The organism is Amycolatopsis eburnea (genome assembly GCF_003937945.1).
Classification (GTDB): Bacteria; Actinomycetota; Actinomycetes; order Mycobacteriales; family Pseudonocardiaceae; genus Amycolatopsis; species Amycolatopsis eburnea.
Genome location: NZ_RSEC01000060.1, coordinates 679852 through 737522 on the forward strand (window position 1 = coordinate 679852; position 57671 = coordinate 737522).

Sequence of the window (57671 nt, forward strand, 5' to 3'; positions counted from 1 at the left end):
GCTGACGCCGAACGACGACACCGCGGCCCGCCGCGGCCGGTCGACCGACGGCCACTCACGGGACTCGGTCAGCAGCTCGACCGCGCCCGCCGACCAGTCCACATGCGACGATGGCGCGTCGACGTGCAGAGTTTGCGGCAGCACCCCGTGCCGCATCGCCATGACCATCTTGATGATCCCCGCGACGCCCGCCGCCGCCTGGGTGTGGCCGATGTTCGACTTCACCGAACCGAGCCACAGCGGCGTCGTGCGGTCCTGGCCGTAGGTGGCAAGGAGCGCCTGGGCTTCGATCGGGTCGCCCAAAGTCGTACCGGTGCCGTGCGCTTCGACGACGTCGATGTCCGAAGTGGACAGGCGGGCGCTGTCGAGCGCCGCGCGGATCACCCGTTGCTGGGACGGGCCGTTCGGCGCGGTCAGGCCGTTGGACGCGCCGTCGGAGTTGACCGCCGAGCCCCGGACCAGCGCCAGGACTTCGTGGCCGTGGCGCCGCGCGTCGGAAAGGCGCTCCACCAGGAGCATCCCGACGCCTTCGCCCCAGCCGGTGCCGTCGGCGGCCTCGGCGAACGCCTTGACGCGGCCGTCCGGGGCGAGGCCGCGCTGCTTGCTGAACTCGACGAACGTGCCGGGGGTGGCCATCACCGTCGCGCCGCCGGCCAGCGCCAGGTCGCACTCGCCCTGCCGCAGCGCCTGCACGGCGAGGTGCAGCGCGACCAGCGACGACGAGCACGCCGTGTCGACGGTCAGCGACGTGCCCTCGAACCCGAACAGGTACGACAGCCGCCCGGAGACGACGCTCGCCGCGTTGCCGGTGCCGAGGTAGCCCTCGACGTCCTCGGCCGAGGAACGCAGCAGGGTCAGGTAGTCCTGGCCGTTGGAGCCGACGAACACGCCGGTCCGGCTGCCGCGCACCGAAGCCGGGTCGATGCCGGCGCGCTCGAAGGCCTCCCACGACGTCTCCAGCAGGAGCCGCTGCTGGGGGTCCATCGCCAGCGCTTCACGGGGCGAGATCCCGAAGAAGCCGGCGTCGAAGAGGTCGGCGTCGTGCAGGAAAGCGCCTTCTCGCGCGTAGGTCGTGCCCGGGCGGCCTTCGTCGAACAGCGTCGCGGTGTCCCAGCCGCGGTTGGCCGGGAACGCCGTGATGGCGTCGCCGCCGCGGGCCACCAGGTCCCACAACCCTTCCGGCGAGCGCACCCCGCCGGGGAACCGGCAGGCCATCGCGACGATGGCGACCGGCTCGGTCGCGGCCTCGACGAGCTGCCGGTTCTGCCGCCGCAGCCGCTCGGCCTCCTTCACGGAGGCGCGCAGCGCGTCGAGCACCTTCTCGGGCGTGGCCATGGTTTCAGCTCCAGGGGTGGGTCATCGGGAATCGGTACCGTCCAGCGCCAGCCGCACCAGCGCTTCGGCGTCCAGCTCGTCCAGGTCGTCGCCGGCGTCGGCGGCGTCCTCGAGCCCGGCCAGCTCCAGCAGCGCCGACATCAGGCCGGCGTCGCGGAACTTCGCCAGCGGCACGGTGGCCAGCGCCGCCCGGATCCGGGCTTCTTCGGGGTCGGCCGCGGCGCCGGGCCGCAGGACTTCCAGCAGGTGCGCGGCCAGCGCCGCCGGGGTCGGGTGGTCGAAGACGACCGTCGCGGGCAGCGTCACGCCGGCCGCCGCCGCGAGGCGGTTGCGGAACTCGACCGAGGTCAGGGAGTCGAAGCCCAGCTCGGTGAACGGCCGGCCCGCCGGGACGGCGTCGGCCCCGCGGTGCCCCAGCGCGCCCGCCGCCTCGGTACGGACCAGGCCCAGCACCGTTCGTTCGGCGTCCGACGGCGACAGCTCGGCCAGCTCGGCCCGCAGGTCGCGGTCGGCCACCGGCGCGGCCACGGCTTCCAGCGCCCGGCGCGCGTCCGGCACGCCGAGCAGCAGCGCGCTCGGCCGGGCCGACGTGAACGCGGGCACGAACCGGTCCCAGTCGACGTCGGCCAGGGTCAGCGCGGTCTCGTCCCGCCCGACCGCGGCGGCGAGCGCGCGGACGGCGAGGGCGGGCCGCAGGGTCCGCAAACCCCGGCGCCGCAAGTAATCCTCGGCGTCGTGGTCGGCCGCCATGCCGCCATCGGCCCACGGGCCCCAGGCGAGCGCGGTCGCGGTCCGGCCCGCGGCCCGGCGGCGGCGGGCGAGCGCGTCGAGGTGGGCGTTGGCCGCCCCGTACGCGGACTGGCCGCCGCTGCCCCAGACGCCGGCGATCGACGAGAACAGCACGAAGGCGTCCAGTTCGGTGTCGCCGAGCAGCGCGTCGAGGTTCTCCGCACCGGCCACCTTGGCGGCCAGGATGTCCGCGAACGGCGCCAGATCGGCGTCTTCCAACGGGGTCGCTCCCCCGGTGCCTGCCGCGTGGACGACGGCGGTGAGGTCGTCGCGGATGTCCTCGAGCACCGTGGCGAGCGCGGCGCGGTCGGCGACGTCGCAGGCCGCGATCGTCACGTCGGCACCCAGCGCGGTCAGCTCCGCCCGCAGGTCTTCCGCACCCGGCGCCTGCTCGCCGCGGCGGCTGGTGAGGACGATCTTTTCCGCGCCCGCGGTGGCGAGCCAGCGGGCGACGTGAGCGCCGAGCGCACCCGTGCCGCCGGTGACGAGCACCGTGCCGCGCGGCTGCCACGGCCGTCCGGCGGGCGCGCCGGTCACCGGGACGAGGCGACGGACGAGCCGTCCGTCCCGCAGCGCGACCTGGTCTTCGGCCGGGTCGGCCAGTGCCTGGACGAGCAGTTCCGCGGTCCGGACGTCGAAGTCCGCGGGCAGGTCGACCAGACCGCCCCAGCCGGCCGGGCGGTCGAGGGCGGCGCTGCGGCCGAGTCCCCAGACCTGTGCCTGGACGGCGTCGGGAGCCGCGTCCGCCGGCCCGGTCGTGACCGCGCCGCGGGTGACTGTCCACACCGGAGTGTCGGTGACCGACTGGAGCAGCGCGAGGGTCGCCGCCACTCCGGCCGGGACAGTGCCGGTTCCGGGCGTGAGCGCGAGCAAGGACAAGACGGCGTCCGCTTCCGCCAGGTCGGCTTCGGCCGGGTCGTCGAGCCGGGTGACCGCGACGCCGTTCGCGGTGAGTGCCGCGGCGATCCGGTCGCCGAGCGCGCTTTCCGCGGCCGGGACGGCCAGCAGCCACGTGCCCCGCGGCTTCGCACCGGTTTCCCGGGCCGGTTCCCAGGCGACGCGGTACCGCCACGAGTCCACAACGGACTCTTCGTCCCGCTGACGTCGCCAAGTCGACAACGCGGGCAGCAGCGCGCTCAGGGATTCGCGCTGGGTCTCGTCGATCGCCAGCGCGCCGGCCAGTTCGCCGACGTCCGCGCGTTCGACCGCCGACCAGAACGCGGTGTCCGCCGCGGGCACGGGGGCGGCCGGTTCGAGCCAGTAGTGCTCGTGCTGGAAGGCGTAGGTCGGCAAGGCCACGCGGCCGGTGGCCCCGAAGACCGCCGAGAGGTCCGCGGGCGCGCCGTTCGCGAACAGCGTCGACAGCGCGGTCAGCGCCGCCGTCTCCTCCGGCCGGTCGCGCCGCAGCGACGGCACGACCACGGCGTCCTCGGCCACGAGGTCCCGGGCCATCGAGCTGAGCACGCCGTCCGGGCCCAGCTCCAGGAAGAAGCGGGCGCCTTCGGCTTCGAGCGTCGCGACGCCGTCGGCGAACCGGACGGCTTCCCGCACATGCTCCACCCAGTAGTCCGCGGTGAACGGCTCGGCGAGAGCACCGCTCACATTCGAGATCACCGGTACCTTTGCGGGGTGGTAGGTGACCTTGTCGGCCACCGCGCGGAACTCGTCGAGCATCGGGTCGAGGTGCGGCGAGTGGAAGGCGTGGCTGACGCTGAGCCGCTTGGTCCGGACGCCCTGTGTCGCGAACTCCTCGGCGAGGGCGAGGACTTCGGGCTCGTCGCCGGAGACGACCACCGACGCCGGGCCGTTGATCGCCGCGATCGACACCCGGTCGCCCAGCCGCGGCAGCACTTCGGCCTCCGGGGCGGCGATCGACACCATCGCGCCGCCCTTGGGCAGCGCCTGCATCAGCGCGGCGCGGGCCGAGACGAGCAGGCACGCGTCTTCGAGCGAGAACACGCCGGCGACGTGCGCGGCGGCCAGCTCACCGATCGAGTGCCCGGCGACGAACGCCGGCTTGACGCCCCACGACTCGAAAAGCCGGTACAGCGCGACTTCGACGGCGAACAGCGCCGGCTGGGTGAAGCCGGTCTCGTCCAGGCCCGGCGCGTCGCCGAAGACGACGTCCCGCACGGGCACGGTGAACTCGGCGCAGATCGTGTCGAACGCCGCCGCGTAGACCGGGTACCGGTCGTACAGCTCGCGGCCCATGCCCGCCCGCTGCGCGCCTTGGCCGGTGAACAGCACCGCGAGCTTGCCGTTCGACGCGGTGCCGCGGACGACCCCGGGGACACTTTCTCCTGCTGCCAGCGAGTGAAGCCCGGAAAGCAGTTCGTCACGGCTGCTGCCGAGCACGACCGCGCGGTCGTCGAAGCGGGTACGCGCGAGCAGCGTCCCGGCGACGGCCGACGGCGGAGCATCGGCGACCGCCGACGCCAGCTTGCGGGCCTGGGCACGCAACGCCTGCTCCCCCTTGGCCGACAACGCCCAGGCCACCACCGGCGGCTCCGGCGGCACGACCGGCGCGGGCACCGGTTCGTCGGGCAGTTCCAGGATGGCGTGGGCGTTCGTGCCGGAAATGCCGAACGCCGAGATCCCGGCCCGGCGCGGGCGTCCCGTGGCCGGCCACGCGCGTTGCTCGGTGAGCAGCTCGACCGCGCCGGACTCCCAGTCCACTCGGGACGAAGGGGCATCGACGTGCAAGGTCTTCGGAAGCACGCCGTGGCGCATGGCCATGACCATCTTGATCACGCCGGCCACGCCCGCGGCCGACTGCGTGTGCCCGAGGTTGGACTTCAGCGAGCCCAGCCACAGCGGTTCCTCGCGGTCCTGGCCGTAGGTCGCGAGCACCGCCTGCGCCTCGATCGGGTCGCCGAGGGTCGTGCCGGTGCCGTGGGCCTCCACCGCATCGACGTCCGAAGTGGACAGTCCGGCGCTCGCCAGCGCCGCGCGGATCACGCGTTGCTGCGAGGGCCCGTTCGGCGCGGTCAGGCCGTTCGACGCGCCGTCGGAGTTGACGGCCGAACCGCGCAGGAGCGCGAGGACTTCGTGGCCGTTGCGCCGCGCGTCCGACAGCCGCTCCAGGACGACCATGCCGGCGCCTTCGCTCCAGCCGGTGCCGTCGGCCGAGTCCGAGAAGGCCTTGCAGCGGCCGTCCGGGGACAGGCCGCGTTGCCGGCTGAACTCGACGAAGATGTCCGGCGTGCCGAGGATCGCGACGCCGCCGGCCAGCGCGAGATCGCATTCGCCCTGGCGGAGGGCCTGACCGGCCAGGTGCAAGGCGACCAGCGACGACGAGCACGCGGTGTCCACAGTGACCGCGGACCCCTCCAGGCCCAGGTGGTAGGCGACCCGCCCGGACAGCACGCTGCCCGCGTTGCCGGTCATCAAGTGCCCCTCGACGCCGTCCGCGGCCGCGGTGGCACCGGCGGCGTACCCGGAGTGCGCGGCGCCGACGAAGACGCCGGTGTTGCTGCCGCGCAACGTGCCCGGCTCGATCCCCGCGCGTTCGAAGGCTTCCCACGAAACTTCCAGCAGCAGCCGCTGCTGCGGGTCCATCGCGAGCGCTTCCCTCGGGGAGATCCCGAAGAACGCCGCGTCGAAGTGCGCCGCGCCGGGCAGGAATCCACCACCCGACGCGTAGAACGTGCCCGGGTGCGCCGGGTCCGGGTGGTACAGCTCGTCGACCGGCCAGCCGCGGTCGGCCGGGAACCCGCCGATGGCGTCGCGGCCCTCGGCGACCAGCTGCCACAGCGCGTCGGCCGAATCGACGTCGCCCGGGAAACGGCAGCTCATCGCCACGATGGCGACCGGGTCGTCGACGCGGTTCCGCGGCCGGGCGGCCGGCGCCGCCGCGGGTGCCGCACCCGCCAGTTCGCCGTACAGGTGACCGGCGAGCACGTCGGGGTTCGGGTAGTCGAAGACGAGCGTCGCGGGCAGCGTGCGGCCGGTCGCGGTGGCGAGCCGGTTGCGCAGCTCGACCGCGGTCAGCGAGTCGAAACCGCTGTCCTTGAACGCTTTCGCGGGGTCGACCGCGTCGGGGCTCGCGTGCCCCAGGACCGCCGCGACGTGCTTGCGGACGAGGTCCAGCAGCCGTCCGCGCGCCGCTTCCGGGGCGAGGCCGGCGAGCTGCGCGGCCCAGCCGTCGTCGGCGACGGCGGTCCGGGCGCTGCGGCGGACCGGCGTGCGGACGAGCCCGCGCCACAGCGGGGCCAGGTCTTCCGCGGTGCGCAGCGCGGCGAGGTCGACGCGCATCGGCACGGCGACCGGCCGGCCGAGCCCGATCGCGGCGTCCAGCGCGGCGAGCGCGTCCTCTGTGGACAGCGGCCGGATGCCGGCGCGTTCGATGCGGCCGCGGTCGCGGTCCCCGAGCTTGCCGGTCATCGCGCTGGACAGCGCCCACTGGCCCCAGGCGAGGGAAACCGCGGGCAGGCCACGGGAACGGCGCCGGGCAGCGAGCGCGTCGAGGGCGCTGTTCGCCGCGGCGTACCCGCTTTGCCCGGCCGCGCCGACGATCCCGGCGACCGAGGAGAACAGGACGAACCAGGCCAGGTCGTGGTCCCGGGTAAGCCTGTCGAGCGCCTCCGCACCGTCCACTTTGGCGCGGAGCACGGCGGAAACCCGTGCCGGTGTCTGCGCTTCGAGCACGCCGTCGTCCAGGACGCCGGCCGCGTGCACCACCCCGATCAGCGGCTGCCCGGCGGGGATCGCCCGCAGCACGTCCGCCACGAAACCGGGCTCGGCCACGTCGCCGGCGGCCACGACCGCCTCGACGCCGAGCGCGGTCAGTTCGTCGACGAGCCCGGCCGCACCGGGCACGTCGATCCCCCGCCTGCCGACGAGCACCAGCCGCTCGACGCCGGGACGGCGGGCGAGGTGCCGGGCCACGGCGGCGCCGAGCGTTCCGGTACCACCGGTGACGAGCACGGTGCCCGCCGGTTCGGGCCGCGGCAGCGTGAGGACGTTCTTGCCGATGTGCTTGGCCTGGCTGACGAACCGGAACGCGTCGGCGGCGCGGCCGAGGTCCCAGGCGCGCACCGGCAACGGCCTCAGCTCGCCGCGGCCGAAGGCGGCCAGCAGGTCGGCGAGAATGGCGGCGATCCGGGCCGCGCCCGGGTCGCCGAGGTCGAAGGTGTGGTAGCCGTCGCCCTCGCGGACGTCGGTCTTGCCCAGCTCGACGAACTGCCCGCCGGGCTTGAGCAGCTCCAGCGAGGCGTCGGTGAACGCGCCGGTCAGCGAGTTCAGCACGACGTCGACGCCACCGGCGAACTTCTCGCGGAAGTCCAGGGTGCGCGAGCTGGCCAGGTGCGCGTCGTCGAGGCCGAGCTCGCGCAACACGGCGTGCTTGCCTTCGCTCGCCGTCGCGAACACTTCGGCGCCCTTCCAGCGGGCCAGCTGCACCGCGGCCATCCCGACGCCGCCGGCCGCCGCGTGCACGAGCACGGACTGGCCGGCTTCGAGGCCGCCGAGGTCGAACAAGCCGTAGTACGCGGTGACGAACGCGACCGGGACGGTCGCGGCCTCGGCGAACGTCCACCCGCCGGGGATCTCCGCCAGACGGCGTGCATCGGCGGTGGCGCGCGGCGCGAAGGCGTCGTCGACGAGGCCGAACACGCGGTCCCCGACGGCGAGATCCTCAACGCCCGCCCCGATTTCGACGACCACGCCGGCGGCTTCGGAGCCGAGGCGGGCGTCGGGGTCCGGGTACATGCCGAGCGAGATGAGCACGTCGCGGAAGTTCAGCCCGGCGGCGCGGACCTCGATCCGGACTTCGCCCGTTTCCAGTGGTGCTTCGGTCGTTTCGGTCAGCGCCAGGCTGTCGGTCGTGCCGCCGCCGGTGGTGCCGAGGCGCCAGGAGGCGGTCGTCGGGGTCAGCGGCATCCCGCTCGCGCGGACCAGCCGCGGCGCGGTCGCGACGCCTTCGCGGATCATCAGCTGCAGCTCACCGAAGGCGTCCACAGTGGACAGGAGGTCCTGCGATCGCGGGTCGTCGTCGACGTCGGCCAGGAGGAACCGGCCCGGGTGTTCCGACTGCGCGGACCGCACCAGCCCGGCGACGGCCGCCGCGGCGAGGTCGCCGTCCGCCGCGCCGCGGGTGACGACGACGAGCTTGCCCGGCCGGTTCCCGGCGAGCCAGGTCTGGAGCTTTTCGAGGACCCGGCCGGTGGTTTCGTGCACGTCGTCGCCGGTCACCCGGGTGAACTCGAGATCGGCGCCCGCCGCCGCGGGGTCGGCGGTGACCTCGGTCCAGACCTGTTCGAAGAGCGTGTCCGGGACGGTGGCCGCCGCGGGGGCGACGGGGCGCAGCAGCAGCGAGCCGACGGTCACCACGGGGGCGCCGGTGGTGTCCCACGCGGTGAGCGCGACGGCGTTCTCCCCCGCCGGGCTCAGCCGGACGCGGAGTGCGGTGGCGCCGGTGGCGTGCACCGCGACGCGGGTGAAGGAGAACGGCATCCGGGCGGCGCCGTCGTCCGGGGTGACGATGCCGAGGCCGAGCGGGTGCAGGGCGGCGTCGAGCAGGGCCGGGTGCAAGGCGAACCCGGCGGCGTCGAACGGTTCCGGCAGCGAGACTTCGGCGAAGACCTCGGAGCCGTCTCGCCAGACGCGGGTGAGGCCGCCGAAGGCTTCGCCGTAGACGAAGCCCATCGCGGCGAGCCGCTCGTAGAGCCCGGTGGTGTCGACCGGTTCCACGCCGGCCGGGGGCCACTCGGCGGCACTTTCACGTGAAAGTGCGGCGGTGCTGACGCTGCCGGTGGCGTGCTGGGTCCAGTCGGCGTCGGCGGTCCGCGAGTGCACGGCGATCGGGCGGCGTCCCGCGGTGTCGGCCGGGCCGGCCGATACCTGGACGGTGACCGCGCCGCGGTCGGGAAGCACCAGCGGGGCGGCGAAGGTCAGTTCGTCGACGACGGTGCAGCCGACCTGGTCGGCGGCCTGGACGACGAGTTCGAGCAGCGCGGTGCCGGGGACCAGGACGGTGCCGGACAGCGCGTGCCCGGCCAGCCACGGGTGCGTTTCCAGGGAGAGGCGTCCGGTGAGGACGGTGCCTTCGTCGCCGGCGAGGTCGACGGCCGCGCCGAGCAGGGGGTGTTCGAGCGTGCCCATGCCGACGGCGCCGAGGTCGCCGCGGGCGGCTCCGGAGCGTGGCCAGTAGCGGTCGCGTTGGAAGGGGTAGGTCGGGAGGTCGATGCGGCGGCCGCCGGGGAAGAGGGGCGTCCAGTCGACGTCGATGCCGTTGACGTGAACGGTGCTCAGTGCTGTGAGCAGTGCTCTTTCTTCGGAGCGGTCTCGTCGTAGAGCACTGCTCACGGTTCCGCCGTCGATCATCGCGCTGAGGACGCCGTCCGGGCCCAGCTCCAGGAAGGTCTGGACGCCTTCGGCTTGGAGCGTGGTGATGCCGTCGGCGAAGCGGACCGCCTCGCGGACGTGGCGGACCCAGTAGTCCGCGGTGAACGGCTCGGCGAGAGCACCGCTCACATTTGAGATCACCGGTATCGTTGCGGTGCGGTGCTCCAAGGACTCGGCGACGGTGCGGAACTCGTCGAGCATGGGGTCCATCAGCGGCGAGTGGAACGCGTGGCTGACGGTGAGGCGCTTGGTTTTCGGGAACTGGGCTGCGATGGCCAGCACGGCGGCTTCGTCGCCGGAGATGACTACCGACTCGGGGGTGTTGACGGCGGCGATGGAGACGCCGTCGGTGAGGGTGATCTCAGACTCGGGGGCCGCGATGGAGACCATCGCGCCGCCCGTGGGGAGGGCTTGCATGAGGGAGGCGCGGGCGGCGACCAGGCGGCAGGCGTCTTCGAGCGAGAGGACTCCGGCTACGTGGGCTGCGGAGATTTCGCCGATTGAGTGGCCTGCTACGAAGTCTGGGCGGATGCCGAACGATTCGATCAGGCGGTAGAGGGCGACTTCGAGCGCGAAGAGGGCGGGTTGGGTGAATTCGGTGCGGTCCAGGAGGTCTTGGGTGGTGAAGGCCTCGCGGAGGTCCGGAGTGAAGTGCGAGAGGATCTCGTCGAAAGCCTCCGCGTAGACCGGGAAGCGGGAGTAGAGCTGCTCGCCCATACCGACACGCTGCGCGCCTTGGCCGGTGAAGAGGACTGCGAGCAGGGCGTCCGGGTCGGCTGTTCCCGTGATGATGTCGTCGCCCAGTCGCACCGCGCGGTGGTCCAAGCGGGCTCGGGTGGTGGCCAGCGAGAAACCCAGGTCCACCGGGTTCGCGGCCGGGAGCCGGTCGATCAAGGTCTCCAGGGCGGCCGCGTCGTGCGCGGAGAAGACCTGTGGCAGCAGGGCGTCCGTCGGGGACGGCTCGGGCTGGGGCTCGGCCGCCGGGGCCTGCTCCAGGATCGTGTGGACGTTGGTGCCGCTCACGCCGAACGCCGAAACCGCCGCCCGGCGGGGGCGGTTGTGGTGCGGCCACGCGCGCTGCTCGGTGAGCAGCTCGACGGAACCCGCCGTCCAGTCCACTTGGGACGACGGCGCGTCGACGTGCAGGGTGCGGGGCAGGACGCCGTGGCGCAGGGCCTCGACCGTCTTGATGACGCCGGCCATGCCGGCCGCGGCCTGGGTGTGGCCGAGGTTGGACTTGACCGAACCGAGCCAGAGGGGCTCGTCGCGGTCCTGGCCGTAGGTGGCCAGCAGCGCCTGGGCCTCGATCGGGTCGCCGAGGCGGGTGCCGGTGCCGTGGGCTTCGACCGCGTCGACGTCTGCTGTGGACAGTCCGGCGTTCGCCAGCGCCGCTCGGATGACCCGCTGCTGGGAGGGGCCGTTCGGGGCGCTCAGGCCGTTCGAAGCACCGTCCTGGTTGACGGCCGAGCCGCGGACGACGGCGAGGATCCGGTGGCCGTTGCGTTCGGCGTCCGAGAGGCGCTCCAGCAGGACCAGGCCGACGCCTTCGCCCCAGCCGGTGCCGTCGGCCGCGTCGGCGAAGGGTTTGCAGCGGCCGTCCGCGGCCAGGCCGCGCTGGCGGGCGAACTCCAGGAACGCCATCGGCTTGGCCATGATCGCCACGCCGCCGGCCAGTGCCAGCGAGCACTCGCCCTGCCGCAGCGCCTGGCTCGCCAGGTGCATCGCGACCAGCGCCGACGAACACGCCGTGTCGACCGTGACGGCCGGGCCTTCGAGCCCGAAGGTGTACGACAAGCGCCCGGACATCACGCTCGGGGCCTCGCCGGTGAGCAGGTAACCCTCCGAACCGGACGGTCCCTGTTCGAGATTCGAGCCGTAGCCGGAACTGCTGGCGCCGACGAACACGCCGGTCGCGCTGCCGCGCAGCGAAGCCGGGTCGACGCCCGCGCGTTCGAACACCTCCCACGCCGTCTCCAGCAGCACGCGCTGCTGCGGGTCCATGGCGAGGGCTTCCCGCGGCGAGATGCCGAAGAAGCCCGCGTCGAAGTCGGCGGCACCCGTGACGAACCCGCCGACCTCGGCGAATTCCGCGTCACCGAAGGAGGTCAGGTCCCAGCCGCGGTCGGCCGGGAACGCCGTCAGCGCGTCGACGCCGTCGGTGACCAGGCGCCACAGGTCTTCCGGCGACCGGACACCGCCGGGGAAGCGGCAGCCCATCGCGACGATCGCGATCGGTTCGTCGGTGGCGGTGGCGGCGGCCGCGGTGACGACCGCGGTTTCGGTGCGGCCCAGCAGAAGCCGGTGCAGCTCTTCGGCGAGCGCGGCCGGGTTCGGGTGGTCGAACACCAGCGTCGCGGGCAGCGTCAGCCCGGTCGCCGCGTTGATCCGGTTGCGGACCTCGACCGCGGTCAGCGAGTCGAAGCCCAGCTCGCGGAACGCCCGGCCGGCCGGGACCGCCGTCGCCGAGTCGTGCCCGAGCACCGACGCGGCCTGGCCGCGGACGAGGTCGAGCAGCAGCCGCCGGGCTTCGGCCTCACCGAGTTCGGCCACCCGGCGGGCGAGTGCCGGACGCTCGGCCGAGGGCTCGTCGGCGGCTTCGAGCAGCGCCCGGACCTCGGGGATGTCCTCGATCAGCGGCCGCCGCCGCGCCAGCGTGAAGCCGGGCGCGAACCGCGCCCAGTCGACGTCGGCGACGGCGAGGAAGACCTCGTTCGCGTCGAGCGCCTGGCAGAGCGCCTCCACCGCGGCTTCCGGCGCCATCTCGCGGAGCCCGCGGCGGCGCAGCTGGTCTTCCAGCTCGACGTCGCCCGCCATGCCCCCGCCGCCCCAGAAGCCCCACGCGACCGAAGTGGCGGCGGCCCCGCGAGCGCGGCGCTGCTCGGCGAGGGCGTCGAGGTAGGCGTTGCCCGCGCCGTACGCCCCTTGGCCGCCGGAGCCCCAGACACCGGCGTTCGAGGAGAAGAGCACGAAGGCGTCGACGTCGTCGCCGAGCAGCTCGTCCAGGTTCCGGGCGCCCGCGACCTTGCCGCCGATGACGTCGGCGAACTCGGCCGCGGTCGTCTCCAGCACGGGCGTGGCCTGCGGCAGCCCGGCGGCGTGCACGACCGCGCGCACCGGTTCGCCGAGGTCCGCCAGCAGCGCGGCCAGCGAGGCGCGGTCGGCGACGTCGCACGCGGCGATCGTCACCCGCGTCCCGAGCGCGGACAGTTCGGCTTCGAGGTCCGCCGCGCCCGGCGCGTCCGGACCGCGGCGGCTGGTGAGCACCAGGTGCTCGGCGCCGTCGGTGGCGAGCCGACGCGCGACGTGCGCGCCCAGCGCCCCGGTCCCGCCGGTGATCAGGACCGTCCCGCGCGGCTTCCACCGCTCGGCCGTCGGGGTGAAGGGCGCACGGACCAGGCGCCGGGCCAGCAGCCCGGACGGGCGGACCGCGACCTGGTCCTCTTCGTCCACTCCGGACAGCGCGGCGGCGATCAGGCCCGCCGTCGCGGCGTCCGGTTCGGCGGGCAGGTCGAGCAAGCCGCCCCAGATCGCGGGCAGTTCGAGGCCGATCACGCGGCCCAGGCCCCACGTCATGGCCTGCGCCGGGCGGACGTCGAGCCCGCCGCGGGTGAGCAGCCACAACGGCGTCTCGCTCGCGGCCATCGCTTGCGCCAGCGCGAGGTTCGCGGTGGCGCCGGCGGGCAGGAAGTCCGCTTCGGGCGACGGGGTTTCGTCGAGCGCGAGCAGTGAGACGACGCCGGTGAAGCCCGCCGCGTCGGTGAACTCGGAGACCACCACGGGCTCGGCGCCGTGGGCGGCCAACGCGGCCGGGACACCGCAGTCGTCGTGTCCGTCCGGGACGACGACCAGCCACCGCCCGGACAGTTCCGGAGTGGACGGTGCGGCAACGGGCTTCCACTCGACCCGGTACCGCCAGGAGTCCACTTCGGACGCGGCGCGGGCCCGCTCGCGCCAGCGGGTCAGCGCGGGCAGGACTTCGGCCAGCGTGCTGCCCGGCGCCACGTCGAGGGTGCCGGCGACGGCGTCGAGGTCGAGACCGTCGACGGCGGCCCAGAAAGCGGCGTCCACCGGGTCGGCGGCCGACTCCGGCGCGACCCCCGCGTCGAGCCAGTAGCGGCGGCGCTGGAAGGCGTAGGTGGGCAGGTCGACGCGGTGGGCGCCGGGGAACGCGGGCGTCCAGTCCACGGCGACCCCGCGCACGTGCGCCTCGCCGAGCGAGCGCAGGAACCGCTCGTACCCGCCGTCGTCGCGGCGCAGCGAACCGAGGGCCTCGACGCCGTCGGTCTCGCCGATCGCCATCGTCAGCACCGGGTGCGGCGAGGACTCGACGAACGTGCCGAACCCCTCCGCGGCGAGCGTGGCGACGGCGACGTCGAGCCGGACGGTCTCGCGGAGGTTCGTGTACCAGTACTCGGCGTCCAGCCGGGCGCCGTCGATCCAGGCGCCGGTGACGGTCGAGAAGAACGCGATGTCGCCGGTGCGCGGCCGGATCGGGGCCAGCACGTCGAGGAGTTCACCGCGCAGCTGCTCGACCTGCGCCGAGTGGGACGCGTAGTCGACGGGGATGCGCTTGGCGCGCACGCCGTCCGCCTCGCACGCGGTGATCAGCGCGTCCAGCGCGCCGGGCGTACCCGAGACGACGACGGCGGCCGGGCCGTTCACCGCCGCGATCGACAACCCGTCGGTCAGCCGCGCTTCGACGGCCTCCAGCGGTGCCGCGACGGACACCATGCCGCCGCCCCCGGCCAGCGCCAGGATCGCCTTGCTGCGCAACGCCACCACCCGGGCACCGTCCTCAAGGGACAGCGCGCCGGACACCACCGCGGCCGCGATCTCGCCCTGCGAGTGACCCACCACCGCGTCCGGGACCACGCCGAACGACCGCCACAACTCGGCCAGCGACACCATCACGGCCCACAGCGCGGGCTGCACGACGTCGACCCGGGCCAGCGCCGAGGCGTCGGCCAGCACATCGCGCAACGTCCAGTCCACAAAGGACGACAGCGCCGCCGCGCACTCGTCGAGCCGCGCACCGAACACCGGCGACGACGCGGCCAGCTCCAGCGCCATGCCCGCCCACTGGGAACCCTGACCGGGGAACACGAGCGCGGTCCGGCCGGTGCCCGCGGTCCCGGTGATCACGTTCGGGGCCGGAATCCCCTCCGCCAGCGCCGAAAGCCCGCTCACCAGCGCGGCCCGGTCACCGGTGACGACCGCGCGGTGCGGGAAGGCGGTCCGGGAAGTGGCCAGCGAGAACGCGAGGTCGGCCACGTTGTGCTCGGCCTGTCCCTGCAGCGCAAGCGCTTGCGCCTGCAGCGCCTCGGGCGACTTGGCCGACAGCACCCACGGCACCACCGGCGGTTCGGGCGTCGGCTCGACGTCGGCGACGTCGCCCTGCTCGAGGATCACGTGGGCGTTCGTGCCCGAGATGCCGAACGACGAGACCGCCGCCCGACGCGGGCGCGGCCGCTCCCACGGCCGCGGTTCGTCGAGCAGCCGGACCGCGCCGCTCTCCCAGTCCACGTGGGACGACGGCGTTTCCGCGTGCAGCGTCCGCGGCATCAGCCCGTGCCGCAGCGCCTGCACGGTCTTGATCACCCCGGCGACGCCGGCGGCGGCCTGGCAGTGGCCGATGTTGGACTTGAGCGAGCCGAGCCACAGCGGCTCCTCGCGGTCCTGGCCGTAGGTGGCCAGCAGCGCCTGCGCCTCGATCGGATCGCCCAGCGTGGTGCCGGTGCCGTGCGCCTCCACCAGGTCGATGTCCGAAGTGGACAGACCGGCGTCGGCCAGGGCCGCGCGGATCACGCGCTGCTGCGCCGGTCCGCTGGGCGCGCTGAGCCCGTTCGACGCGCCGTCCTGGTTCAGCGCGCTGCCGCGCAGCACGGCGAGCACCGGGTGCCCGAGGCGCCGTGCGTCGGACAGCCGCTCGACGAGCACGACGCCCGCGCCCTCGGCCATGCCCATGCCGTCGGCGCCGGCGCCGAACGCCTTGCAGCGCCCGTCCGCGGCCAGGCCGCGCTGGCGGCTGAACGCGGTCAGCGGCGCCGGCGTCACCATCACCGCGACGCCGCCCGCCAGCGCCAGCGAGCACTCGCCGCGGCGCAGGGCCTGCGCGGCCAGGTGCAGTGTCACCAGCGACGACGCGCAGGCCGCGTCGACGGTGAGCGCGGGACCTTCCAGGCCGAGGGTGTAGGCGACCCGGCCGGACAGCACGCTCGACACGCTGCCGGTGAGCAGGTGCCCTTCGAGGCCGTCCGGGATGTCGCGCATCCGGGCGTGGTAGTCCTGGTAGTTGGCGCCGACGAACACCCCCGCGGGCTCGCCGCGCAGGGTGGCCGGGTCGATCCCGGCGTGCTCGATCGCCTCCCACGAGATCTCCAGCAGCAGCCGCTGCTGCGGGTCCATGGCCAGCGCCTCGCGCGGCGAGATGCCGAAGAAGCCAGCGTCGAAATCGGCCACGTCGTGCAGGAAGCCGCCGTGGCGGACGGTCGAGGTGCCCTGCTCGTCGGCGTCGCCGCCGAACAGCTTCGCCAGATCCCAGCCGCGGTCGGTCGGGAACCCGGAGATGACGTCGCGGCCTTCGGCGACGAGGGTCCAGAGGTCGTCGGCGGACTTGACGCCGCCCGGGTAGCGGCAGCCCATGCCGATGATCGCGATCGGTTCATCGGCGGTCGCGATCCGGTTCACCGCAACGGTTTCCGTGCGGGTGCCGAGCACGGCGTCCCGCAGGTGCGCGGCGAGCCGCACCGGCGTCGGGTGGTCGAAGACGAGGGTCGCGGGCAGCCGCAGGCCGGTCGCGGCGGCGATCCGGTTGCGGACGTCCAGCGCGGTCAGCGAGTCGAAGCCGAGGTCGGTGAACGGCCGGTCCGGCTCGACGGCGGCACCGTTCGCGTGCCCGAGCACCGCGGCGGCCTGGGCGCGGACCAGCTCGAGGAGCAGCCGGTCGGCTTCGTCGCCGGACAACCCGGCGAGCTGCCCGGCCAGTGCCGGTGCTTCCGCGGTGGGCGCCTTCGCGGTTTCCTTGAGCCGCTTGACCTGCGGCAGGTCGTCGAACAGCGGCCGGGCGCGGCCGGCGGTGAACACCGGCAGGAACCGGGCCCAGTCGACGTCGGCGAGCACCGCGAAGGTCTCGTCGTGGCCGAGGGTTTCGTGCAGGGCCGCGATCGCGGTGGCCGGGTCCATCAGCGGCAGCCCGCGCCGGGCGAGCTGCCCGGTGTCGACGCCTTCGGACATCCCGCCCTGGCCCTCGATCTCGGTCGGCGCCCAGACGCCCCAGGCGATCGACGTCGCGGTCGCGCCCCGGGCCCGGCGCCGCTCGGCGAGCGTGTCGAGGAAGTTGTTGGCCGCCGAGTAGCCGGCGTGGTCGCCGCTGCCCCAGACGCCGGCGATCGAGGAGAACAGGACGAACGCGTCGAGGTCGTCGCCGAGCAGCTCGTCCAGGTGCCGCGCGCCCGCCACCTTGGCCCGGACGACCTCGGCGAACCCGGGCAGGGTCGTTTCGGTCACCGGCAGGAGCTCGACCGTGCCCGCGGCGTGGAACACCGAGCGGACCGGTTCGCCGAGGTCCGCCAGCAGGGCGGCGAGGGCGTCGCGGTCGGCGACGTCGCAGCGGGCGAGCGTGACGCGGGTGCCGAGGGCTTCCAGCTCGGCGGCGAGTTCGGTGGCACCCGGCGCGTCCGGCCCACGGCGGCCGGTCAGCACCAGGTGCGACGCGCCTTCGCTCGCGAGCCAGCGGGCGACGTGCGTGCCGAGCGCCCCGGTGCCGCCGGTGACCAGGATCGTGCCTTCGGGCCGCCACCGCGCCGGCCGGGCCTGCTCGCCCTTGCCCCCGGGGTGCAGCCGCCGGACCCGGACACCGCCGGGCCGCACGGCCAGCTGGTCTTCGTCGCCGCGGGCGGCCAGGATCCGGCCCAGCTGGTCGAGTTCGGCGGTGGTGGGTGCCGCGGTGAGGTCGACGAGGCCGCCCCAGCGGTCGGCGTGCTCCAGCGCGAGGACGCGCCCGAGGCCCCAGAGCAGCGACTGCTCGAGGCCGGGCAGCTCGTCGGCGGGTCCGGTGCGGACCGCGCCGCGGGTCAGCACCCACAGCGGCGCGCCGATCCCGGCGTCGCCGAGTGCCTGGGCCAGGACGAGCGTCAGGATCAGCCCGGCCGGGCTCTCGGGGAACTCCGGGTGCGGCCGTTCGTCGGCGGCCAGCAGCGAGACGACGCCGTCGAACGGCCCGGTGAGGCGCCCGGCCAGCGCGGCCCGGTCGGTGTCCGTGAGCACGAGGGTCTCGACGTCGGCGGTGCGGGCGAGCGTGTCGACGACGTCCTGACCGGAGCCGTCCTCGCCGCGCACGACCAGCCAGCGGCCGGACGGCTTCGCGAGGGGCAGGTCGGCGGGCTTCCAGGTGATGCCGTACCGCCAGGAGTCCACAGTGGACTCCATGGTCCGGCGCCGCCGCCAGTCCGCCAGTGCCGGGAGGACTTCGCCGAGCGGGGTGTCGACGGAGACGCCGAGGGTGCCCGCGAGGTCGGCCGGGTCGGCGCGGTCGACGACGTCCCAGAACCGCGCGTCGGCGGGCGCGACCCCGCCGCCGTGTCCGTCTTCGGTGTGCAGCCAGAAGCTTTCCCGCTGGAAGGCGTAGGTCGGCAGGGCGACGCGGCCCGCGCCGGGGAACGCCGGGGTCCAGTCGACGTCGACGCCGGCGCAGTGCGCTTCGCCCAGCGCCAGCTGGAACCGGGCGAGCCCGCCGTCGCCGCGGCGCAGCGTGCCCAGCGCGGTCGCGGTCTCGCCGATCGCCATGGTCAGCACCGGGTGCGGCGACGCCTCGATGAACGTCCCGAAGCCGCGTTCGGTGAGCGCGCGGACGGCGTCGTCGAGCAGCACGGTGCCGCGGAGGTTGGTGTACCAGTACGTCGCGTCCAGCTCGGCGCCGTCGGCCCAGTCGCCGGTCACGGTGGAGAAGAAGCCCGTCCCGGCGGTCCGCGGGGTGATCGGGGCGAGCACGCCGAGGAGCTCGTCGCGGATCTCCTCGACCTGCGCGGAGTGCGACGCGTAGTCCACCGGGATCCGCTTGGCGCGGACGCCGTCGGTCTCGCAGGCGGCGATCAGCGCGTCCAGGGCCCGGGGTTCGCCCGAGACGACCACCGCGGCCGGGCCGTTCACCGCCGCGACCGAGAGCCCGTCGGTCAGCAGTGCCTCGACGGTCTCCCGCGAGGCAGCCACCGACACCATGCCGCCGCGTCCGGCCAGCGCCAGGATCGCCTTGCTGCGCAACGCGACCACCCGTGCACCGTCCTCAAGGGACAGCGCACCGGACACCACGGCGGCGGCGATCTCACCCTGCGAGTGGCCCACGACCGCGTCCGGCACGACGCCGTAGGAGCGCCACAGCTCGGCCAGCGAAACCATGACCGCCCACAACGCGGGCTGCACCACATCGACCCGGGTCAGCGCGTCCGCGTCGGCGAGGACGTCCCGCAACGGCCAGTCCACAAAGGACGACAAGGCAACCGAACACTCGTCCAGCCGGGCCGCGAACACCGGCGACGAAGAAGCCAGCTCCAGTGCCATCCCGGCCCACTGCGAGCCCTGACCGGGGAACACCAGCGCGACCTTGCCGGGCTTCCCGGCCACCCCGGTGACCACGGCGTCGTCCGGCGCACCGGACGCGACCGCGGCAATCCCGCGGAGCAGTTCATCCCGGTCGTGCCCGACCACGACGGCCCGGTGCTCGAACCGCGCCCGCTCGACCGCCAGGGAGCGCCCCACCTCGGGCAGCGGCAGGCCATCCACACCGGACACCAGCGTCGCGGCCTGCGCCCGCAGCGCGTCCGCCGTGCGCCCGGAGACCACCCACGGCACCGGCCCCGAGCGCCCCAATGTGGCCTTCGGTGCGTCAGACGCACCCAAGGCGGCCTTCGGTGCGTCTGACGCAACCAAGGCCACATTGGGGCGCTCCGGCGCGGCTTCGAGGATCGCGTGCGCGTTCGTGCCGCTGATGCCGAAGGACGACACCGCCGCCCGGCGCGGGTGGTCGCGCTCGGGCCACTCGACGTCCTCGGCCAGCAGCCGCAGGGTGCCGTCCGACCAGTCCACTTCGGACGTCGGGCGCTCGGCGTGCCGCGACTTCGGCAACGTCGAGTGCTGCAGTGCCAGCACGGCCTTCATGACGCCGGCGACGCCCGCCGCGGCCTGCGTGTGCCCGATGTTCGACTTCACCGAACCCAGCCACAGCGGCTGTTCCGGCGACCGGCCGCGGCCGTAGGTCTCCAGCAGGGCCTGCGCCTCGATCGGGTCGCCGAGCGGCGTCCCGGTGCCGTGCGCCTCCATCAGGTCGACCTGGCTGGCCGCCACCCGGGCGTTGGCGAGCGCGTCGAGGATGACGCGCTCCTGCGACGGCCCGTTCGGGGCGCTCAGCCCGTTCGAAGCGCCGTCGGAGTTGACCGCCGAGCCGCGCACGACCGCGAGCACCGGGTGCCCGTTGCGCTGGGCGTCGGAAAGCCGTTCCAGCACCAGCATCCCGGCACCCTCGGCGGCGCCGAACCCGTCGGCGTCGGCGGAGAACGGCTTGCACCGGCCGTCCGGGGAAAGCGCTCGCTGCCGGCTCAGCTCGATCAGGATGCCCGGCGTCGCCATCACGGTCACACCGCCGGCCAGCGCCAGCGAGCACTCGTCGCGGCGCAGCGCCTGCACCGCCCAGTGCAGGGCGACCAGCGAGGACGAGCACGCGGTGTCGACGGTGACCGCGGGCCCCTCCAGACCGAGGACGTAGGCGATCCGGCCGGAGGCGACGCTGGTGATCGTGCCGGTGAGCAGGTGCCCCTCGACCGACTCCGGCACCTTGTGCGAGCTGGGCACGTAGTTCTGCTGCATGGCCCCGACGAACACGCCGGTGCGGCTCGCCTTCAGCGTCCGCGGGTCGATGCCGCCGCGCTCGAGGGCCTCCCACGACGTCTCCAGCAGCAGCCGCTGCTGCGGGTCCATGGCGAGGGCCTCACGCGGCGAGATGCCGAAGAAGCCGGCGTCGAACCGGTCGGCGTCGTGCAGGAACGCACCGCCGCGCATGGAGAACGTGCCGGGCCGCGACGGGTCCGGGTCGTAGAGCGACGCGAGGTCCCAGTCGCGGCCGTCGGGCAGCTCACCGATGACGTCCTCGCCGTCGGTCACCAGCCGCCACAACGCTTCCGGCGTCTCGATCCCGCCCGGGAAGCGGCAGCCCATGCCCACGATCGCGATCGGCTCGGTTTCCCGCGCCTCGAAGTCCCGCAACCGCTGCTTGGCCTGGCGCAGGTCCGCGGTGGCCAGCTTCAGGTAGTCGCGAAGCTTGTCCTCGTTCGACATGTGCCGTCAACTCCGTGCCTTGTCCGCGCCGCCGGGGTGGCGGCGCCGGCCCGATCCCGTCTCAGGACAGGTCGAGCTCTCGATCGAGCAGTGCGAAGATTTCGTCGTCCGACGCGGCGTCGAGCGGCGCGTCCCCGGCTTCGGGGCCGCCCGCGTCGTCCGCGCCGTCCAGCCGGAACAGCAGGTCGCGCAACCGGACCTTGACCCGGCCGTGCAGCGGCGGGCCGCCCGCGTCGGCGAACAGCGCCTGCTCCAGCCGGTCGAGGCCGGCGAGGACATCGGAGTCCTCAGTGGACGGTTGCAGGGCCGCCAGCAGGTGCGCGGCCAGCGCGTCCGGGGTCGGGTAGTCGAAGACCAGGGTGGTGCGCAGCTTCAGCCCGGTCGCCTCGGCGAGCCGGTTGCGCAGCGCCACCGCCGTGAGCGATTCGAAGCCCAGCTCGCTGAAAGCGTTGTCACCGTTGATCGCCGTGTCCCGCCCGAGCACCTCGGCGGTGTGGTCGAGGACCAGGTCCAGCACCAGTTCCGCGCGGGCGGGCTCGGGCAGCTCGGCCAGCCGCGCCGCCAGCCCGGGACCGGTGCGCGTGACCGGCTCGGCGTGCGGGGCCCGGACGTACTCCGCCGGCAGCGCCCCGAGGACGACGTTTTCGGCGGAGAAGACCGGTCGTCCCACGGTGTCGGTGGCCGCCACCGACACCGAATCCGGACCGGTGGCCCGCAGCCGGACCCGCAACGCCGGTGCCCCGGCCGTGTGCAGGGCCAGCCCGCTCCACGACGACGCGAGCCAGCCGTCGGACTCCGCCGCGGCGGGGAACAACGCGACCGCCTGGAGCGCGGAGTCCAGCAACGCGGGGTGGACGCCGTAGCCCGCCCCACCCCCGGCCTGCGCCGGCAACGCCACTTCGGCGAACAGCTCGCCGTCGAGCGACCAGGCACTGGTGAGCGCGCCGAACTCGGGACCCAGCTCGATTCCATGCGCCCGCAAGCGATCCCGGGCCGTCGCGGCGTCCTCGGCGACGGCCCCGGGTGGCGGCCACTCCACCGGCTCGGGGGCCGCTGCCGCGCCTGCCGTCTCGGCCATGATCCCGGTCGCGTGCCGCGTCCACGGCCCGCCCTGGGCCGCCCCGACCGAGTCCGGCCGGGCGAACACGCCGATCCGGCGTGCCCCGGCGTCGTCGACCGGGCCGATCCGCACCTGCAGGCACAGCGCCTCTTCGGCGAAGACGACCGGAAGGTGCTGGGTGAGCTCTTCGATCCGCGCGCAGCCCAGTTCGGACGCCGCGTGCAGGGTCAGCTCGACGAGCACGGCCGAGGGCAGCACGGTCCGGCCGAACACGGTGTGCCCGGCCAGCCACGGCTGCTGCGCGGCCGATAGCCGTCCGGTGAACAGCCAGCCGCCGTCCTCGGCGAGTTCGACCGCGGCGCCGAGCAGCGGGTGCCCGGCGGCCAGCAGGCCGGCGGCCGCGACCGTGGCGTCCGAACCGGACTCCGGCAGCGTCACCGGCTCGGCACCGCCGGGGAAGGCCGCGGTCCAGTCGACGCTCACCCCGGACACGTAGGCCGCGGCGAGCGAGCCGAGGAACGAGCGCGGGCCGTCCTCGCGGCGGCGGATCGAGCCGAGCACCACCGCGCGGCCGTCGAGCGTGTCGATCGTGTCCTGCACCGCGACCGTGAGCACCGGGTGCGGGCTGATCTCGGCGAAGACGCCGAGCCCCTGCTCGACGAGCCCGCGGGTCGCCTCGTCGAAGCGGACCGGGTTGCGCAGGTTCCGGAACCAGTAGCGGGCGTCGAGCAGCGAGGTGTCGAGCGGGCCTTCGGTCACCGTCGAGTGGAACGGGACGGCGGTGGCCGACGGCGCGAGCGGGGCGAGGTCGGCCAGCAGCCGGTCGCGGATGCCGTCGATGTGCCGCGAGTGCGCGGCCAGCCCGACCGGGATCCGCCGGGCCCGCACGCCTTCGGCGGTCAGGTCGGCCAGGAGTTCTTCCACCGCACCGGAATCGCCGGAGACGACGACCCACGACGGCGCGTTCACCGCCCCGATGTCGAGCCCGTCCCGGCCCGCCAGCCGCGCCCGGACGTCGGCGACCGGCAGGGGGACGGAGATCATGTCGCCGCGCCCGGACAGCGTGGCCTGGGCCTGGCTCCACCGCGCGGCTACCCGCATCCCGTCCTGGTGGGACAGTGCGCCGGTCGCGCAGGCCGCGGCGACCTCGCCGAGGCTGTGCCCGACGACGGCGGCGGGCTCGACGCCGTGCGCGCGCCACAGCGCGGCCAGCGCCACCATCACCGCGAACAGCACCGGCTGCACGACGTCGGCGCCATCGTCCAAAGTGGGCGCGCCGGGACGGCCGTGCAGAACGTCCACAAGGGACCAGTCGGCGAACGCGGCGAGCGCGGCGTCGCAGCGCGCGATCTCGCCGGCGAACACCGGCGACCACTCCAGCAGGTCCAGCGCCATGCCCGGCCACTGCGAACCCTGGCCGGGGAAGACGAACACGACCCGCTCGGCCCGCCGGGCGCTGCCGCGCACGACGTCGGGCGGGTTCTGGCCGGCCGCCAGGGCTTCCAGGCCGCGCAGGCCACCGTCGCGCCCGGCCGGCAGCAGCACGGCCCGGTGCGCCCGGCCGGTGTCCTCGGCGGCGACCGACCGCGCGAACGACTCGAACGGCGTGTCCGGGTGCTCGGCGAGGTACCGCGCGAGGCGGTGCGCCTTCGACCGCAGGCCCGCCTTGCTGTCGGCGGAGACGATCAGGGGCACGACGTCGTGACCACTGCCGGTGTGCTCGTGCTCGGTCGTCAGGGTCGGGGTGGCCACTCGATACCTCCGGGGTCGGGCGTCCGGCTCAAGGCAGGCGCACGGAGAACGGGTTCCGGAACACGTCGCCCGGGTCCCAGCGCGCCTTGACCCGCTGCAGCCGCGGGTAGTTGTGCTGGTGGTAGAGCTCGTGCCAGGCCAGCCCGGAGCGGTTCCACCGCTCGTCCTGCACGTCGAAGTCCGGGTTGTTCACGTAGGAACCGTTCGTGCGCTCGTCCGGCACCGGCACCCCGCCGGTCCCGGCGTAGACGTCCGCGTAGAACTCGCGCAGCCACGCGAGGTGCCCTTCGGGCTGCTCGGAGGCGTCCCAGTGCGTGGAGTAGACGAGCTTGAGGATCGAGTCGCGCTGCGCGATCGCGGTGTCGGCGGGCGCCAGCGCGTTCATCTGGCCGCCGCAGCCGACGAACATGACGCCGGCGCGGTGGTTGCCGTAGTCCTCGCGCAGCAGGTGCCGGTAGATCTTGGCGGCCTGCTCGTCCGTGCAGCGTTTGCGCAGGTCGGCCGCCTTGATCTTGAAGCTGAGCGTGTGGTCGCCGCTGTCGGCGATGCCGCCCCACGACGTCGCGTGCAGCCACGGCAGCTCCTGGCGGCTGCTCAGCGCGGGGGCCACCCCGAGGTCCTGGCGGATCGCGGCCACGTAGTCGTCGAGCAGGCCGGCCGCGTTCGGCAGCGCGCTGTCGATCTGGGTCGACATGGCGACGAACTGCGAAGCGCGCGTGCCGCACCAGAGGCCGCTGTAGAGGTCGTCGTAGGGCGAACCGGGCGCGCTGTTGCGCTCGTACCAGTCGCCGTGGTTGCGCAGGAGGCGGGTGAACGCGGCTTCGTCGAGCATGTCCCACACCCAGACGTCCTGCTGCACCAGCAGCCGCGCGGGCGGAGTCGGCAGCAACGCGCCGGGGGCGCCGGTCGCGCCGGGGATCCGCAGCCAGTAGCGCGTGACGACGCCGAAGTTGCCGCCACCGCCGCCGGTGTGGGCCCACCAGAGGTCGTGGTTCTCGTCGTCGGGGTCGCGGGTCGCGACCACCGCGCGGGCGGTGCCGTCGGCGTCGACCACGACGACCTCGACCGCGTACAGGTGGTCGGAGACGTAGCCGAACTTGCGCGAGAGCGGGCCGTAGCCGCCGCCCGCGATGTGCCCGCCCAGGCCGACGCTCGGGCAGGAGCCGGCCGGGATGGTGACGCCCCAGCGCTTGTACAGCGTCCGGTAGGCCTGGCCCACGGTCGCGCCCGGCTCGACGACGAAGGCGTCGCGCTCGGCGTCGAAGTCGATGCGGTTGAGCTCGGAGAGGTCGATGACCACCTGGACGTCCGGGGCGCCGACCATCTCCTCGACGCAGTGGCCGCCGCTGCGGACCGCGATCCGCCTGCCCTCGCGGACAGCGGTGCCCACCGCGTCGACCACTTCTTCGGTCGAGGTCGGGACGCGGACGTAATCGGGTTTGCCGACCCAGCGCTGATTCACCCCGCGCACGAGATCGGCGTACCGGGCGTCGTCCGGCATAACTGTTACCGCACCCATCGATCGCCCTCATTCCCCAGTTTATTCATCGACGCCGAACACTACGGTGGCGCCGCTGACCGCTCCAACCCCTAACCCCCCGGAACCGCTGCTCACCAGCCTCTTGCTTAGGGGCGCGCTAGGGGTTACCGGCCCGATCGGCCGCTGCTAGCTTCAGACTGCGGAAATCTTTATTCTGCTAAATACAAGGGCGGGCAATCGTGGCCGAACTCCATTCATGGCACCCGATCGACGAGAACGCGAACGACAAGGAAGTAATCATCACGGTTGATTTCACGGTCACCGGGCGACCGGAAGCGGGGTTCGCCGAGCTCGCGACCCACCTCGAGACGCCCTACGGCGTGTGGGAGAGCCTGCCGCCCGCCGTCGGCGACGAAACCGGCATGAACGGCGACGACTACCTCGACCGGTGGACCACCGAGCTGCGGGAGAGCGGTGTCGAGGTCAAGGCGGTGTTCGGCTACTGCGCGTCCAGCGTGTTCGCGCTCGCCATCGCCGACCGCGTCGCCACCTGGCAGGACAAGCCGCAGGTGGTGCTGTTCGACCCGACCGCCGCGACCGGGTTCACCGTGCTGTACTACGGCTTCTTCCGCGTGGTGGACGCCCTCGCGGCCGTCCTGACCGAGGACGAGGTCCGCGACGCGCACGCCGCCGGCGAGACCGCGCAGCAGACCCACGACGACCTCGAGACGCTCACGAAGGAGTTCGTGCGCATCTACCGCGAGGTCGGCGGCACCGCCTTCGAGCGCGTCGGCCTGGAAGCCGACCGCGCCGAGGAGCTGGTCTCCTGGTTCAGCAGCTACATGACCTACCTCGTCGCGGCTTCGCAGCTGACCGTGCCCGCCGACCTGTCCGGGGTGGACGTCATCCGCTCGGCCGAGCTGCCCGGCGCGCTGGAGATCGGCGCGCGCGAAGTCCGCTTCGACATCGACCACTCCGGCCTGCTCAGCCAGCCGGAGGTCGCGCAGGCCGTCAGCGGCCTGCTCGCCTGACCGCCCCTTTCTTCCGGAAAATCCAGCAGGAGAGCTGATGCCGACGTCACCGACCGGTCTGGGCACCGGCACGGAAAGCCAAGCCGAAGCCGCGCTCGCCGGGCACCCCGGGGTCGCGCGGGCCCGCGTGACCCGCGAGCCCGGGACCGGGCGGCTCGTCGCCCACGTCGTGCCGCGGGACCCGGTCGCCGAGGACGGCGACGACCGCAAGCGCGTCGACGAGTGGCAGCTGATCTACGAATGGGTCTACGGCGAACTCCCCGAGTCCGGTGGGCTCGGGGAGAACTTCGTGGGCTGGCACAGCACCTACACCGGGCTCCCGATCGAGCTCGCGCAGATGCGGGAGTGGCGGGACGCGACCGTCGAGCGGATCAAGTCGCTGAACCCCCGCCGGGTGCTGGAGATCGGCGTCGGCACCGGCCTGCTGATGGCCAAGCTCGCGCCGTCGTGCGAGGAGTACGTGGCCACGGACTTCTCCGCCACCGTCGTCGAGACGCTCACCGGCCAGGTCGCCGAGGACCCCGCGCTGGCCCACGTGACGCTGCACAACCGCGAGGCCACCGACTTCTCGGACCTGCCGGACCAGCACTTCGACACCGTCGTGATCAACTCGGTCATCCAGTACTTCCCCGACATCGGCTACCTCGCGGACGTCCTGCGCCAGGCGGCCGCGCTGCTCGCGCCCGGCGGCGCGGTGTTCGTCGGCGACGTGCGCAACCTGCGGCTGCTGCGGGCCTTCCGGACCGCGGTGCTGGCCGAGGAGATCGCCGCTGCGCCCGAGACGGCCCGCGAGCTCGTCGAGAACAGCGTGCTGGAGGAGAAGGAACTGCTCGTCGACCCCGACTTCTTCCCGGCGCTGGCGGCGACGCTGCCCGGGATCGCGGCCGCCGACGTCCGGCTCAAGCGGGCCCACCACCACAACGAGCTGAGCCGGCACCGCTACGACGCCGTGCTGCGCAAGGAACCCGCGGAGACCGTCGAGCCGGCGCTGACCGCGGCCTGGGACCCGGGTGCGCTGGAGACGCTGCTGAGCGACGTCCGGCCGGCGTCCGCGCGGATCACCGGCGTGCCGAACGGCCGCGTCGCACGGGAGCTGGCCGAGCTGGCGAAACTCGACACCGGCCGGACGCCGGCCGCGGTCACCGCGCCGGACCCCGAAGACCTCCACGAGATCGGCAAGCGGCGCGGCTACCAGGCCGCGGTCACCTGGTCCGCCGAAGGCCCCGGCCTGGTCGACGTCGTGTACACCCGCGACGGCGAGCCGGTGGTCGTGCCCGCCTCGGCCGCCACCCCCGGGCTGCCCTTCACCGCCTACGCGAACGCGCCTTCACGCGCGGCGAAGACCAGCTCGTTCGTCGCCGAGCTGCGCGCCTACCTCGCCGCGCGGCTGCCCGCCGAGGCGATCCCGCACGCCTTCACCACCGTCGAAGACCTCCCCGAAGGGACCGGACATGCCGACCACTGAGGGCACGCGGATCCCCGCGACCCGCAAGGAAGAAGGCCTCTGGCTGCTGGAGCGGCTGGTCCCCGGCGAGGGCGTGAACAACGTCCCGGGCGTGGCGCTGCGGGTCGCGGGCCGGCTCGACCGGGCCGTGCTGCAGGAAGCCGTCGCGCGGATCGTGCGCCGCCACGACGCGCTGCGGACCGTCTTCCACGCCGACGACACCCGGCTGACCAAGGAGGTGCTGCCGTCCTTCCCGCTGCGGCTGGAGGGCGAGGACAGCACCGACGTCGACGCCGGCCTGCGCGAGCTGATCACCCGGCCGTTCGCGCTCGACGGCACGCCGCTGCTGCGCGTCGGCCTCTACCACGGCCCGGAGCACGACTCCGTCGGCGTGGCCGTGCACCACCTGATCTTCGACGGCACCTCGATGTCGATCTTCCTGGAAGAGCTGGCCGCCGCGTACGACGCCGTGCTCGCCGGGGACCTCCCCGACGCGAGCGAGCCCGTCCCGCTCTGGCCGGAGTCCGAGCCGAAGCCGGCCAGCCTCGCGTTCTGGCGCGAGCACCTGCGCGGCTTCGACGCGAGCGGCCTCGAACTGTGGTGCGGCGGCCAGGAAAGCGCCCAGCCGACCCTGCGCGGCGAGCAGCTGGTCCGCGCGTTCTCGCCCGAGGCGAAGGACGTCGTCACCGCGCTGCAGAAGGACCTCAAGGCACCCGACGTCGTCCTCCTGCTCGCCGCCTACTACCTGCTCCTGCACGCCCACGGCGCCGGTCCCGACCTCGCCGTCGGCTTCCCGGTGAACGTCCGCAGCCAGCAGGCGCAGCGGGCGATCGGCTACCACGTCAACATCGTCCCGCTGCGCGTCCGCATCGACCCGGCCGAGACGTTCCGGGCGTTCAGCCGCCGGGTGCGCGACCTGTTCTTCGAGGCGATCGCGCACGCCGACGTGCCGATGGACGTCCTGCTGCCCGAGGTCGAGCGCGCCGATTCCTCCTGGCGCACCACGATGTTCCGGCACGTCTTCAACTACCTGCCCTTCGGCGGGCGGGCGGCCACGAGCATCGGCGGCGCGCCCGCCGAAGTCGCCGAGATCGACCCGGGGCACAGCAAGTTCGACCTCGAGTTCGTCATCCTGCCCTCGGCGGACGAGAGCCGGGTCAAGGCGGTGTACGGCGCCGAGGTGCTCGGCGGCGACGACGTCGCCCTGCTGCTGGAGCGCTACGACGCCCTGCTCGTCGCGGCCGCGAGCGCGCCCGACCGGCCGCTGGGCGAGCTGGACGCCTGGGGCGCGACCGACCGCCGCGTGCTGGACACGGTCGCGAAACCGGCGTCCCAGGGCACCGCGCTCACCGCGATCGCCCGGCACGTGCGGGAAACCCCCGGCGCGCCCGCGCTGGTCACCGACGAGGGCACGACGTCCTACCGCGAACTCTGGCGCGCCGCCTCGGCGGTCACGACCCTGCTCGCCGACGCCGGGACCGGCACGGGCGACCAGGTCGCCGTGGTGGCCCCGCGCGGGCGCGAACTCGCGGCGGCGGTGCTCGGCGGCTGGCTGGCCGGCGCCACCGTCACCACCGTCGACCCCGGCCAGGACGACGTCGCCGAAGCCGTGTCGAGCGCGAAGATCGTGCTGGGCGCGGCGGAAACCGCGCCGCACGCCTCGATCCCGTGGCGGCCGATCTCGTACGCGGTCACCGTCGCCGTCGAGCCGGATCCCACGGCCGTCGCCGCGGACAGCCCGGCGCTGACCGGCGTGACCCACGGGGAACTCGCCGCGTCGGCCCGGCACAGCGCGGCCCTCGTGCCGCCGGGCCGCCCGGTGCTGTGGCTGACCTCCCCCGCCGCCGGAGCCGCCGTCGCCGAGCTGCTGCTGGCGCTGACCACCGGCGCCCCGCTGGTCGTGGCCCCCGACGCGGCCCGCGCCGACGGCCGGCTGCTCGCCGACCTCCTGACCCGCCACGAGGTCGGCGTCGTGCACGCCACCCCGGCCGTCTGGTCGCGCGTGGTCGAGCACCTCGGCGAAGCCGCCGGCGGCCGGACCGCGCTGATCGGCGCCGAACCCGCGCCCGCTCCGCTCGTGCGCACCCTGCGCGCGCTCGAGGCCGACGTCCACACCGTGTACTCCGGGGCCGGCCGGTGGGTGCTCGCCGACGGCATGCCGGTCGCGGGCCTCGAAGCCGACGTCGTCGCGCCGGACGGGCGGCAGCTGCCCCTGGGCGTGCGCGGTGAGCTCCGGCTGGCCGGGATGGCCACCGGCGTGCTCGCGCACTGGCGCACCGACGGGTCCCTGCACGTCCACGGCCCGCGCGAGCGCCAGCTGTCCCTCGGCGGCACCCGCGTCGACCTGGCGACCGTGGAAGACGCGCTGACCGCGTACACCGACGTTGTCGCGGCCGCCGTCACCGCGCGGGTCACCGACGGCGCGACCGAGCTGGTCGCCGTCGTGCAGGCGCCGGACAAGCCGCAGCTCGCCGCCGACCTGGCCCGGCACGCCGAGACGGCGCTGCCGCCGCGGGCGCGTCCGGCCCGGTACGTGCGGGTCGACGCGCTGCCCGAGACCGCCGTCCACACGGTGGACCGGGCGGCGGTCGCCGAGCTGGCCGCCACGGCCGGTCCGCCCGCCGAAGTGCCCGCGGAGGCCGCGCCGGACCCGACGACCACGGCCGTCATGGCGTTGTTCGCGAAGCTGCTCAAGCGCACCGACGTCACCGAGGACACGAACTTCTTCGCCAGTGGCGGGCATTCGCTGCTGGCCGCCCAGCTCGTCCAGTCGATCCAGAAGCAGACCGGGGTCCGGCTGAAGCTGTCCGCCGCCTTCTCCCACCCGACGCCGGCCGCGCTGGCGGAGCTGATCACCGAACGCGGGAGCACCCGATGACGACGTCCTTCAACCCGGAGCCCCGGCCGTTCGAGCGGGCCGAGACCATGCACGGCCTGTTCGAGTGGTGCGCCGGGCGCTGGCCGGACCGGACCGCGCTGCACCACCAGGGCCGGGACATCTCCTACCGCGAGCTGGCGGAGACCGCCGACGCGTACGCGGCCGAGCTGCAGGCCCGCGGCGTCGGACGCGGCTCGATCGTGCCGGTGCTGCTGCCCCGCTCCCCCGAGCTGTTCGCGACGCTGCTGGCCGTGCTCAAGTGCGGGGCGGCCTACGCGGCGCTGGACCTGCGGTGGCCGCAAACCCGGCTCGCCGAGCTGATCGAGCACCTCGGCGGTCCGGTGGTGGCCGCCGAACGCGGTGCCTCCTGGCCGTCGTCGTGGTCGCCGCCGTCGCAGCCGGTCCTCGGCACCCGCCCGGCCGCGGTCGAAGTCGGCGCCGACGACCCTTGCGCGGTGTTCTTCACCTCCGGCACCACCGGGACGCCGAAGGGCGTGGTCACCGCGCACCGCGGCAACGTGCGGCTCTTCGACGACTGGCTGTTCACCCCGCTGGACTCCGGCGCGGTGATGCCGCAGGCGCTCGCGGCGACGTGGGACGCCTTCGGCCTCGACTCCTGGGGCGTGCTGTTCAACGGCGGCACGCTGGTTCTGCTGGAAGACACCCTGGAGCTGGCGACGAAACTGCGTGACCTGATCGCGATCCACGGCGTCACCACGATCTTCCCGCCCACCGCGGTGTTCCACAGCATGGTCGACAACGACCTCGACGCCTTCGCCGGCCTGCGGGCCGTCGGCACCGGCGGCGAGAAGCTCTCGGCCCGGCACGCGGCCCGGTTCCTCGAGGCGTACCCGGACATCCCGCTGTACAACATGTACGGCCCGGTCGAGTCGAGCGTGGCGGCCACCTGCCACCGCGTCCGGCCGGAAGACCGCGCCGAGGTGCCGCTCGGCGTCCCGTTCCCCAACACCCAGGCCTACATCCTCGACGGCGACCGCCTGTGCGACGTCGGCGAGAGCGGCGAGATCTGCCTGGGCGGCAAGGGGCTGGCGCTCGGGTACTTCGAGGACGACGCGCTGACCGCGCGGAAGTTCGTCGAGATCGCGCTGCCGTCCGGGCCGGAGCGCGTCTACCGCACCGGCGACCTCGGCCGCTGGACCGCCGACGGCCTGCTGCACTTCGAAGGCCGCGCGGACCGCCAGGTCAAGATCCGCGGCCACCGCATCGAACTCGACGACGTCGAGCACAACGCCGGCCGCGTACCGGGGGTCGGCGCCTGCGCGGTGGTGCCGGTGACCGGCGCCGACGGCGCGTACGAGGACCTGTGCCTGTTCTACACCGGGTCCGGCTCCGCGCCGGGCGAGGAGGAACTGCGCTCCCGGTTGGCCGAGCGGCTGCCGGGGTACCTGGTGCCCGCCCTGGTGCAGCGTTTGGAGCGGCTGCCCGTGCTGGAGGACCGGAAGCTGGACCGCCGCGCGCTGGCCGAGCTGGCCGCGAACCGCCGTGCCGAGTCGGTCGCGCCGGTGGCGGAAGAGCTTTCGGACACCGAAGCCGCGGTGGCGGGGTTCCTGCGCGAGATCATCGGCGTGCCCACGATCGCCAGCGACGTCTCGTTCTTCCGGCAGGGCGGCAACTCGCTGTCCGCCGCCCAGCTGTGCTCCCGGATCAGCCGGGACCTCGGCGTCAAGCTGCGGATCTCCCAGGTGTTCGAGGCGCCGACCGTGCGCGGTGTCGCCGGGCTGATCACCGCCGGAAAGCCGTAGGAGGAAAGCCATGCCGGTCCAGACGGCCGAGGACATGACCACGCAGATGCGCGTGCTGTGGACCCTCGGCGAACTCGGCGATCCCCTGGCGCTGCTGCTGCGCGGCCCGGAGGATCCCTACCCGCTGTACGAAAAGATCCGCGCGAAGGGCGCGCTGCACCGCAGCGAGCTCGGCGCGTGGACGACGGTCGACCACGCGACGGCCACGAAGGTGCTGCGCGACCGGCGGTTCGGGGTGCTCAAGTCCGACGGCAAGCCGATCAGCCCGGTGATCACGACGTTCGACAACTCGATGCTGGGCGCCGACGGCGCCGACCACGCGCGGCTGCGCAAGCTGGCCACGCCGTTCCTGAGTCCCAAGGCGATCCTCGGCTTCCGCGACCGCCTGACGGCGATCTGCCACGAGCTGCTGGACCGGGTGGACACCAGCCGGGAGTTCGACCTGATGACGTCGTTCGCCGACCTCATCCCGGTCACGGTGGTGGCGGCCATCTTCGACATCCCCGAGCCGTTCCTGAGCCGGTACCTGGAGCACGGCCCGAAGTTCGGCACGATCTTCGACGAGATCACGTCGGCGGAGCACATCGCGAGCGTCCAGCGGTCGCTGGACGAGCTGGACGCGCTGTTCACCGAGCTGATGGAAATGCGCCTGGCCCACCCGGGCGACGACGCGGTCAGCAAGCTCCTGACGGCGCGGTCCGAGGACCGGCTCACGACCCACGAACTGGTGTCGATGTGCCAGCTGCTGACGCTCGCGGGCGCGGAGTCGACGGTGAACCTGATCGGCGTCGGCGTGAAGACGATGCTGGAACGCCGTGACCAGTGGGACAAGCTGGTGGCGGACCCGGACCTGGCCCCGCAGGCGGCGCAGGAGTCGCTGCGGTTCGAGGCGCCGGTGCAGCAGTCCAGCCGGGTGTCCACAGTGGACGTCGAGATCGGGGACACGGTGATCCCGGCCGACACCGCGGTCGTCATCCTGACCGCGGGCTGCAACCGCGACCCCGCTGTCTGGTCCCGGCCGGACGTCTTCGACATCACCCGCCCGACCACGCCGGACAACCTGTCCTTTTCGGGCGGTTCGCACTACTGCCTGGGCGCGCCGCTGGCCCGCCTGGAGGCGGACGTGGCGTTCCGGGTCCTGGCAACGCGGTTGCCGGACCTGCGCCAGACGGGCCCGGCCGACCGCCGACGCTCGGCGATCATCCGAGGCCTCCGCCACCTACCGGTGACGAACGGCTGACGATCCCTTCGGACGGCCGGTGCCCTACCCGGGGCACCGGCCGTTCGCGCGCGCGGGTCCGGGCGTGGTCTGCCCGGCGCCGCGGGGATGTCGTGAAAGGGTCGTTCATGTCGTCTGGCGAGGTGAACGACCCTTTCATGACATCGCGGGCCGCCGGGCCGGCCGAGGCGCCGGCGAGATTCGGGCGCGTGTCGCGAGGCGGCGGTCTTGCCTCCCGCCACCGCGCGAAACGGCCGGCGCCCCCAACGGGAGCACCGGCCGTCCAGTGAGATCAGGTCAGCTCACCGCGACCTGAGTACTCAGCGGCAGCGAGGCCGAAGACGAACCGGCCTGCACCGACCGCGTCCCGCTTCCGCGCTTCCACGCCTTCGCCGCCGAGTCCCAGTAGCTCAGCTGGCGCGGGTCCACGTGGATCGTCAACGTCCGGTACGCCCCGGGCGTCAACGTCACCTTCGCGTACCCGCCGAGCGCCGTCGGCGCCTGCGGAGCCGTCACCTGCGGGCTCGGGCCGAGGAACACCTGGGCCACCTCCGTGCCCGTCCGGGTTCCCGTGTTCCGCACCGTCACCTTCACGTCGAGACCGCCGTCCGAGGCGTTCGAAGCCGTCAGCCCGCTGTACGCGAACGACGTGTACGAAAGCCCGTAGCCGAACGGGAAGAGCGGGGCCACCTTCTTGTCCGCGTACCAGCGGTAGCCGATGTCGACGCCCTCGGTGTACTTCACCTGGCCGTCCTGGCCCGGGTACAGGCCCGCGCCGCCGCTGACGAGGGTGTGGGCCTCGTCCACCGGGAACGTCTGGGTCAGCTTGCCCTGCGGGTTGGCGTCGCCGTACAGCAGCGCCGTCGTCGCTTCGGCGCCCTTCTGGCCCGGGTACCACATCTCCAGCACCGCGGCCGTCTTCGCCAGCCACGGCATCTTCACCGCGGACGCCGTGTTCAGCACGACCACCGTGCGCGGGTTGGCCGTGGCGACCGCGTCGATCAGCTCGTCCTGGTAGCCCGGCAGCGACAGGTCGGGGCGGTCGAGGCCTTCGGAGCTGTCGTCGTAGGCGAACACGATCGGCGTGGTGGCCGCCTTGGCCGCCGCCACCGCTTCGGCGATCTTGGCCTGGGCCGCGGCCGGGGTGAGCCAGTGCAGGTTCACCTGCAGCGGCTTGACGAAGTCCGCGAAACCGTAGAGCAGCAGCGAGTGCTGGCCCGCGGTCAGGTGCACGGTGATGCCCGTGTAGCCGGTCGCGATCGAATCGCCGAACAGGCCGCTCGCGGCGCCGTCGACCTGGAGGAAGCCGCCACCGCCGGTGGCCTGCAGCTGGATGCTGTAGTCGCCTTCGACCGGCGCGGTGATCGTGCCGTTGTAGAACACGCCTTCCGCGCCGGCGGGCAGCCCGCCGCCCTGGGTGTAGGCCGGGGACAGCGCGTTCGACGGCACCGCCTCGCCCGCCGGGTCGTAGCCCGGGGTGTACGTCGTCGTGCTGCCCGCGCGCTGCTTGATGACGTCCAGCGGGCTGGCCGGCGTGGCCGACGGGAGGACGTGGGAGCTGCCGCCGCCGTTGAGCTTCGGCGTCTTCGCGTTGTAGCCGATCACCGCGACGCTGCCCGAGCGCGTGGTGCTCAGCGGCAGCGCCCCCTTCTGGTTGCGCAGCAGGACCGCGCCCGCCTGGGCGACGTCCTGCGCCGTCGCCGTCAGCCCGGCCAGGTCACGCGTCGGGCGCGCGGGGTTGTCGAGCAGGTGGAACCGGTCCAGCTGGCCGAGGATGCGCGCCACGGCGGTGTCCAAAGCGGACTGCGGGATCCTGCCCTCGCTGATCGCCGTCTTGAGCTGGTCGCCGAAGTACGTGCCGTCCGGCATCTCCTGGTCGAGGCCCTTGGGCAGGGAGTCGGGCGTCAGCGACATCCGCCAGTCCGACATCACCCAGCCCTTGAACGCCAGCTGCTCCCGCAGGATCCCGGTCAGCAGGTCGCCGTTCGCGCACGCGGACGGCCCGTTGAGGTTGTTGTACGAGCACATCACCGCGCCGGCGCCGGCCTTCACCGCGGCTTCGAACCCGGGCAGCTCGACCTCGTGCAGCGTCTGGTCGTCCATCTGGACGTTGATCGTCTGCCGGTCGTTTTCCTGGTTGTTGCCCGCCAGGTGCTTGACCACGGGGATGGTGCCCTGCCCCGCGATGCCCTTGACCTCCGCGGCGGCGATCCGCGACGTCAGCAGCGGGTCCTCGCTGAACGTCTCGAAGTTGCGCCCGCCGTAGGGAATCCGGATGGTGTTGACCATCGGGGACAGCAGCACGTCGGTGCCCAGCGCCCGGGCTTCGCGGCCGACACCGGCGCCGTAGCGGGTGGCGAGCGACTCGTCGAAGCTGGACGCGAGCGAAACCGGCGCCGGCATGACGACCGACGGCTTGTCGACGCGCACCCCGGCCGAGCCGTCCGCCAGCCGCAGCGACGGGATGCCGAGGCGCGGCACGCCCGGGACGTACCCGGCTTCGCCGACGCTGTTCGGGTCGGTGCCGCCGTGCACCAGGGAAAGCTTCTCGTCGAGCGTCAGCTCGCCGACGAGGTCGCGCACCCTCGGCGAGAACTTCGCGGCCGGCTCGGCCGACGCACCGGCCGCCGCCAGGCCGGACGTCAGGAGCACGCCGGCCAGGACGACCGCCGCCGTGCGCGACCGCGGCCGCGCACGAAGAAGATCATTACGCATAGTCACCCCAGAAACCCGCGAAAGGGTCGCCCCTCCCGCTTGTTGGTCCAATTGAGGACCAACCTAGGTGACTACTGCACGGACCGTAACCCCTGTCTTGACCAGTGCCTTCACCGGTTCAGAGCGGCCGGCGGGCGAACTCCCGGCTAATTCCGGGTGACGTCCAAACTCGCTTCGCCGCCGCGGATCTCCCCGAGGTGCAGGTGGTAGCCGAGGAAATCGATGTCGACGCCCTGGAAGAGGGACACGCTGATCCCGTTCGACAGGAAGGTCACGGAATTGTTGTCGACCTTCTGCACGTGCAGTTCCTGCCCGCCGAGGTCGACTTTGCCGCCACTGGTGAGGTTGAAGTGACACGACCGGTCCTCGCACCCCAGATCGATCAAATGGTCACAGCCGGCCACCGAAAAGGCAGTGACCAGAGCGAACACGCACACCACGATCCCACGACGCATTTCGATCCCCCGATATCGGTTTTCGATCAGGCTGATGGCAGGACGCACGGAATGAGGATGGTGATTTCGGTGGGGCCGCCGGCCGGGCTGTCGATTTCCACGACCCCGTCGAACGCCGCGACCCGCCGCTGGACGCCGGCGAGCCCGCTGCCGCGGCCGAAGTCGGCGCCGCCCTTGCCGTCGTCGGCGACGACGACCTTCAGCGCGCCCGGCCGGTAGGTGACGCTGATCCGCACGCGCTTGGCCGCCGCGTGCTTGGCCGCGTTGGCCAGCAGTTCGGCGACGGAGAAGTAGACCGCCGACTCCAGCGCCGCGTCGGGCCTGCCGACCAGGCCGACCTCGACGTCGGTGGGCACCGGCGCGTCCATCGCGAGGTCGTCGAGCGCGGCGCCGAGCCCGCGGTCGGCGAGCATCGGCGGCTGGATGCCGTGCACCAGTCCCCGCAGCTCGCGCAGGGCGGCCGCGGACAGGTCACGCGCACCCGCCAGCTGGCGGCGGACCTCGTCGAGGTCGGTGTCGAGCAGCATCTCGGCGGTGCTGAGCGACATGCCGATCGCGATCAGCCGCGCCTGGGCGCCGTCGTGCAGGTCGCGCTCGATCCGCCGCAGCTCCGCGGCCTGCGCGTCGATGGCCGCGGCCCGCGTCGCGAACAGCCGCTCGACCCGCCGGGTCAGCAGCGCGCGCTCGTCGGGCGCCAGCAGCCACCGCGTCCAGGCCTCGTGCAGGCTGACGGCGCCGGGCGCGGCCACCAGGCCCAGCACCAGCAGCGCGAGCCCGGCGACGGCGGTCCCGGCGACCCCGGCCGGGGTGTCCACCGGCAGCGGGAAGTACCACCCGTCGGTCGCCAGGTGGGGCGCGGTCAGCGGCGAGACCAGCAGGAACGCCCCGAACGCGGCCAGCGCGACCGGAACGGCCGCGAGCAGGCCGCCGGTCAGCGGGTTGACCACCAGCCAGCACAGGTCGCGCCAGGTGGCCGGGTCGGTGAAGAACCAGCGGCCGCGGCGCTGGGCGAGGGAGATCCAGCGGGACTTGTGGAAGTCGTAGCCGTTCCAGTACCAGCCGTTTTCGGTGCGTTCCAGCGCCGGCAACGGGAGGTACGGCGATTCGATCGCGCGGCCGTAGAGCAGCGGCGCGCTTTTCCGGGAAAGGGCGGGCAGCACCCGGCACGCGGGAATGGCGACCAGCACGGTCAGCCCCGCGGCGGCGACGTATTCCGGCAGCCAGATCACCGCGGGCAACGTGAGAACGCACACCTGCGCGGCCGCGAACAGCACGAAAACGAGCAGCCGCGCCATTCCGGCGAAGCCGCGCCGGACGGCCGACGCGCTCCGCTGGGGAATCGTCGACATCGGCAGATCATACTCTCCGCGGGAGAGTGTTCCCGGTCGGCTCATCGCGTCCCCCATCCGCCCCGGACGCACCCGATCGGGTCCGCTCGCACTCGAGGTCGTCCCAGTCTGAGGTGCCCCGGGGAACGGGACAATCGGCTTAGGCCACACATAGGGGTATAGCCAGCCCTACCCCTATGTTCGGTCTAACAGGCTCACGCCGACCAGCACCGCGACACTACCGTTGTCCAGGCAAGCGGCGCCACGACGCAAGCGAATGGCACCGGAAACGCGACCGAACTCGCGATGACCCAGGAGCAGCAATGAACGAAGCCGGTATCCAGCGCACGCAAGCGGGCACGCAGTCCCACGCGGAACCCCGGAACCCGCGGCTGGCGTTGTTCGCTTCCGCCGCGTTCGACCTGATCGTCCCCCTCGCCGTCTACTACATCCTGCGCCAGAACGGCGTCCCGCTGTTGACCGCGGCGATCATCGGTGGCATCGTCCCGGTGGTCCGCACCGTGTACGTCTTCGCCCGGTACCGCAAGATCGACGGGCTCGGCCTCTTCATGGTGACGATGATGGTGATCGGTACCGCGGTTTCCCTGATTTCCGGTGACGCCCGGTTCTTCTTCGCCAAGGACGGCTGGCTGACCGCCATGTTCGGCATCTGGATGCTGATCACGCTGTTCTTCGAAAAGCCGTTCTTCCTGCACGCCGGCGTCAGCATCGCCCGCACCAAGCGCGGCGGCGCCGGCGCGGAGGTCTGGGAGCGCCGCTGGGACACCGAGCCCAAGATGCGCCACGGGCTGCGCCTGCTGACCGTGGTCTTCGGCGTCGGCATGATCGTCGACGCGGTCGTCCGCGTCGTGCTCGCCTACTCGCTGCCGCTCGACGACATCAACCTGGTGACGACCGTGCAGTGGATCGTGGTCCTCGGCGGGCTCATCGGCTTCATGGCCTACTACACCCGCAAGCACGACCTGCGTGCCTGAGGGCCCCCGGCCGACCACCGCACTCCGAGGAGCTTTCCCATGGCACACATCGCGCTGCTGAACATCCCCGCGTACGGGCACGTCATGCCGACGCTGGACGTGGCCGCCGAGCTGGTCCGCCGCGGTCACCGCGTCACCTTCGCCACCACCGACCAGTTCGCCGACCTGGTGGCCCCGACGGGGGCGCGGGTCCTGCGCTACGAGTCGTCCTTGACGCCGAAGCCGCGCACCGAGGCCCCGCCCGCCGACTTCGCCGCCTGGCTGCCGCTGGTGCTGGTCATGGAGAGCACCGCGACCATCCCGGTGTTCGAAGCGGCGTTCGCCGACGACAAGCCGGACCTGATCCTGTACGACCGCACGGTTTACGCGACCGGGCGGGTGCTTTCCGCGAAGTGGGGCGTGCCCGCGGTCGAGCTGTTCCCGTCCTTCGCCTACAACGACGAGTGGTCGCTGGCGAAGTTCCTCGGGGAGGAAAACGGTTTCAGCGAGGACCACCCGGCGCGCGTGGCGTTCCGCGAGAAGATCGCGGAGCTGACCGCGGCGCACGGCGTCGGTGAGATCACCCCCGCCGACTTCGCCATCGGCCGCGAGGAGTTCGCGCTCGCGTTCGTGGCGAAGGAGTTCCAGTACCGCGGCGAAACGTTCGACGACCGCTTCGCGTTCGTCGGCCCGTGCCTGGGCGACCGGGCGTTCCAGGGCGACTGGCAGCCGCCGTCGGACGGCAAGCCCGTGCTGCTGGTTTCGCTCGGCACGGCGTTCAACGACCGCCCGGACTTCTTCCGCGCCGTCGTGACGGCCTTCACCGGCGAGAACTGGCACGTCGTGCTGTCGATCGGCACCCTCGACCCGGCGGAGCTGGGCGAGCTGCCGCCGAACTTCGAAGCGCACGCCCAGGTGCCGCAGCTGGAAGTGCTGAAGCACGCTTCGGTCTTCATCACCCACTCCGGCATGGGCGGGACGATGGAGGCGCTGTACTTCGACACCCCGATGGTGTCGCTGCCGCAGAGCGTCGAGCAGGCCGCCGTCGCCCAGCGCGTCGCGGAGCTCGGCCTCGGCACCAGCCTCACCGGCCAGGAGCCCACTCCGGAGCTGCTGCGCGAAGCCGTGCGCGCCACGGCGGGCGACGAGCGGATCGACGCCGCGGTCGCCGCGATGAGCGCGAAGGTGCGCGCGGCCGGCGGCGCCGTCCGGGCGGCCGACGAGCTCGAGCGGCACCTCAAGCGCGTTTCCTGACCCGCTGGTTCGTCTCCGGACCAGCCGCCAGTGGGGAAGGGCCGAGGTTGTCCCCCAGCACCACGGCCCTTCCTCACCCCCGTCTGCCCTTTCGACCCTGATTTCCCTGGAGGACCAGCGTGCAGGACGCTGTGGTGGTGCGGGACCTCGTGAAGAGGTACCCGAAAGCAGAACGGCCTGCGGTCGACGGCCTCGGCTTCACGATCGCCGCGGGCGAGGTCTTCGGCCTGCTGGGCCCCAACGGCGCGGGCAAGACGACGACGGTCAGCATGCTGACCACCCGCGCGCTGCCGACGTCCGGCCGGGCCGAGGTGGCCGGCATCGACGTCGTCAAGCACGCGACCGCGGCCCGCCAGGTGCTGGCCGTGGTGCCGCAGCGCAACAACCTCGACCAATCGCTCACGGTGCGGCAGAACCTGCTGTTCCACGCCGCCTACCACGGCATGGGCCGCGCGCAGCGGCACCGCCGGGCCGACGAGCTGATCGAGTGGATGGGCCTCGGCCCGCGCGCGAAGGCCCGGGTGGACGAGATGTCCGGCGGCCAGGCCCAGCGCGTGATGATCGCCCGTGCCCTGATGCACCGGCCGAAGGTGATGTTCCTCGACGAGCCGGCGACCGGGCTGGACCCGCAGTCAAGGCTGTTCGTGCACGAGCGCGTCGCCGAGCTGACGGCCGAAGGCGTCACCGTCGTCGTCACCACGCACGACATGGAGGAGGCGGCCAAGCTGTGCGACCGGGTCGGCATCGTCGACCACGGCAAGCTGCTGGCCCTCGACACCACCGAAGCGCTGACCCGGTCGCTGCCGGGCAACACGACGCTCACCGTGGGCGTCACGCTGGCCGACGCGCCCGCCGAAGCCGTCGGCAAGGAGCTGGAGCTGGTGCCCGCCGTCGTCCGGGTCGAGCGGCTCGCCGCGACCGGCCGGGCCGCCGCCGACGAGAGCGCCGTCCAGTTCCGCCTCTACACCGAAGCCGAGCCGGCGTCGCTGCTGCCCGGCGTGCTGGCCGTGCTGGGCCGCGAGCGGTGCGAGGTCACCGGGATCTCGTTCGGCAAGCCGACCCTCGAAGACGTGTTCATCTCCATCACCGGACGGGACCTGCGATGACCGCCACGACGCTCACCCCGCCGCCCGGGCTCGGCACCGGCACCGGCCAGGCCGGCAACCCCGGCCAGGCCCGCGCGTTCTTCGCCGTCCTCGGGCGCGATGCCTTCGTCACCGGGCGGGAGCTGCTGCCGTTCCTGGCGCAGATGCTGATCCAGCCGCTGTTCCTGCTGTTCATCTTCGGCAAGGTGCTCTCGCAGATCGGCTACGCGGGCGCCGGCTACGCGCAGATCCTGCTGCCCGGCATGGTCGCGATGAACGCGTTCACCGGGGCGCTGCAGAACACCGCGCTCCCGCTGGTGCTGGACTTCTCGGTGACCAGGGAGATCGAGGACCGGCTGCTGGCGCCCCTGTCGATCCGCCTGGTGGCGGTCGAGAAGATGCTGTTCGGCGCGATCCGCGGCGTCATCGCCGGCCTGGTGATGATCCCGATCGGCCTGCTCATCCTCGACGGCGTCAGCTGGGACCCCGCGGCCCTGCCGGGTGTCGCCGGCGTGGTCGCCCTGGGGTCGCTGGCCGGCGCGGCGGTGGGCATGGTGCTCGGCACGATCGTCCCGCCCCGGCACATCAACCTCGTCTTCACGATCCTGCTGGTCCCCCTGATCTTCACCGGCTCGGGCCAGTTCCCGTGGCTCAGCCTGTCCGGTTTGCGGTGGTTCCAGGTGATTTGCGCGGCGAACCCGCTGACGTACGTGTCGGAAGCGCTGCGGCGGCTGGTGATGCCGACGCAGGTCGAGTCGATCCCGCTGTGGATCTCCGTGCTGGTCATGGTGGCCGCGACGGTGCTCTTCGGGATCATCGGGATCCGCGGCTTCCTGAAGCGTGCGCTGGACTGACTCGGGGTAACCGGGCGGACGCGCCGACGGTACGGTTGGACCACCCAGCCCCGGCCCCGCCCGGCCCGGAAACCCAGGAGCGGTTCGTGCGCGTTGTCCTCGCGGAGGATCTCTACCTGCTTCGAGACGGCATGACCCGGCTGCTCGAGGCGAAGGGGTTCACCGTGGTGGCCGCGGTCGGCAACGCGACCGAGCTCCTGAAGGCGATCGACGACCACGAACCGGACATCGCGGTGGTGGACGTCCGGTTGCCCCCCAAGTTCAGCGACGAGGGCGTTCGCGCGGCCCTGGAGGCCCGCCAGCGGCGTCCCGGGCTGCCGGTGCTGGTGCTGTCCCAGCACGTCGAGCAGACGTACGCGCGAGAGCTGCTGGCCGACGGCGCGGGGGCGATCGGTTACCTGCTGAAGGACCGCGTGCTCAACGCGGACCAGTTCGTCGACGCGCTGCGGATGGTGGCGGCGGGCGGGACCGCGATGGACCCCGAGGTGATCTCGAAGCTGCTGGCCAGCCGATCCCGCCGCGACCCGCTGGAGGCGTTGACGCCCCGCGAGCGCCAGGTGCTGGAGCTGATGGCGGAGGGCCGGTCCAACGCGGCGATCGCGCAGCGGATGGTGATCAGCGAGGCCGCGGTGGGCAAGCACACGGCGAGTATTTTCACGAAGCTGGACCTGGCCCAGCACGAGGACGACAACCGGCGGGTGCTGGCGGTGCTGACGTACCTGAGCAGCAAGGTGCCGAAGCCCTAGCCGGCCGCGGCCCGCAATGTCATGAAAGAGTCGTTCATCTCGCCGGACGAGGTGAAAGGGTCGTTCATGACGTCCAGGCCAGGGCCAGGACCCGGCGCCGGACACGCCGAAGGGGACCTTCCGCCAGTCGCCTGGCAGGAAGGTCCCCTCAACGCCCGATCAGCAGCCGTAGAACTTCCGGACCCGGTCGGTGATGTACTCCTGGTCCGCCTCCGTCAACGACGTGTACGTCGGCAGGTACAGCCCCTCCTCGGCGAACCGGTTCGCCTTCAGCGACGGCCAGACCGGGTCGAGGTACATCGGCTGCCGGCTCATCGGCTTGAAGAACACGCGGGTCTCGATGCCCTCCGAAGCCAGGAACTCCCGCAGCTCCTCCCGCCGCTCGCACAGCAGGTCGTACATCCACAGCACGTCGCGCCGCGGCATGAGCGTCACCCCGGGCACGTCCCGCAGCCGCTCGTCGTAGCGCGCCTCGATCGACGCCCGCAGTTCGAGGATCGAGTCCAGCTTGCCCACCTGCGCCACCGCGACCGCGGCCTGCAGGTTGGTCATCCGGAAGTTGTAGCCGACCTTCTTGTGCAGGAACGTGTGGTCCCGGTTGAACGCCATCCCCCGCAGGTGCTTCATCTGCGCGGCCAGCCGCGCGTCCGACGTCAGGCAGATCCCGCCCTCGCCCGACGCGATGATCTTGTTGGCGAACAGCGAAAAGCACGCGATGTCCCCGACCGGCCGCACCCCGTGCGCCTCCGCGGAATCCTCCACCACGCGCAGGTTGTACTCGTACGCGATCTCCATGATGGCGGCCATGTCGCACCGGCGGCCGTAGACGTGCACCGGCATGATCGCCTTGGTGCGCGGGGTGATCTTCGCTTCGATCAGCGACACGTCCAGGTTGAGGTCGTCGCCGCAGTCGACGAACACCGGGGTCGCGCCGGTGTAGGTCACCGCCCACGCGGACGCGATCATCGTGAACTCGGGGACGATCACCTCGTCGCCCGGGCCGATGCCGAGCGCGCGCAACGCCAGCGTCAGCGCCGTCGTGCCGGACGAGCACGCCACGCCGTGCTCGACCCCGTTGTACGCCGCGAAGGCCTCCTCGAACCGGGCCACGTACGGGCCCTGTGAGGAGATCCAGCCGCTCGTGACGGCTTCGGTGACGTTGGCCAGCTCGGCTTCGTCCAGGTACGGCTGCGAAACCGGGTACTTGACGGACATGCCCTTCCCTTCCCCGCTCACCGGACCGCGGCCAGCACGGCGTCGGCCGCGGCCGCGGCGCCGCCCGCCGACCGGAAGCGGTCCGCCCAGTCCTCGGCGTTCGCCGTGAACTCCTTCTCCTCCAGCAACCGGCGCAGCTTCGCGACGATCGCGTCCGCGGACACGGCCTCCTCGTGCGAAAGCACCAGCCCGCAGCCGCTGTCGAGGACGCGGGCCGCGTGGTCGTGGCAGTCCATCCAGAACGGCTGCACGAGGCCCGGCTTGCCGAAGTACACGCCTTCGTACGCGCTATTGCCGCCGCCGTGGTTGTAGTAGACGCGCACGTGCGGGTGGGCCAGCACGTCGAACTGCGACGGCACCCAGTTCTCCAGGCGCACGTTCGCGGGCAGGTCCGCCGGCAGCAGCGCGCGCTGGGCCTTGGGCAGCTTCCACAGCACGTGGTGCTCCGGCCCGAGCTTCCGCGCCGCTTCGGCGATCGCCGTCACCTGCGGCGCGGTCAGCCGCATGTGGGTGCCGAACGCCAGGTAGACGACCGACTCGTGCTCGTCCAGCCAGGCCGACAGCGCCGGGTCCGGAGTCACGGCCTCGGGCAGCGGCGGCACGACCGGGCCGACCATCTTCAGGTGCGACGGCGCCGCGGCGAACGGGTACTCCATGCCGAACACCGAGTACGCCAGGATCGCCTGCGCGCGGTCGGCGTAGGCGGACTGGCCCGCGGTCGCGTTCACGATGCCGGCTTCCTTGCGGGCCTTGGTGAACTGCACCGCGGGCACCTTCGTGAGCATGCCGAGCAGCAGCCGCAGCCGGAAGCCGAGGTTCGCGAGCTTCTGGCGGCCGGACAGGTCGCGCGGCAGCCCGGTGTTCGGGCTCGGGTAGCTCAGCGGCAGGCGGTCGGCGAAGACCTCGCTGACCGAGATCGGCACGCTGTAGACGTACGGGATGTTCCGCGCGATCGCCGCGTCGGTCGGGTAGACGCTGGAGGAGTCGATGACCATGAGCGCCGGCTTCACCTCGTCGACGACGGCCAGCGCGCGCTCGTACATCGTCACCATGATGCTCGCGTCGGTGACTCCGCTCAGGTACGCGATCACGTTCTGCGGCCGCGCGGTGAGGGCGCCGGGCTTCGCGGGCTGCGTCGCGGCGGCGTAGAGGTCCGGGTCCCACTCGCCCGGCGGGCGCTCGAGGCGCTCCCCGAACGAAACGAACTTCACCGGGTTGTCGGCGGAGATGGCCTCGACGGCCGCGCGGCGGTCCTCTGTGGACGCGAAGTACAGGTCCGGCACGCCGCGGCGGGCGAGCTCGCCCGCGATGACCAGCAGCGGGTTGATCATGCCGGCGTCGGCGATCGACGCGAACAGGATGGGGGTCATCGGCTCACCAGCTCCCGGCGAGCATCAGCTCGCTGTACTTGTGCTCGTTCGACGCCTTGCGCAGGTCGGCCTCGACCATCATCCGCATCAGCTCCTCGAAGTCGACCGTCTGCTTCCAGCCGAGTTCGGCGCGCGCCTTGTCCGGGTTGGCGCAGAGGGTTTCGACCTCCGCGGGCCGCACCAGGGCCGGGTCGATGACGACGTAGTCGTGCCAGTTCAGGTCGACCGCGTCGAAGGCGATCTGGACGGCGTCGCGGACCGAGTGCATCTCGCCGGTGCCGACGACGTAGTCGGTCGCGGTGTCCTGCTGCAGCATCAGGTGCATCGCGCGGACGTAGTCGCCGGCGAAGCCCCAGTCGCGCACCGCGTCCAGGTTGCCGAGGTAGAGCTTGTCGCGCAGGCCCAGCTTGATCTCCGCCACCGCCATGGTGATCTTGCGGGTGACGAACTCGGCGCCGCGGCGCGGCGACTCGTGGTTGAACAGGATCCCGGACACCCCGAACATGCCGAAGGATTCGCGGTAGTTCTTGGTGATGAAGTGCCCGTAGGTCTTCGCGACGCCGTAGGGGCTGCGCGGGTGGAAGATGGTCTGCTCGTTCTGCGGGGTCTCGGCGACCTTGCCGTACATCTCCGACGACGACGCCTGGTAGAACCGGATCCCGCCGCCGGTCGTGGGCCGGGACTTGTCCAGCCCGCACACCATCCGGACCGCTTCGAGCACCCGCAGCACGCCCATGCCGTTCACCTCGGTGGTGAGTTCGGGCTGCTGCCACGACATCGGCACGAACGAGATGGCCGCGAGGTTGTAGACCTCGTCCGGCTGCACCAGGTCCACCGCGGACACGAGGCTGACCTGGTCCATCAGGTCGCCTTCCACGAAGTGCAGATCGGAGACCAGCCTGCTGATCCGCGACTTGCGCGGGTTCGCCTGGCCGCGGACCAGGCCCCAGACCTGGTAACCCTCGGCGAGGAGGTGTTCGGCCAGGTACGAACCGTCCTGCCCGGTGATGCCCGTGATCAACGCACGCTTCGCCATGAATGTGCCTTCCCTTGCCACGTAACGAGTAGAGCCCCCGCCGTGGCGTCGTCCGGCCGCCTTGCGAGCAGCTTCGGTGAACCCTGCCGCCGCGAAAATCGCGCTGTACCGCCGAATCCGCGTCCGGTGGTCGGCAACGACGTCCACGCTCGCGCCACGCCGCCGCGAAGTCAAGGAGATCGGCGCCAAGTCAATGGCCCGCCCCTACCCCGAGGGGAACGGCCTAGGGGCGCCACGGAAAACCTAGGGGTGGGGCCGAAACGCGCGAAGGAGCCGGGGCCCGCCGAAGCGGGTCCCGGCTCCTCCGGACCGGACTCAGCGGCCGGGCGGTACCGGCCGCAGCGGACGGCGCACCGGGGGCACCGCCTGGTGGTTGACCGCCACGGGCTGGCGGGGCGCGCCGGGCAGCCGCTCCTGCTGCTCTGGCACCCGCAGCTGCGGTTCCGCCGCCAGGTCGCGGCGCCGGGTGACGCTCAGCTTGCGGTAGACGCGCGTCAGGTGCTGCTCCACGGTGCTGACGGTGATGTAGAGCCGGCTCGCGATCTCCCGGTTGGTGTGCCCGCGCGCGGCCAGCCAGCCGACCCGCTGTTCGGCGTCGGTGAGCAGCTTGACGTCGGCGGGCGCCACCGCGCCGCGGAGGGAGACCACGACGTCGTCGTTGCCGCCGTCGAGGAAGGACCGCCGCAGCAGCTCCGCCCCGCACTCCTTGGCCAGCGCCCGCGCGTCCCGGCTCGCCGTGCGCGCCGTGACGGGGTCGCCGCCGGCCCGGCTCAGCTCGGCCAGCGTCCGGGCCAGTTCCAGCTTGGCACCGGACTTTTCGAGCGCGTCGGCCGCTTCCTGCATCAGCTTCGGCCGCTGCGCCGGGTCGGCCACCAGCGCCAGCGTCCGCAGCGTGATGCCCCGCGTGCGGTCGCCGCAGTCCGGCCCGAGCTTCGCCGCCTGCGCCTCGGCGAGCTCCCTCGCCTTTTCGCGGTCACCCAGCTTCAGGTAGACCTCGGCGGCGCTGGAGCGCCACGGCACCAGCGACGGCTGGTCCAGCTCCCAGCGCGCCATCTGCTCCCCGCAGGCGAGGAAGTCGTTCAGCGCGGTCGGGAGCCGGCCCGTCGCGAGGTAGTAGTGCCCCCGAGCGTGCAGGTAGTGCAGGCCGAACCGGGTCTCGCCGAGCGCGTCGGGCACCGGCTGGTTGAGCAGCTCCGCCGCCTCGTCGAACCGGCCCATCTCGGTGAGCGCCGCCAGCAGCGTGGCCAGCGGGGCGCCGACCCCGATGCCCCAGGCCTCCGGCGTCATCTTCGTCAGCGCGAGCTTCGCGTTGCGCGCCGCGAGCGGGAGGTCGCCCTGGCGGAGGGCGACTTCGGCGCGCAGCTCGGCCAGCGAAGCCTGCCACGTCGGGGCCGGGCGCCCGGCGGCCTGCGCCATCAGGTGCTCGGCCCAGGTCGCGGCCTTGTCGAGGCGCTCGGCGTAGATCAGCACCGTGGCGGCGAACACCAGGTGCCGCAAGCTGGTGTCGGTCATCCGGGTGCCTTCGAGCACCTGCTCGGCGTCGAGCACGGCGGCCTCGGTCGGGCCTTCGCGCACGGCGCTGGTCAGCGCGCCGACCGCCTTCTGCTGCGAGTTCACCGCGAGCCCGAGCCGCGGCGCGGCCGAGTCCCCGGTGCAGGTCGCGAGCATCGGCTCGACGAGGTGCCGCATCCCCGGCACCGAGCTGGCCAGCCACGAGTCGAGCGTGAGCAGCTCGCCGCGGGTGCGCCGGTCGGTGGAGTCGACGAGGTCGCCGAAGGCGTTCGCGATCTCCACGGCCTCGTCGACCCGGCCGAACCAGAGCAGGAACTCGAAGATGCCGACCACCCGGATGCCCGGCAGGTGTCCGGCGCGGGTCGCGTGCACCAGCTCCGGCAGCCGGCGCATCGCCTTCGCCGGGGTGGTCCGCCATTCGATCTCGGCCAGCGACGCCTTGGCGATCGCGCGGTCGCGGTCGTCGGTGCAGCAGCGGCTGGCCAGCGCGATGCAGGCGCGGGCCAGTTCGACGTCGTCCTCGAGCAGCGCCGCCTCCGACGCCTCGGACAGCAGGTGCTCGGTCCACGGCTCGTCCAGGTTCGCCGCCACGACGTGCGCGGCGATGGCGGTCGGCCGGGCGCCCTGGTCGAACAGCAGGCGCGCGGCCTGGCCGTGCAGGGCGGACCGGACACCGGGGTCGAGCTCGTCGAGCACCGCGGCGCGGGCCTCGGCGTGGCGGAACCGGTGCCCGTCGAGGACGCCGGCCGACTCCAGCGCCTTCCGCACCGGCTCGGTGGTGGCCGGCGCGAAGGAGACCATGCCGCCGGCCAGCGGGACCAGCGACTGCTCGCCGTCGCCGAGGACGGCGAGCGCCCTGGCGAGTTCGAGCGCGCGCGGCTCGCTGGAGTGCAGGCAGCTGAGCACCGCGTGCCGGTAGGCGGCCCCGGCGACGACCCCGCCCGCGCCCGCCGCCCTGGTGTCCTGCACCAGCGCGGTGGCCAGCAGCGGGTTGCCGCCGCTGACCGCGAAGCACTCCGCGGCCAGCGCGTGGGCCTTGCCTTCGTCGAGCTTGCCCGCCAGCAGGACGCCGACGCCGTTGCGGGACAACGGGGCCAGCCGCAGCTGGCGGCAGTGCGGCCGCCGCATCAGGTCGACGTGGCGCACCGGGCGCCGTTCGCCGGGGTCCGCGCGTTCGGCGAGCAGCACGAGCACCCGGGCGGGCCGGATGCGCCGCGCCATGTGCTGCAGGAACTGCAGCGACGCGGGATCGGCGTAGTGGGCGTCGTCGACGCAGATCACCAGCGGGGTCTCGGCCGACCAGCCGATCACCGCGCTGGACAGGCGGTGCAGGAACCGGCTGTCCAGCAGCGTCGCGTCGGCTTCGGCGTCCTCCACGTACGCCGAAACCTGGTCGACGATGTCCGCGCGGACACCCGGGGTGTGCACCAGCTGGGAAACGACGCCCAGCCCGACGGCGGTTTCCGACCGGGCGCCGGAGGCGGACAGGACGACCGCGCCGGTACCGGCGGCCTGCCTGCCGAACTCCTCCAGCAGGGCCGTTTTCCCGCTGGCGACCGGACCGAGGACGAGGCCGACACCGCCGGCCCCGGAATGGCAGTCGGCGAGCATCTGACTCAGCGTCGCCGTTTCGAAGTCACGTTCGATGAGCATGACGGAACTTCCCCCAGAAATTCTCTGTGTGTTGGACTCCTCTGATCCACGGCCGGAACGACGGCCCCCAGGCCGCCGGCTCCCGTTGTTCTCCGTGAATCACCAGCACAGCCACGTGTGCGGGCGGGCAAAGGCCGCCGCACGCATTGCTTCACGGCAATCACACGGCACACCGCTCCCCAACGGCGCCTGCCGGCGATTACGTACTCGGCCGGCTCGCGCATGAGCCGGCTTCAACGTCTATTCAGCGTCCTCACGAAGGACAGCGGTAACCGTTCATCAGACGAACCTTTCCCCAGACCCCAGATCCCCGCAGTTTCCCGGTTGGGTGATTACTGCCCCGATCACCCGGTCTCCCGCGAGGAGATAACGAACCAGAAGCTACCACCTGCCCCTACGTGCCGCAACGAGCCACGAAGGGGGTTCACCCGGACCGCGATGTCCGTTAAGTCCCGTTCGGTGGGACGGCCTGCAAACCCGTCCCGACCAGCGTTTACCCCAGGGAAACGCCGGCCGTCGGGCAAGGATCGAAAGTAGGTGGGCGTTATGAGCCGCACCACTTGTTCCGCGCCGCGGCGCGCACTTATTTCCGGCGCGGTTGAAATCGCCCGAAGGAAACAGAATGTGAACAGTTTTTTGACGGGCGCCGCGTCCGCGGACCGGGACGCGGCGCCTGCCGTGGTCAGACCTTCGCGGGAACGCGGCCCTCCTTCGAGAAGTACCCGCGGACACCCTTGGAGCAGAGCAGCAGGAACAGCACGAGCAGGACCACGGCCTGGACGACCTGGCCGGCCCGCATCCAGTCCGGGAACTCGGCCGAGACGACGAGGTACACGAGCCCGGCGAGCCCGAGGACGGTCACCAGCATCACCCGCACCCACGTGCGCCGCCTGCCGAGCTTGAGCCGCGCGGCCAGGCGGACGTAGACGATGGCGATGACGAGGACCGACACCGGGCGGATCCACAGGACGCTTTCGAGCGACGCGCGCGTCCCCGCGTGGTCGGCCGGGTTCGCCTGACCGGTCGACTCCCAGTGCAGCACCTGGTAGTCGAGGATGGCCTCCTTGTTCAGGAACGTCAGCACCGCGAACGCGATGCTGATCAGCAGGTTCAGGTAGAGCAGGAAGATGACCGGCCGCAGCGCGCGGCCGGTCGAGGACGAGGTGGCCATGGTTTCCCCAGTTCAGTCGTGCGCGGTGGCACGTTCGACGATGCGGACGAGTTCGGCCGCGTAGGCGGCGACGTCGATCCCCGGACGGCGGATCGATTCGGTGTGGAAGCCGTCTATGGCCTGGCGGATGGTGATCGCCATGACGCGCGGGTCGAACCGGCCGAAGTCGCCGGTGCGCTGCCCCTCGCGCAGGCAGGTCTCGAGGACGTCGATGGCCCCGTGGTACCACTCCCCGGTGCCGCCGCCGGCCTCACCGCCGGGGGCACCGCCGTGCCGCAGGCTTTCGAGCAGCGCGGTGAGTTCGACCGGGTGCTCGGCGATGAACGCCAGGTTCGACTCGATGTAGACCCGCAGCTCCGCCGCCGGCCCGTCCACCGCGTCGATCCGCTCCCGCATGTACGCGAGGCTCGTGGTCAGCACGTCCCGCACGACTTCGGCGATCAGGTCCGCCTTGCCGTCGAAGTGGTAGGAGATCATGCCGGTGCTGCTCAGCCCGGCACGCTTCGCGATCTGCCCGAACGATGCCTTCGCGTACCCGAGTTCACCGATCGTCTCGATCGCCGCGCGGACGATCTGCGCCCGCCGGGCGTTCTCGGTGAACGTTTTTGCTTGCATGAGCAAAAGGTAGCACGGCCGAGCAAACAATCGCCAGAATGCCGTCTTTCCGCACTCGCGCGGTTGCGGTACGTGTCGATCATTTCCCGGGAAATGAGAAGGCCGCTCCGGGAGTGCCGGAGCGGCCTTGGTCTCGAGGGCGACGCCGGCGGGGAAGGCCGCAACGGCAGCCCGCACCGCGCGCCGAGCGGCCATGACCACGCCGGGCTGCCGGCCCGCCGGCACCGCCGGGCGAGCGGGGCAGCGTCTTGAATGAGTCATTCAGGTCACCAGAGGTCCCGAATGACTCATTCAAGACCTCCGGTGAGGCGCGGCGCGGCGCTACTCGGTCACCTGGCGGGCCGTCGCCATCGCGCGTTCGGTCTCCCAGAACGCCCGCATCGACCGGATCAGCCCGTCCTCGCCCACCCGGTACACGAACACCCCGTCCGTGTCGACGCGGTAGCCGCCCGGCAGGTACGTCGTGATCGTGCCGACGTTGGCGCACTCGTCCCCCGCCGCGTGGGAGTCGCGGATGACGAACTCGAAGCGCTCCACGTTCGCGATCGTCTTGTCCCAGAACGCGCTGATGCCGTCGCGGCCGTGGTGCCCCTTGCCCTCTTCGTCGAAGAACGACGGCCCGACCGGGTCTTCCACGACGGCGTCACCGGCGAACAAGCCGAGCCACGCCTCCTTGTCCCCCGCCGTCACCGCGGTCATCGACGCGAACGCCGCACGTCGCGCCGGCGGCTGCTCCGCCGACGTGTCCCAGCTGACCTGCACACCCACGGCCGTCACCCCTCGAACTTCGCGATGATCTCGGTCCCGAACTTGCGGATCGCTTCGAGCTTCGGCTCGACCGGCGCGTCGAACCCGACGCCGTCGAACACCCACGGCATGGTGATGACGTCGGTGACGCCCACCTCGGCCTGCTCGCGGTAGCCGTCGAGGCCGAAGCGGTCGATGCAGACCGCCTGGTACTCGAACGGGTCGTCCGCGCGGCCGCGCTCGGCGAGCAGCTCCTTGATGCGCGCGATGGTGTCGCGCAGCTCCTCGAGCTTCATCATCGCCGACGACCAGCCGTCGGCGACCCGCGCGGCGCGCTTGAGCGCGACCTCCGTGTGGCCGCCGATGTAGAACGGCACCCGCGACGGCGGCGCCGGGCTCATCTGGATCTTGTCGAAGTCGTAGAACTCGCCGTGGTACTCGACCATGCCGCCGCCGAGGATCAGGCGCAGCACGTCGATGGCCTCGTCGACGCGCTTGCCGCGCCGCTCGAACGGCACGCCGCAGTACTCGAACTCCTGCGGCAGCCAGCCGACGCCGAGGCCGAGGCCGAACCGGCCGCCGGTGAGCACGCTCGCCGAGCCCACCTGGCGCGCCAGCAGCACCGGGTTGCGCGAGCCGAGCTTGAGCACCGACGTGTAGAAGTGGATCCGGCTGGTGACCGCCCCCATCGACGCGGTGGCGACGAGCGGGTCGACCCACGGGGTGTCCCCGGTCCAGAACCGGCTGCCGTCCGGGGTGTAGGGGTAGTCCGTGTCCACCGTTTCGGCGTAGAAGAGCGAGTCCGGCAGGGCGATGGAGGCGAAGCCGGCCTCTTCGGCGGCCCGGGCGAGCTCGCCCAGCTGATCGAGGGGGTTCATCGCGATCGACAGGGTGAACTTCATGGTGTCGAACTATAACGTGTTCTAGTTTGCCGGGCCAGGGCTGACGGTGTGCCGGATCACTCGCCGGGAACCCTCCGCGTAACGTCCGCGTTGTCCGAATCAAAGGTGACTTCCGGTCACCGAGCCCCGAACTTCTGGGAGTGGTCCATGGGCACCGCGATCTTCCTGATCGTGCTCGTCGTCGTGATCGTCGGTGGCGGCCTCTATTTCTCGCGGCAGCGCGCCGCGGCCCGGCAGCGGGAGCTCGACGACGCCAAGGCCGACGCCCGGCGCCTCGTCGAGCGGCTCGGCGGTCAGGTCCTCAACCTCAACGGCAACGACACCGCGTCGATGCAGGCGATGGCCGACGCGAGCGAGCGCTACAACGCCGCCGGCTCGCAGCTGGAGCAGGCCCGCACGATCGAACAGGCCCGGCTGGTGAAGGACACCGCCGTCGAAGGCCTCTACTACGTCCGCGCCGCGCGCGTCGCGATGGGCATGGACCCCGGGCCGCAGCTGCCGGAGGAGGCCGAGCGCGAGCGCGCCGGCAAGGTCACCGAGCGGCGTGACGTCGACGTCGAGGGCCGGCACTACGCGGCCTCGCCCGAGGCCGGGCAGGACACGCCGTACTACTACCCCGGCGGCCGCGTGGCCGGGCGGCCGGTGCCACAGGGCTGGTACAGCGAGCCGTGGTGGAAGCCCGCGCTCGTCGCCGGTGCCTGGGGCCTCGGGTCGATGTTCCTGTTCAGCGCGATGTTCTCCGGCATGAGCGGCATCGCCAGCGCGTCGGCGTGGGAGTCGGGCTACGACGCGGGCCAGCAGGACGCGCTCGAGTCCGGCGACATGGGCGGCGACGGTGGTGACGGCGGCGGCGACTTCGGTGGCGACGGCGGCGACATGGGCGGCGGCGACTGGGGCGGCGGCGGTTTCGACGGCGGCGGTTTCGACGGCGGTGGCTTCGACGGCGGCGGCTTCGACTTCTGACCCCGAACGTCCGTGAAGGCCTCCTTACCGGCTCGAAATGCCGGTAAGGAGGCCTTCACGGCTTTCGCGGGCGGTCAGGCGGGCTGGCAGGTGGGGCACCAGTAGAGGTTGCGCCCCACCAGTTCCGAATTCGCCACCGGTGTCCCGCACACCAGGCAGGGCTCGCCCGCCCGGCGGTAGACGTACACCTCGCCGCCGTGGCGGTCGACCCGCGCCGCGCGGCCCATCGCCTCCGGCAGGTGCTCCGGGCGGACCGTGTCGATCCGGCCGACGCGGACGCCGTCGCGCATCAGGGTCACCAGGTCGGCCCACAGGTCGTCCCACAACGCCCGGTCCAGCGCACGGCCCGGCGTCAGCGGCGCGACGCCGTGGCGGAACAGCACTTCGGCGCGGTAGACGTTCCCGACGCCGGCGAGCACCGCCTGGTCCATCAGCAGCGCCGCGATCGACGTCTTCGACCGCGAAACGCGCTCCCACGCCCGCTCGGGTTTCGCGTCGCGGCGCAGCGGGTCCGGGCCCAGCCGGGCCTTGATCGCGTCCGCCTGGTCCGGGGACAGCAGCTCGCAGCGGGTCGGCCCGCGCAGGTCCGTCCAATGTGTCCGGCCGGCCAGCCGCAGCCGGACCTGGCCGACCGGTTCCGGCGCGGGCAGCGGGGATTCGCCGAACGTGCCGTACAAACCCAGGTGGATGTGCACGATCCCGTGCGGGCCGTAGTCGTGGAACAGGTGCTTGCCGTACGCCTGCGCGCCGACGAACACCTGACCGTCCAAACGGGACGCTTCGGCGGCGAACCGGCCCTGCGGGCTGCTCACCCCGACCGGGGCGCCGGCGTACCGGCGCTGGTGCAGCCGCGCGAGCCGGTGGAGCGTGTGCCCCTCGGGCATCAGGCTTCCGGCAACGCCGGCGGGGTCCCGGTGCGCTCGTAGTCGAGCAGCTGCTGCACGCGGCGGGCGTGCCGCTCCTCCGGCGAGACCTCGGTCGCCAGGAACGCCTCGACGATCTCGGTGGCCTCTTCGGCGGTGTGCATCCGGGCACCGACGCCGATCAGCTGGGCGTGGTTGTGCTCGCGGCACAGCTTCGCGGTCTCGACGCTCCACGCGAGGCCGGCCCGCGCGCCGGGCACCTTGTTGGCGGCGATCTGCTCGCCGTTGCCGGAGCCGCCGACGACGATGCCGCGGCTGCCCTCGTCGGCCACCACGCGCAGCGCCGTCTCGACGCAGAACGCCGGGTAGTCGTCGGCCGCGTCGTAGACGTGCGGACCGATGTCGGTCACCTCGTGGCCCTGCTTCTCCAGGTGAGCCACCAGGTGGTTCTTCAGCTCGAAACCGGCATGGTCGGATCCCAAGTAGACACGCACGGCTGGGAGTCTGCCACCACGCCCGGTTTCGGGCATGCTCCGGGGGTGGGCATCTGGGAGCAATCGGGGCACGACGTGCGGCTCGACTGGGGCGGCGAAGGCGTCGCCGCGCTCGGCCGCGAATGCGCGGTGCTGGTGGTCGTCGACGTGCTTTCCTTCAGCACCACCACGGATCTCGTGGTCGGCCGCGGCGGCCGGGTGCTGCCGGTGCGGTGGCGCGACGAACGCGGCGTCGCGCGGGCGAAGGCGGCGGGCGCGGTCGTCGCGGGTGAGGCCGAATTCACGCTGCGGCCCTCGTCTGTGACGGAGATCCCGCCCGGGACGCTGCTCGCGCTCCCCTCGCCCAACGGCGCGACGCTGTGCGACGCGGCCGCGCGGACCGGGGCCGCCGTCCTCGCGGGGTGCCTGCGCAACGCGTCCGCCGTCGCCGCGAAGGCGCTCGAGCTCGGCGGCCCGGTTGGGCTGATCGCGGCCGGGGAACGCTGGGGCGTGGACATCTTCGGGGCCGGCGACACTTTCGGGCCGCTGCGCCCGTGCGTCGAAGACCAGGTGGGCGCGGGCGCGATCGCCGCCGCGCTGGCCCGGCTGGGCGCGTCGCTGTCCCCCGAAGCCGCCCTCGCCGCGCGCTGCGCCGACGTCGACCTGGTGACGGCCTGCGTGTCGGGGCGGGAACTGACCGAATCGGGGCACGGCGGGGACGTCGCGCTGGCCACGCGGCTCGACGTGAGCCAGGCTGCCCCTGTCCTGAACGAAGGAGTACTGGCATGACCGGCCGCTGGATCGACGTCGCCGACGGCGTGCACGCGCGCCGCTACGAGGAACTGGACCTGACCGTCGGGCTGGTGGTGGGCGCCGAGCGGTGCCTGGTCGTCGACACGCGCGGCGACCTCGAGCAGGGCGCCGAACTCGCCGCGGCGGTACGGGAGATCACGCCGCTACCCTGGTCGGTGGCGTGCACGCACGCGCACTTCGACCACACGTGGGGCACCGAGGCGTTCACGCCCTGCGCCGTCTGGGCGCACGAAGGCTGCCGGGCCGAGCTGGCCGAGTACGCGGAAGACGCACGGGCCAAGTGGATCGGCTACTACCGCGAAGCGGGCAAGGCCGGCATCGCCGACGCCATCGCGCGGACCACGTTCGTAGTGCCCGACCACCTGTTCACCGACCGGGCCGAGCTCGACCTCGGCGGCCGCACCGCCGTGCTGCTGCACCCCGGCCGCGCCCACACCGACCACGACGCCGTCGTGCACGTGCCGGACGCGGGTGTCGTCTTCGCGGGCGACGTCGTCGAGAACGCGGAGCACGGCTTCAGCGCGTTCTCCTTCAGCGCGGAGTCGGACCTGACCGCCTGGCCGGGCACCCTGGACGCGATCCTCGCCCTCGAACCGCGGGTGATCGTGCCCGGCCACGGCGATCCGGTCGACGCCGACTTCGTCCGCTACCACCGCCACGGCCTGCACGAGCTGATCGCCCTGAAGGCGGCGATGGGCCGCGGCGAGACGACCGAGGCCGCCGCCGTGGCAGCTTCCCGCTACCCCGGCGACGTCACCCTGGCCGCCCTCGCCACCCCCTGAAGCGTCGCTTTCACGTGAAAGCGACGACCTGGGGGCGTAGCTTTCACGTGAAAGTGGCGCTCAGGTGAAGTTCAGGTCGCCCGTGCGGGTGCGCTTGAGCTCGAAGAAGTCCGGGTAGCTCGCCAGCGCCACCGCGCCGTCGAACACCTTCAGCGCGTCTTCGCCGCGCGGGATGGAGCTCAGGACCGGGCCGAAGAACGCCACGCCGTCGATGTGGATCGTCGGGGTGCCGACGTCCTGGCCGACCGGGTCCATGCCCTCGTGGTGGCTCTTCTTCAGCGCCTCGTCGTACTCCGTCGAGTCCGCGGCGTCGAAGAGCTCGGCCGGCGCGCCGATCGCGGCCAGCGCCTCCTTGATGACCTGGTCGCGGTCCTTGTTGCCCTGGTTGTGGTACCGGGTGCCGAACTCGGTGTAGTACTCGCGCAGCATCTCCTCGCCCTTGAGCTGCGACAGCGCCACGGCCACGCGCACCGGTCCCCAGCCCTTCGACAGCAGCTCCTTGTACTGCTCGGGCAGCTCGTCCCGGCCCTCGTTCAGCACCGACAGGCTCATGATCCGGAAGCGCAGGTCCAGGTTGCGGTGCTTCTCCACCTCCAGGATCCAGCGGGAGGTGATCCACGCGAACGGGCAGATCGGGTCGAAGTAGAAATCGACCTTCGTGGGCTGCTCGGCAGCGGTCATCGGGGAACTCCTGTGTCACGTCTCGATGTGGGCGGACCCCCACA

Annotated in this window: 31 protein-coding genes (1 of these 31 running past the window's edge); 13 read left to right on the plus strand and 18 right to left on the minus strand. The window is 72.7% G+C overall.

Going from position 1 to position 57671, the window contains the following annotated elements:
* From EIY87_RS48725 to EIY87_RS38565, 4 genes are all read right to left on the minus strand, one after another.
* Positions 1-1317, minus strand: the 5' portion of a protein-coding gene (locus EIY87_RS48725) for a type I polyketide synthase (protein WP_449657973.1). It extends 13437 nt beyond the left edge of the window; the window shows 1317 of its 14754 coding nt (coding positions 1-1317); the start codon lies at positions 1315-1317; its stop codon lies beyond the left edge, outside the window.
* Positions 1318-1356: 39 nt separating this feature from the next.
* Complete coding sequence (locus tag EIY87_RS48730) at positions 1357-20793, minus strand: type I polyketide synthase (RefSeq protein WP_225440312.1); 19437 nt, start codon at positions 20791-20793, stop codon at positions 1357-1359.
* Positions 20794-20854: 61 nt separating this feature from the next.
* On the minus strand, positions 20855-23605 hold the full coding sequence (locus tag EIY87_RS38560; protein ID WP_125314850.1) for an acyltransferase domain-containing protein: 2751 nt from the start codon (positions 23603-23605) through the stop codon (positions 20855-20857).
* A 28-nt stretch (positions 23606-23633) separates the two neighbouring features.
* A complete protein-coding gene (locus tag EIY87_RS38565; RefSeq protein ID WP_225440313.1) occupies positions 23634-25106 on the minus strand; it encodes an FAD-binding oxidoreductase in 1473 nt (490 codons plus the stop codon).
* A 218-nt stretch (positions 25107-25324) separates the two neighbouring features.
* On the opposite strand from EIY87_RS38565, the gene EIY87_RS38570 reads away from it, so the two are divergent.
* From EIY87_RS38570 to EIY87_RS38590, 5 genes are read left to right on the plus strand one after another with little or no spacing between them, the layout of a single operon-like run.
* Positions 25325-26116 carry a hypothetical protein gene (locus tag EIY87_RS38570; RefSeq protein WP_125314851.1) on the plus strand — a complete coding sequence of 264 codons (792 nt, stop codon included), beginning with the start codon at positions 25325-25327 and terminating at the stop codon, positions 26114-26116.
* Positions 26117-26153: 37 nt separating this feature from the next.
* Positions 26154-27581: a class I SAM-dependent methyltransferase gene (locus EIY87_RS38575; protein ID WP_125314852.1), complete on the plus strand. Its 1428-nt coding sequence runs from the start codon at positions 26154-26156 to the stop codon at positions 27579-27581.
* Positions 27568-30438: a condensation domain-containing protein gene (locus tag EIY87_RS38580; protein WP_125314853.1), complete on the plus strand. Its 2871-nt coding sequence runs from the start codon at positions 27568-27570 to the stop codon at positions 30436-30438. The genes EIY87_RS38575 and EIY87_RS38580 overlap by 14 nt, the downstream gene beginning before the upstream one ends.
* Positions 30435-32201, plus strand: a complete 1767-nt coding sequence (locus EIY87_RS38585; RefSeq protein ID WP_125314854.1) for a non-ribosomal peptide synthetase — start codon at positions 30435-30437, stop codon at positions 32199-32201. Before EIY87_RS38580 ends, EIY87_RS38585 begins: the two co-directional genes overlap by 4 nt.
* Positions 32202-32211: 10 nt before the next feature.
* Positions 32212-33441 carry a cytochrome P450 gene (locus EIY87_RS38590; RefSeq protein ID WP_125314855.1) on the plus strand — a complete coding sequence of 410 codons (1230 nt, stop codon included), beginning with the start codon at positions 32212-32214 and terminating at the stop codon, positions 33439-33441.
* A 276-nt stretch (positions 33442-33717) separates the two neighbouring features.
* On the opposite strand, the gene EIY87_RS38595 is transcribed toward EIY87_RS38590, so the two are convergent.
* The 3 genes from EIY87_RS38595 to EIY87_RS38605 all read right to left on the minus strand — a co-directional run bounded on the left by EIY87_RS38595 (position 33718) and on the right by EIY87_RS38605 (position 37939).
* The gene (locus EIY87_RS38595; RefSeq protein WP_225440332.1) at positions 33718-36135 is read right to left on the minus strand and encodes a beta-glucosidase family protein; all 2418 of its coding nucleotides are present in this window, start codon (positions 36133-36135) and stop codon (positions 33718-33720) included.
* A 146-nt stretch (positions 36136-36281) separates the two neighbouring features.
* Positions 36282-36638, minus strand: a complete 357-nt coding sequence (locus tag EIY87_RS38600; protein WP_125314856.1) for a hypothetical protein — start codon at positions 36636-36638, stop codon at positions 36282-36284.
* Positions 36617-37939, minus strand: a complete 1323-nt coding sequence (locus EIY87_RS38605; protein WP_158641439.1) for a sensor histidine kinase — start codon at positions 37937-37939, stop codon at positions 36617-36619. Before EIY87_RS38605 ends, EIY87_RS38600 begins: the two co-directional genes overlap by 22 nt.
* A gap of 302 nt (positions 37940-38241) precedes the next feature.
* Between EIY87_RS38605 and EIY87_RS38610 the strand changes: the two genes are divergently transcribed.
* The 5 genes from EIY87_RS38610 to EIY87_RS38630 all read left to right on the plus strand — a co-directional run bounded on the left by EIY87_RS38610 (position 38242) and on the right by EIY87_RS38630 (position 42831).
* Positions 38242-38913 (plus strand): VC0807 family protein, encoded by a 672-nt coding sequence (locus EIY87_RS38610; RefSeq protein ID WP_086863354.1) that lies wholly within the window; start codon positions 38242-38244, stop codon positions 38911-38913.
* A 39-nt stretch (positions 38914-38952) separates the two neighbouring features.
* Positions 38953-40146, plus strand: a complete 1194-nt coding sequence (locus EIY87_RS38615) for a macrolide family glycosyltransferase (protein WP_125314858.1) — start codon at positions 38953-38955, stop codon at positions 40144-40146.
* A gap of 119 nt (positions 40147-40265) precedes the next feature.
* Positions 40266-41252, plus strand: a complete 987-nt coding sequence (locus tag EIY87_RS38620; RefSeq protein WP_125314859.1) for an ABC transporter ATP-binding protein — start codon at positions 40266-40268, stop codon at positions 41250-41252.
* A complete protein-coding gene (locus EIY87_RS38625) occupies positions 41249-42085 on the plus strand; it encodes an ABC transporter permease (protein ID WP_125314860.1) in 837 nt (278 codons plus the stop codon). The genes EIY87_RS38620 and EIY87_RS38625 overlap by 4 nt, the downstream gene beginning before the upstream one ends.
* A gap of 86 nt (positions 42086-42171) precedes the next feature.
* Entirely contained in the window at positions 42172-42831 is a 660-nt protein-coding gene (locus EIY87_RS38630; RefSeq protein WP_125314861.1) for a response regulator, read from the plus strand.
* 159 nt (positions 42832-42990) lie between these two features.
* Here EIY87_RS38630 and EIY87_RS38635 read toward each other — a convergent pair whose 3' ends face one another.
* The 8 genes from EIY87_RS38635 to EIY87_RS38670 all read right to left on the minus strand — a co-directional run bounded on the left by EIY87_RS38635 (position 42991) and on the right by EIY87_RS38670 (position 53052).
* Complete coding sequence (locus EIY87_RS38635) at positions 42991-44046, minus strand: DegT/DnrJ/EryC1/StrS family aminotransferase (protein WP_125314862.1); 1056 nt, start codon at positions 44044-44046, stop codon at positions 42991-42993.
* A gap of 17 nt (positions 44047-44063) precedes the next feature.
* Positions 44064-45416 (minus strand): glycosyltransferase, encoded by a 1353-nt coding sequence (locus EIY87_RS38640; RefSeq protein WP_125314863.1) that lies wholly within the window; start codon positions 45414-45416, stop codon positions 44064-44066.
* 4 nt (positions 45417-45420) lie between these two features.
* Positions 45421-46452, minus strand: a complete 1032-nt coding sequence (locus tag EIY87_RS38645; RefSeq protein WP_125314864.1) for a GDP-mannose 4,6-dehydratase — start codon at positions 46450-46452, stop codon at positions 45421-45423.
* Between the two features lie 315 nt (positions 46453-46767).
* Entirely contained in the window at positions 46768-49617 is a 2850-nt protein-coding gene (locus EIY87_RS38650; RefSeq protein ID WP_125314865.1) for a helix-turn-helix transcriptional regulator, read from the minus strand.
* A gap of 682 nt (positions 49618-50299) precedes the next feature.
* The gene (locus EIY87_RS38655; protein WP_125314866.1) at positions 50300-50788 is read right to left on the minus strand and encodes a hypothetical protein; all 489 of its coding nucleotides are present in this window, start codon (positions 50786-50788) and stop codon (positions 50300-50302) included.
* A 12-nt stretch (positions 50789-50800) separates the two neighbouring features.
* On the minus strand, positions 50801-51403 hold the full coding sequence (locus EIY87_RS38660) for a TetR/AcrR family transcriptional regulator (protein ID WP_158641440.1): 603 nt from the start codon (positions 51401-51403) through the stop codon (positions 50801-50803).
* A gap of 321 nt (positions 51404-51724) precedes the next feature.
* On the minus strand, positions 51725-52171 hold the full coding sequence (locus EIY87_RS38665; protein ID WP_125314868.1) for a nuclear transport factor 2 family protein: 447 nt from the start codon (positions 52169-52171) through the stop codon (positions 51725-51727).
* 5 nt (positions 52172-52176) lie between these two features.
* Positions 52177-53052, minus strand: a complete 876-nt coding sequence (locus EIY87_RS38670; RefSeq protein WP_125314869.1) for a TIGR03619 family F420-dependent LLM class oxidoreductase — start codon at positions 53050-53052, stop codon at positions 52177-52179.
* 147 nt (positions 53053-53199) lie between these two features.
* Between EIY87_RS38670 and EIY87_RS38675 the strand changes: the two genes are divergently transcribed.
* Positions 53200-54015 carry a hypothetical protein gene (locus tag EIY87_RS38675; RefSeq protein ID WP_125314870.1) on the plus strand — a complete coding sequence of 272 codons (816 nt, stop codon included), beginning with the start codon at positions 53200-53202 and terminating at the stop codon, positions 54013-54015.
* A gap of 74 nt (positions 54016-54089) precedes the next feature.
* On the opposite strand, the gene EIY87_RS38680 is transcribed toward EIY87_RS38675, so the two are convergent.
* A complete protein-coding gene (locus tag EIY87_RS38680) occupies positions 54090-54899 on the minus strand; it encodes an Fpg/Nei family DNA glycosylase (RefSeq protein WP_125314871.1) in 810 nt (269 codons plus the stop codon).
* Complete coding sequence (locus EIY87_RS38685; protein WP_125314872.1) at positions 54899-55372, minus strand: ribose-5-phosphate isomerase; 474 nt, start codon at positions 55370-55372, stop codon at positions 54899-54901. Before EIY87_RS38685 ends, EIY87_RS38680 begins: the two co-directional genes overlap by 1 nt.
* A gap of 45 nt (positions 55373-55417) precedes the next feature.
* Here EIY87_RS38685 and EIY87_RS38690 point away from each other — a divergent pair, with 45 nt between their 5' ends.
* Together EIY87_RS38690 and EIY87_RS38695 are read left to right on the plus strand one after the other, a co-directional pair.
* Complete coding sequence (locus EIY87_RS38690; RefSeq protein WP_404800133.1) at positions 55418-56140, plus strand: 2-phosphosulfolactate phosphatase; 723 nt, start codon at positions 55418-55420, stop codon at positions 56138-56140.
* Positions 56137-56946, plus strand: coding sequence for an MBL fold metallo-hydrolase (locus tag EIY87_RS38695; protein ID WP_125314874.1), 810 nt, complete (start codon positions 56137-56139; stop codon positions 56944-56946). Before EIY87_RS38690 ends, EIY87_RS38695 begins: the two co-directional genes overlap by 4 nt.
* A 60-nt stretch (positions 56947-57006) precedes the next feature.
* Here EIY87_RS38695 and EIY87_RS38700 read toward each other — a convergent pair whose 3' ends face one another.
* The gene (locus tag EIY87_RS38700; RefSeq protein WP_125314875.1) at positions 57007-57627 is read right to left on the minus strand and encodes a mycothiol-dependent nitroreductase Rv2466c family protein; all 621 of its coding nucleotides are present in this window, start codon (positions 57625-57627) and stop codon (positions 57007-57009) included.
* Positions 57628-57671 lie beyond the last annotated feature (44 nt).

Bases quoted from the DNA above. Each gene is read 5' to 3' on its own strand.
- EIY87_RS38660 (WP_158641440.1), bottom strand. From the start codon at position 51,403: ATGCAAGCAAAAACGTTCACCGAGAACGCCCGGCGGGCGCAGATCGTC.
- EIY87_RS38585 (WP_125314854.1), top strand. From the start codon at position 30,435: ATGACGACGTCCTTCAACCCGGAGCCCCGGCCGTTCGAGCGGGCCGAG.
- EIY87_RS38610 (WP_086863354.1), top strand. From the start codon at position 38,242: ATGAACGAAGCCGGTATCCAGCGCACGCAAGCGGGCACGCAGTCCCAC.
- EIY87_RS38595 (WP_225440332.1), bottom strand. From the start codon at position 36,135: ATGCGTAATGATCTTCTTCGTGCGCGGCCGCGGTCGCGCACGGCGGCG.
- EIY87_RS38580 (WP_125314853.1), top strand. From the start codon at position 27,568: ATGCCGACCACTGAGGGCACGCGGATCCCCGCGACCCGCAAGGAAGAA.
- EIY87_RS38615 (WP_125314858.1), top strand. From the start codon at position 38,953: ATGGCACACATCGCGCTGCTGAACATCCCCGCGTACGGGCACGTCATG.
- EIY87_RS38650 (WP_125314865.1), bottom strand. From the start codon at position 49,617: ATGCTCATCGAACGTGACTTCGAAACGGCGACGCTGAGTCAGATGCTC.
- EIY87_RS38700 (WP_125314875.1), bottom strand. From the start codon at position 57,627: ATGACCGCTGCCGAGCAGCCCACGAAGGTCGATTTCTACTTCGACCCG.
- EIY87_RS38635 (WP_125314862.1), bottom strand. From the start codon at position 44,046: ATGTCCGTCAAGTACCCGGTTTCGCAGCCGTACCTGGACGAAGCCGAG.
- EIY87_RS38655 (WP_125314866.1), bottom strand. From the start codon at position 50,788: ATGGCCACCTCGTCCTCGACCGGCCGCGCGCTGCGGCCGGTCATCTTC.
- EIY87_RS38565 (WP_225440313.1), bottom strand. From the start codon at position 25,106: ATGCCGGACGACGCCCGGTACGCCGATCTCGTGCGCGGGGTGAATCAG.
- EIY87_RS38695 (WP_125314874.1), top strand. From the start codon at position 56,137: ATGACCGGCCGCTGGATCGACGTCGCCGACGGCGTGCACGCGCGCCGC.
- EIY87_RS38625 (WP_125314860.1), top strand. From the start codon at position 41,249: ATGACCGCCACGACGCTCACCCCGCCGCCCGGGCTCGGCACCGGCACC.
- EIY87_RS38675 (WP_125314870.1), top strand. From the start codon at position 53,200: ATGGGCACCGCGATCTTCCTGATCGTGCTCGTCGTCGTGATCGTCGGT.
- EIY87_RS38605 (WP_158641439.1), bottom strand. From the start codon at position 37,939: ATGTCGACGATTCCCCAGCGGAGCGCGTCGGCCGTCCGGCGCGGCTTC.
- EIY87_RS38590 (WP_125314855.1), top strand. From the start codon at position 32,212: ATGCCGGTCCAGACGGCCGAGGACATGACCACGCAGATGCGCGTGCTG.
- EIY87_RS38575 (WP_125314852.1), top strand. From the start codon at position 26,154: ATGCCGACGTCACCGACCGGTCTGGGCACCGGCACGGAAAGCCAAGCC.
- EIY87_RS38680 (WP_125314871.1), bottom strand. From the start codon at position 54,899: ATGCCCGAGGGGCACACGCTCCACCGGCTCGCGCGGCTGCACCAGCGC.
- EIY87_RS38640 (WP_125314863.1), bottom strand. From the start codon at position 45,416: ATGACCCCCATCCTGTTCGCGTCGATCGCCGACGCCGGCATGATCAAC.
- EIY87_RS48730 (WP_225440312.1), bottom strand. From the start codon at position 20,793: ATGTCGAACGAGGACAAGCTTCGCGACTACCTGAAGCTGGCCACCGCG.
- EIY87_RS38670 (WP_125314869.1), bottom strand. From the start codon at position 53,052: ATGAAGTTCACCCTGTCGATCGCGATGAACCCCCTCGATCAGCTGGGC.
- EIY87_RS38645 (WP_125314864.1), bottom strand. From the start codon at position 46,452: ATGGCGAAGCGTGCGTTGATCACGGGCATCACCGGGCAGGACGGTTCG.